Annotated in this window: 54 protein-coding genes (1 of these 54 only partly in view); 28 read left to right on the top strand and 26 right to left on the bottom strand. The window is 60.9% G+C overall.

Annotated elements, in window-relative coordinates; all coding sequences use genetic code 11:
* Positions 1-58 precede the first annotated feature (58 nt).
* The 8 genes from glmM to NIT7645_RS13375 form a co-directional block, all read right to left on the bottom strand.
* Complete coding sequence (gene glmM, locus NIT7645_RS13410) at positions 59-1405, bottom strand: phosphoglucosamine mutase (RefSeq protein ID WP_050687251.1); 1347 nt, start codon at positions 1403-1405, stop codon at positions 59-61.
* 21 nt (positions 1406-1426) lie between these two features.
* Complete coding sequence (folP, locus tag NIT7645_RS13405) at positions 1427-2422, bottom strand: dihydropteroate synthase (protein WP_008559414.1); 996 nt, start codon at positions 2420-2422, stop codon at positions 1427-1429.
* A complete protein-coding gene (locus NIT7645_RS13400; protein ID WP_008559107.1) occupies positions 2419-3339 on the bottom strand; it encodes a dihydroneopterin aldolase in 921 nt (306 codons plus the stop codon). The genes folP and NIT7645_RS13400 overlap by 4 nt, the downstream gene beginning before the upstream one ends.
* Before the next feature lie 149 nt (positions 3340-3488).
* On the bottom strand, positions 3489-4172 hold the full coding sequence (locus NIT7645_RS13395) for a cell wall hydrolase (protein ID WP_008561340.1): 684 nt from the start codon (positions 4170-4172) through the stop codon (positions 3489-3491).
* A gap of 133 nt (positions 4173-4305) precedes the next feature.
* Positions 4306-6885, bottom strand: coding sequence for a putative PEP-binding protein (locus NIT7645_RS13390; RefSeq protein WP_037302940.1), 2580 nt, complete (start codon positions 6883-6885; stop codon positions 4306-4308).
* A 163-nt stretch (positions 6886-7048) separates the two neighbouring features.
* Complete coding sequence (gene glyS / locus NIT7645_RS13385) at positions 7049-9280, bottom strand: glycine--tRNA ligase subunit beta (RefSeq protein ID WP_008559464.1); 2232 nt, start codon at positions 9278-9280, stop codon at positions 7049-7051.
* 76 nt (positions 9281-9356) lie between these two features.
* The gene (locus NIT7645_RS13380; protein ID WP_008559666.1) at positions 9357-9890 is read right to left on the bottom strand and encodes a DUF6446 family protein; all 534 of its coding nucleotides are present in this window, start codon (positions 9888-9890) and stop codon (positions 9357-9359) included.
* Between the two features lie 34 nt (positions 9891-9924).
* Positions 9925-10854, bottom strand: a complete 930-nt coding sequence (locus tag NIT7645_RS13375) for a glycine--tRNA ligase subunit alpha (RefSeq protein WP_008562563.1) — start codon at positions 10852-10854, stop codon at positions 9925-9927.
* A gap of 300 nt (positions 10855-11154) precedes the next feature.
* Between NIT7645_RS13375 and NIT7645_RS13370 the strand changes: the two genes are divergently transcribed.
* Positions 11155-12942 (top strand): trypsin-like peptidase domain-containing protein, encoded by a 1788-nt coding sequence (locus NIT7645_RS13370; RefSeq protein ID WP_008561627.1) that lies wholly within the window; start codon positions 11155-11157, stop codon positions 12940-12942.
* Positions 12943-13042: 100 nt separating this feature from the next.
* Here NIT7645_RS13370 and NIT7645_RS13365 read toward each other — a convergent pair whose 3' ends face one another.
* The 4 genes from NIT7645_RS13365 to NIT7645_RS13350 all read right to left on the bottom strand — a co-directional run bounded on the left by NIT7645_RS13365 (position 13043) and on the right by NIT7645_RS13350 (position 15675).
* A complete protein-coding gene (locus tag NIT7645_RS13365) occupies positions 13043-13684 on the bottom strand; it encodes an SDR family oxidoreductase (protein WP_008561122.1) in 642 nt (213 codons plus the stop codon).
* A 13-nt stretch (positions 13685-13697) separates the two neighbouring features.
* Positions 13698-14198, bottom strand: coding sequence for a DUF1178 family protein (locus NIT7645_RS13360; protein WP_008561661.1), 501 nt, complete (start codon positions 14196-14198; stop codon positions 13698-13700).
* 68 nt (positions 14199-14266) lie between these two features.
* Positions 14267-15046 carry an EcsC family protein gene (locus NIT7645_RS13355; protein WP_008559921.1) on the bottom strand — a complete coding sequence of 260 codons (780 nt, stop codon included), beginning with the start codon at positions 15044-15046 and terminating at the stop codon, positions 14267-14269.
* Between the two features lie 98 nt (positions 15047-15144).
* On the bottom strand, positions 15145-15675 hold the full coding sequence (locus NIT7645_RS13350; protein ID WP_008559366.1) for a GNAT family N-acetyltransferase: 531 nt from the start codon (positions 15673-15675) through the stop codon (positions 15145-15147).
* A gap of 194 nt (positions 15676-15869) precedes the next feature.
* Here NIT7645_RS13350 and NIT7645_RS13345 point away from each other — a divergent pair, with 194 nt between their 5' ends.
* Together NIT7645_RS13345 and NIT7645_RS13340 are read left to right on the top strand one after the other, a co-directional pair.
* On the top strand, positions 15870-16475 hold the full coding sequence (locus tag NIT7645_RS13345; protein WP_008561682.1) for a flavin reductase family protein: 606 nt from the start codon (positions 15870-15872) through the stop codon (positions 16473-16475).
* Positions 16476-16482: 7 nt separating this feature from the next.
* Positions 16483-17124 (top strand): CatB-related O-acetyltransferase, encoded by a 642-nt coding sequence (locus tag NIT7645_RS13340; protein ID WP_008560981.1) that lies wholly within the window; start codon positions 16483-16485, stop codon positions 17122-17124.
* Between the two features lie 74 nt (positions 17125-17198).
* On the opposite strand, the gene NIT7645_RS13335 is transcribed toward NIT7645_RS13340, so the two are convergent.
* Positions 17199-18839 (bottom strand): SulP family inorganic anion transporter, encoded by a 1641-nt coding sequence (locus tag NIT7645_RS13335; RefSeq protein ID WP_050687250.1) that lies wholly within the window; start codon positions 18837-18839, stop codon positions 17199-17201.
* 271 nt (positions 18840-19110) lie between these two features.
* On the opposite strand from NIT7645_RS13335, the gene NIT7645_RS13330 reads away from it, so the two are divergent.
* The 6 genes from NIT7645_RS13330 to NIT7645_RS13305 all read left to right on the top strand — a co-directional run bounded on the left by NIT7645_RS13330 (position 19111) and on the right by NIT7645_RS13305 (position 24652).
* Positions 19111-19692: a hypothetical protein gene (locus NIT7645_RS13330; protein ID WP_050687248.1), complete on the top strand. Its 582-nt coding sequence runs from the start codon at positions 19111-19113 to the stop codon at positions 19690-19692.
* Positions 19689-20720, top strand: a complete 1032-nt coding sequence (locus tag NIT7645_RS13325) for a hypothetical protein (protein ID WP_050687246.1) — start codon at positions 19689-19691, stop codon at positions 20718-20720. The genes NIT7645_RS13330 and NIT7645_RS13325 overlap by 4 nt, the downstream gene beginning before the upstream one ends.
* A 165-nt stretch (positions 20721-20885) precedes the next feature.
* Positions 20886-21746, top strand: a complete 861-nt coding sequence (locus NIT7645_RS13320; RefSeq protein ID WP_037302545.1) for an S-methyl-5'-thioadenosine phosphorylase — start codon at positions 20886-20888, stop codon at positions 21744-21746.
* A 213-nt stretch (positions 21747-21959) separates the two neighbouring features.
* On the top strand, positions 21960-22499 hold the full coding sequence (locus tag NIT7645_RS13315) for an adenine phosphoribosyltransferase (protein ID WP_008563170.1): 540 nt from the start codon (positions 21960-21962) through the stop codon (positions 22497-22499).
* 218 nt (positions 22500-22717) lie between these two features.
* Positions 22718-23194 carry a fasciclin domain-containing protein gene (locus tag NIT7645_RS13310; RefSeq protein ID WP_008560065.1) on the top strand — a complete coding sequence of 159 codons (477 nt, stop codon included), beginning with the start codon at positions 22718-22720 and terminating at the stop codon, positions 23192-23194.
* 237 nt (positions 23195-23431) lie between these two features.
* Positions 23432-24652 carry an MFS transporter gene (locus NIT7645_RS13305; RefSeq protein ID WP_008559648.1) on the top strand — a complete coding sequence of 407 codons (1221 nt, stop codon included), beginning with the start codon at positions 23432-23434 and terminating at the stop codon, positions 24650-24652.
* 16 nt (positions 24653-24668) lie between these two features.
* On the opposite strand, the gene NIT7645_RS13300 is transcribed toward NIT7645_RS13305, so the two are convergent.
* From NIT7645_RS13300 to coxB, 10 genes are all read right to left on the bottom strand, one after another.
* Entirely contained in the window at positions 24669-26093 is a 1425-nt protein-coding gene (locus NIT7645_RS13300) for an FAD-binding oxidoreductase (protein ID WP_008561107.1), read from the bottom strand.
* A gap of 76 nt (positions 26094-26169) precedes the next feature.
* Positions 26170-26760, bottom strand: coding sequence for a GNAT family N-acetyltransferase (locus NIT7645_RS13295; protein WP_008562154.1), 591 nt, complete (start codon positions 26758-26760; stop codon positions 26170-26172).
* Positions 26760-28022: a M16 family metallopeptidase gene (locus NIT7645_RS13290; protein WP_046210740.1), complete on the bottom strand. Its 1263-nt coding sequence runs from the start codon at positions 28020-28022 to the stop codon at positions 26760-26762. The genes NIT7645_RS13295 and NIT7645_RS13290 overlap by 1 nt, the downstream gene beginning before the upstream one ends.
* A complete protein-coding gene (thrC, locus tag NIT7645_RS13285; RefSeq protein ID WP_008562237.1) occupies positions 28019-29407 on the bottom strand; it encodes a threonine synthase in 1389 nt (462 codons plus the stop codon). The genes NIT7645_RS13290 and thrC overlap by 4 nt, the downstream gene beginning before the upstream one ends.
* A gap of 4 nt (positions 29408-29411) precedes the next feature.
* Positions 29412-30083 carry an SURF1 family protein gene (locus NIT7645_RS13280; RefSeq protein ID WP_008560400.1) on the bottom strand — a complete coding sequence of 224 codons (672 nt, stop codon included), beginning with the start codon at positions 30081-30083 and terminating at the stop codon, positions 29412-29414.
* A gap of 117 nt (positions 30084-30200) precedes the next feature.
* The gene (locus tag NIT7645_RS13275) at positions 30201-31016 is read right to left on the bottom strand and encodes a cytochrome c oxidase subunit 3 (RefSeq protein ID WP_008559790.1); all 816 of its coding nucleotides are present in this window, start codon (positions 31014-31016) and stop codon (positions 30201-30203) included.
* A gap of 23 nt (positions 31017-31039) precedes the next feature.
* Positions 31040-31627, bottom strand: coding sequence for a cytochrome c oxidase assembly protein (locus NIT7645_RS13270; protein ID WP_008561815.1), 588 nt, complete (start codon positions 31625-31627; stop codon positions 31040-31042).
* Positions 31627-31809: a cytochrome c oxidase system small membrane protein gene (locus NIT7645_RS13265; protein WP_037302546.1), complete on the bottom strand. Its 183-nt coding sequence runs from the start codon at positions 31807-31809 to the stop codon at positions 31627-31629. The genes NIT7645_RS13270 and NIT7645_RS13265 overlap by 1 nt, the downstream gene beginning before the upstream one ends.
* Before the next feature lies 1 nt (position 31810).
* On the bottom strand, positions 31811-32752 hold the full coding sequence (gene cyoE / locus NIT7645_RS13260) for a heme o synthase (protein ID WP_008560518.1): 942 nt from the start codon (positions 32750-32752) through the stop codon (positions 31811-31813).
* 146 nt (positions 32753-32898) lie between these two features.
* Positions 32899-33738: a cytochrome c oxidase subunit II gene (gene coxB, locus NIT7645_RS13255; protein ID WP_008559214.1), complete on the bottom strand. Its 840-nt coding sequence runs from the start codon at positions 33736-33738 to the stop codon at positions 32899-32901.
* Between the two features lie 195 nt (positions 33739-33933).
* On the opposite strand from coxB, the gene tldD reads away from it, so the two are divergent.
* The 3 genes from tldD to topA all read left to right on the top strand — a co-directional run bounded on the left by tldD (position 33934) and on the right by topA (position 39639).
* On the top strand, positions 33934-35355 hold the full coding sequence (gene tldD, locus NIT7645_RS13250; RefSeq protein ID WP_008561715.1) for a metalloprotease TldD: 1422 nt from the start codon (positions 33934-33936) through the stop codon (positions 35353-35355).
* A 270-nt stretch (positions 35356-35625) separates the two neighbouring features.
* Entirely contained in the window at positions 35626-36819 is a 1194-nt protein-coding gene (dprA, locus tag NIT7645_RS13245) for a DNA-processing protein DprA (RefSeq protein WP_037302547.1), read from the top strand.
* A gap of 159 nt (positions 36820-36978) precedes the next feature.
* Positions 36979-39639 (top strand): type I DNA topoisomerase, encoded by a 2661-nt coding sequence (topA, locus tag NIT7645_RS13240; protein WP_050687243.1) that lies wholly within the window; start codon positions 36979-36981, stop codon positions 39637-39639.
* A gap of 89 nt (positions 39640-39728) precedes the next feature.
* Here the strand turns inward: topA and NIT7645_RS13235 are convergent, their stop codons facing one another.
* On the bottom strand, positions 39729-40973 hold the full coding sequence (locus NIT7645_RS13235) for a Hint domain-containing protein (protein WP_050687241.1): 1245 nt from the start codon (positions 40971-40973) through the stop codon (positions 39729-39731).
* 194 nt (positions 40974-41167) lie between these two features.
* Between NIT7645_RS13235 and NIT7645_RS13230 the strand changes: the two genes are divergently transcribed.
* Together NIT7645_RS13230 and NIT7645_RS13225 are read left to right on the top strand one after the other, a co-directional pair.
* Positions 41168-41887 (top strand): CoA transferase subunit A, encoded by a 720-nt coding sequence (locus NIT7645_RS13230; RefSeq protein ID WP_037302942.1) that lies wholly within the window; start codon positions 41168-41170, stop codon positions 41885-41887.
* Positions 41888-41899: 12 nt separating this feature from the next.
* Complete coding sequence (locus tag NIT7645_RS13225; RefSeq protein ID WP_008562820.1) at positions 41900-42529, top strand: 3-oxoacid CoA-transferase subunit B; 630 nt, start codon at positions 41900-41902, stop codon at positions 42527-42529.
* Between the two features lie 95 nt (positions 42530-42624).
* On the opposite strand, the gene NIT7645_RS13220 is transcribed toward NIT7645_RS13225, so the two are convergent.
* The gene (locus NIT7645_RS13220; protein ID WP_242656097.1) at positions 42625-43074 is read right to left on the bottom strand and encodes a hypothetical protein; all 450 of its coding nucleotides are present in this window, start codon (positions 43072-43074) and stop codon (positions 42625-42627) included.
* Between the two features lie 192 nt (positions 43075-43266).
* Positions 43267-44109 carry a lytic transglycosylase domain-containing protein gene (locus NIT7645_RS13215; RefSeq protein WP_008559193.1) on the bottom strand — a complete coding sequence of 281 codons (843 nt, stop codon included), beginning with the start codon at positions 44107-44109 and terminating at the stop codon, positions 43267-43269.
* Between the two features lie 353 nt (positions 44110-44462).
* Here NIT7645_RS13215 and NIT7645_RS13210 point away from each other — a divergent pair, with 353 nt between their 5' ends.
* The 14 genes from NIT7645_RS13210 to NIT7645_RS13150 all read left to right on the top strand — a co-directional run.
* Complete coding sequence (locus tag NIT7645_RS13210) at positions 44463-44648, top strand: hypothetical protein (protein ID WP_008560683.1); 186 nt, start codon at positions 44463-44465, stop codon at positions 44646-44648.
* A gap of 90 nt (positions 44649-44738) precedes the next feature.
* The gene (locus NIT7645_RS19545) at positions 44739-44915 is read left to right on the top strand and encodes a hypothetical protein (protein WP_008559765.1); all 177 of its coding nucleotides are present in this window, start codon (positions 44739-44741) and stop codon (positions 44913-44915) included.
* Positions 44916-45041: 126 nt separating this feature from the next.
* Positions 45042-45902, top strand: a complete 861-nt coding sequence (gene cpaB / locus NIT7645_RS13205) for a Flp pilus assembly protein CpaB (RefSeq protein WP_008563271.1) — start codon at positions 45042-45044, stop codon at positions 45900-45902.
* A 215-nt stretch (positions 45903-46117) separates the two neighbouring features.
* Entirely contained in the window at positions 46118-47524 is a 1407-nt protein-coding gene (locus NIT7645_RS13200; RefSeq protein ID WP_050672942.1) for a type II and III secretion system protein family protein, read from the top strand.
* Between the two features lie 20 nt (positions 47525-47544).
* Positions 47545-48171 carry an OmpA family protein gene (locus tag NIT7645_RS13195; protein ID WP_008560019.1) on the top strand — a complete coding sequence of 209 codons (627 nt, stop codon included), beginning with the start codon at positions 47545-47547 and terminating at the stop codon, positions 48169-48171.
* A gap of 209 nt (positions 48172-48380) precedes the next feature.
* Positions 48381-49610, top strand: a complete 1230-nt coding sequence (locus NIT7645_RS13190) for a CpaE/TadZ family protein (protein WP_050687238.1) — start codon at positions 48381-48383, stop codon at positions 49608-49610.
* Positions 49611-49636: 26 nt separating this feature from the next.
* On the top strand, positions 49637-51094 hold the full coding sequence (locus NIT7645_RS13185) for a TadA family conjugal transfer-associated ATPase (protein WP_008559385.1): 1458 nt from the start codon (positions 49637-49639) through the stop codon (positions 51092-51094).
* On the top strand, positions 51094-52062 hold the full coding sequence (locus NIT7645_RS13180) for a type II secretion system F family protein (RefSeq protein ID WP_008561407.1): 969 nt from the start codon (positions 51094-51096) through the stop codon (positions 52060-52062). The genes NIT7645_RS13185 and NIT7645_RS13180 overlap by 1 nt, the downstream gene beginning before the upstream one ends.
* A 10-nt stretch (positions 52063-52072) precedes the next feature.
* Positions 52073-53056 carry a type II secretion system F family protein gene (locus NIT7645_RS13175; protein WP_050687236.1) on the top strand — a complete coding sequence of 328 codons (984 nt, stop codon included), beginning with the start codon at positions 52073-52075 and terminating at the stop codon, positions 53054-53056.
* 3 nt (positions 53057-53059) lie between these two features.
* On the top strand, positions 53060-53662 hold the full coding sequence (locus NIT7645_RS13170; RefSeq protein ID WP_037302549.1) for a tetratricopeptide repeat protein: 603 nt from the start codon (positions 53060-53062) through the stop codon (positions 53660-53662).
* Between the two features lie 45 nt (positions 53663-53707).
* Positions 53708-54556 (top strand): tetratricopeptide repeat protein, encoded by an 849-nt coding sequence (locus NIT7645_RS13165; protein ID WP_008562469.1) that lies wholly within the window; start codon positions 53708-53710, stop codon positions 54554-54556.
* Between the two features lie 17 nt (positions 54557-54573).
* On the top strand, positions 54574-55080 hold the full coding sequence (locus NIT7645_RS13160) for an A24 family peptidase (RefSeq protein ID WP_008562802.1): 507 nt from the start codon (positions 54574-54576) through the stop codon (positions 55078-55080).
* A gap of 164 nt (positions 55081-55244) precedes the next feature.
* Positions 55245-56552 carry a DUF8689 domain-containing protein gene (locus NIT7645_RS13155; protein ID WP_008558930.1) on the top strand — a complete coding sequence of 436 codons (1308 nt, stop codon included), beginning with the start codon at positions 55245-55247 and terminating at the stop codon, positions 56550-56552.
* 74 nt (positions 56553-56626) lie between these two features.
* Positions 56627-56733 carry the beginning of a ligase-associated DNA damage response DEXH box helicase gene (locus NIT7645_RS13150; protein WP_008562735.1) on the top strand. 2311 nt of this gene lie beyond the right edge of the window, so the window shows 107 of its 2418 coding nt (coding positions 1-107); it begins with the start codon at positions 56627-56629; its stop codon lies off the right edge, out of view.

Raw genomic sequence — 56733 nt, 5'->3', positions numbered from 1 at the left:
AAAACCCCGCCTGCGGCACAACCACAGACGGGGCAATCGGATTGGTCGATTTTTCAGGTTATTCCGATACAGCAGCCTCGACCGCCGCGACCACCGCATCGACGGTTTCCGCCAGCAATGCGCTGTCTTCGCTTTCGGCCATGACCCGCACCAGCGGTTCGGTGCCGGACTTGCGGATCAGCAGGCGTCCATTGCCCTCCAACGCCTTTTCAGCAGCCATAATCGCACTCTGAACGCGGTCCGTATCCAGCGGGGTCTGCCCGGCGGCAAAACGCACGTTCTTCAACAGCTGTGGAACCGGTGCAAATTGCTGGGCCAGCTCAGACGCTTTCTGGCCAGAGCGCACCATCTCTGCAAGGAAATGCAACCCCGCCATCAGCCCGTCTCCGGTGGTGGCATAATCGGACATCACGATATGGCCCGATTGCTCGCCCCCCAGATTGAACCCGCCTTCACGCATCCGCTCGACCACATAGCGGTCACCGACTGCGGTGCGCTCCAACCCGATGCCCTGCCCGGCCAGATGGCGTTCAAGGCCGAGGTTGGACATGACGGTGGCCACCAGCGCATTTCCGGCAAGCAGGCCATCGGCTGCCCAGCGGCTGGCCAGAAGGGCCATAAGCTGATCGCCATCCGCAACCTTGCCGGTCTCATCAATCACGATCACCCGATCCGCGTCACCGTCCAGACAAATCCCCACATGGGCGCCATGAGCCACGACGGTTTCTGCCGCGGTTCCCGGCTGAGTCGAGCCGCAGTCGCGGTTGATATTGGTCCCGTCCGGCGACACGCCGATCGGGATCACATCAGCGCCCAGTTCCCACAGGATCTCTGGCGCGGCGCGATGCGCAGCCCCATTGGCGCAATCAATTACCACCTTCAGACCATCGAGACGAATGTCGCGGGGCAACGAGCTTTTGACCCGCTCCCCATAGCGGAACCGCGCATCATCAATCCGCTTGGCCCGCCCGATGTTCTGGGCCTGAGCCGGTTCAACGCCCGCTTCGATCAGCGCTTCCAGCTCCATCTCGACACTGTCAGACAGTTTGAACCCGTCGGGGCCGAAGAACTTGATGCCATTGTCCGCAGCCGGATTGTGACTGGCCGAGATCATGACACCCAGATCTGCCCGCATCGACCGCGTCATCAGGCCAACGGCGGGGGTTGGCACCGGGCCAAGCAGCAGGACGTTCATCCCGGTCGAGGTCAGGCCAGCGGTCAGCGCGCTTTCGAACATATAGCCAGAAAGCCGCGTGTCCTTGCCAATCACCACCCGGTGCACACCGGACGCATCGCGCCGAAAGTACCGACCCACGGCCGCGCCGATGCGCAGGGCCATGTCTGCGGTCATTGGATGAATATTGGCAGTCCCACGGACACCGTCCGTACCAAAGAATTTGCGCATATCGGCCCTTTCGTTGGGGTCTTATCGGACGGCCTGCCACAGGCGAACCGCCTGCGCCGTCTCGGCAACATCATGCACCCGCAGGAATTGCACGCCTTGCCCGATGGCCGCAAGCCCTACCGCAATGGAACCCGGCGCACGGGCGGCGGCATCCGGCTCATGGCCCAGCTTGCCGATAAAGCCCTTGCGCGACACACCCAGCAGGATCGGGCAGCCAAGGCCGTGAAACAGGCTCAGATTGCGCAGCAGGGTCAGGTTGTGGTCCAGCGTCTTGCCAAAACCGATACCGGGATCAACCACGATCTGTTCGCGCACAACGCCGATTGCCTCTAGCCGGTCAATCTGATCCGACAGGAAATCATAGACGTCCAGCAGCACGTTCTCATACGTCGGATCATCCTGCATCGTCGCCGGATCACCCTGTGCATGCATGATGCAGGCCGGCACACCCGCCTGCGCCGTCAATGGCGCCAGAGCCGGATCAAAGGTAAAGCCCGACACATCATTGGTCAGGCTTGCGCCAGCCTCAAGCGCTTCGGCCAGAACAACGGCCTTGCGGGTATCAATGGAAATCGGCACCTCTGATCGCGCCCGGATTGCCTCGATCACCGGGGCTGTTCGGCGGATCTCTTCCTCTTCGGGGACCAGTTCCGCACCAGGGCGCGTGGATTCGCCGCCGACATCAATGATGCTCGCCCCATCAGCCACCATCTGCAGCGCCGCTTCACAGGCCGCCGCGACGTTGTCGTGCTGACCGCCATCGGAAAAACTGTCGGGGGTAACATTGAGGATCCCCATGATCTGCGGCTGGGTCATGTCGAGCCCGGCAATCGTGGCCCGCCGCGCGGTCAACCGGTGACGGACCTCTTCAGGCAGCAACCCCGCAGGCATGATCCGCGGCGGCGCGCCGCGATCCAGAACCTCGACCTCAGTAAACCAAAGCGCGCCACTGATCAGTGGCAAGGCTCCCTCGGGGCGGTTTTCCCCGTGCTGAACCAGCGGTCGGTAATAGCTCACAGTTGTGTCTGCTCCACATCCACGGCGCGCAGCGGCACGCCCGGATTGTCGGGCAACGCGGCACCAATCACAATCATTTCGCCCGCCTCGAATGTGGCGGCAAACCAAGCAGCCAACGCCACCGCATCAGAAGGCGCAGCCGAGGGGCCATCTACCGCATCCAAAACGATTTTTGACGGCGCCCAGACGCAAATCTGCCCGTTTTTCATGGCCCAGTCCAGTTCTGTCCGGGTTGCAACCACGACACAGCGATCATCCTTTGCCGCGAGACGCCAGGCGTTCTGCTCAATCGCAAGAAGATCAATCCGCCGCTGGGTCCATTTGTGGCCCGTCTGAGGTGTCGCCAGCTCATGTGCGCCGACACATAGGATTAGCGGACGTTTGCGACATTCCATCTGATCGATCCAGCCGGTCAGGTTGGCGCTGTCGATCGCGCTGTTGGACAGATACATCAAACGCGGATGCGGGCGCTCTTCGCTGTCGACCTCGGATGCGACCTGATCGCGGGCGCGGACAATTTCCACCCCCAGCGCACCGGGACCGCGGTCCAGCTTTTCGATCCGCACAAAGGCTCGCACAGCCTGCGGCTCCAGCAGGATCCGCTCCGCCACGCGCTCGGCCAGGGTTTCCAAAAGATTCAGCCGCTCTTCAGACAGCTCATGGGCAATCGCTTCGGTCACCCGATCGTAGGACAGGATGCGGTCAACATCATCATCCAGATCCGCAGGCAGCGGGGTCACTTCGACGACCACGTTAAAGCAGATCCGCTGCGTGGTGCCACGCTCTGCCTGAAAGGCGCCGATCTCGACCTCTACGATGTGATTGCGCAGAGAAATCCGGTCCAGCGGCGCACGGGGCGCTGTCGCTTCCGACCGCTCGGACGGGTGCGCAAAGGCGAGATGGATTTCTGACGGCATGGCAATCGGGTCCCTGAACTGGCGATTTTGCTGTGGTGTTCCAGCATAAGCATTGGAGGCCCGGTTAACAGGCTTCCAAGCGCCATGCCAGTGGCCGAAAGCGGCGCGGGGTCGCTTTCCTGCCCCCGCCACATTGCGCCATGCAAGTCTTAGTTGTTCAGTGCAGTACGATACCGATCATCGCGGTAGAACAGATGCACACCGATCCGGGCCGTTTTGGTGAAAGCCTTGCTCCAGCGCGGACGCACGGCTGTGGTGTGATAATAGGTCGCCCCATCGGTCAGACCCGTCCGGGCCCCGTCCATCACCAGGCGCGCAACCTTGGACACGCGCTCATAGGCGGTCTTTTCGCGAATGACCTCTTCGTGGCCATCACAGGTGTAGGTGAACTGGCACTGATACTTGCGCCCTGTTCCCTGATTGATCACACCACAAAGGCTGTTGGGAAATTGCGAGGATTTGACCCGGTTCAGGATCACCTCGGCAACCGCAAACTGGCCCTTCACGCTTTCGCCACGGGCCTCGAAATACAGCGCCTCTGCAAGGCAGGCAAAATTCTCATCGCCCTTGGCCTTGGGAATTGTATCCAGCCAGGCTTTGGTGAACTGAACTTCGGTTGGCTTCACCTTCTTGGCAGGCCGGGTGAAGTTGAAGAAATTGTTCAGCCGGCCCGTAGGCACAGCGCTGAGTGTCGATTGCTCACGTTCGAACAGAGCGTCCAAACCAGTTTCCGCATATACATCTTTCGCGGCAGCCAAGGCGGCGGCGAATACGGCAGCTACAGTCAGAATTTTCATCAGGGCATCCCCACTTGAAAGGTCGCGCACGGCCATCCCAACGTCACGCGAACGCACCTCCTAGTGGAAAACCCTCAAAACGTCCAGCGACAGAGCCGCACACCCCTGCGCACCAGACCACAGGATCCAGTCCGCCAAACGCGCAGATCTGCAAAGCGCCTTGTTTTCCTTACAATTTAGCGGATTTCTTTCTGGAATCTCCGATTTGGCTGGAAATCGCCAACTGCGCCGCAGCCAAACGTGCGACGGGAACCCGGAACGGAGAACAAGACACGTAATCGAACCCTGCTTCGCGACAGAACGCAATCGATTCGGGGTTGCCGCCGTGTTCGCCACAGATCGACAGCGTAAGGTCCGGATGTTCTGCCCGGCCCCGCTGCACACCCAGTTTCAGCAGCTCCCCCACCCCGTCGGTATCCAGAACATGGAACGGATCTTCGGGAAAGACGCCCTGATTGACATAGGCCGACATGAACCGCCCCGCATCATCGCGCGACATGCCATAGGTCATCTGGGTCAAATCGTTGGTCCCGAAGCTGAGAAAGGCCGTATGCGGCGAAATTTCCCCCGCCCGCAGGGCTGCACGGGGCGTTTCCACCATGACCCCCAACCGGTAGGTGAAATCTTCGCCGCGCTCCGCCTTGACCGCGAGGGCAACCGCATCGATGCGCGCCTTGACCAGCTCGACCTCCCGCTTGGCAGAGACCAGCGGGATCATGATCTCCGGCACCACCGGCTCACCTTCCTTGGAGGCATCCAGCGTCGCCTCGAAAATGGCGCGCGCCTGCATGTCGTAGATTTCCGGAACCGTCACCCCCAGCCGCACACCGCGCAGCCCCAGCATGGGGTTGTATTCCTCCATCTCCTCGACCCGGCGGGTCACATCGCTCACCGGAATCCCCAGCGCTTCGGACAGTTCACGCTGTCCGGTTTTTGAGGTCGGCAGGAATTCGTGCAGCGGCGGGTCGAACAGGCGAATGCAAACCGGCAGCCCCTCCATGATCCGGAAAAGCGCATGAAAATCATCACGTTGCATGGGCAACAGTCGCGCAAGGACAGCCGCGCGCCCCTTTGACGTCTCGGCAAAAATCATCTCGCGCATCACCGTCAGACGCCCCGGCTCAAAGAACATGTGCTCTGTCCGGCACAGCCCGATCCCCTGAGCGTTGAACTTGCGCGCGGTCTCTGCGTCCTCCGGGGTGTCGGCATTGGCACGGATGCCGATGTCACGCTGATCGTCGGCCCAGGTCAGCAGCGTCTGGAACGCGCCATCTTCCGCCGCTTCCAACATTTCGGGCTGACCGGCCAGAACCGCGCCGCTGCTGCCGTCGATGGTAATGATATCCCCGCGCACGAAGACCCGACCGTCCACAGCGGTCAGCTGCTTGCGTCTTGTGTCGAATTTCATGTTGGACGCGCCAACGATACACGGCAGGCCAAGGCCGCGCCCGATGACCGCCGCATGGCTGGTCATGCCACCGCGCTCTGTCAGAACCCCAACAGCAGCGTGCATTCCACGCACATCTTCGGGTGAGGTTTCGCGCCGAACCAGAATACAGGGCTCGCCACGGGCAGCACTGGCCTGGGCCTCCGCTGCGGTGAACACCAGCCGCCCGGTGGCCGCGCCGGGGCTGGCTGCAATGCCGCGACCGATTTCGTCGCGCTTGGCGTCCGGTGCAACCTGCCGGTGCAACAGCTCAGCCAGAATGCGCGGATCAACCCGCATCACCGCCTCTTCCCGCGGGATGATGCCGTCTTCGGCCAACGCCACCGCAATCCGCACCGCAGCCTGTGCAGTCCGCGTGACGCGCACACCGTCCAGAATATGAACTCCGCCGCTCTGGATGACGAACTCAACCTGCATTTCCTCGCGCAGCCGACGCCGCATCAGGCTGGCATGGGCCTTCAGGTCGGCAAAGGCCTCAGGCGCGGATTCTTCCAGCGACGGCCCGCGCGCGTCCCGCTCCAGATACAACGCCTCGGTCCCCGCCCCAAGCGCGTCCCGCCCCTGGCTCTGGCTCAGGTAACGACCGGTGATCTGCGGCATGCCGGTGCCCGGGTTGACCAGCTGCAACACGCCAGAGCCGCATTCACCCTGGCCGTAGCCCGGCACCATTTCCTGCACCACAAGGCCCAGCCCCGCATCCGCCGGGGCACCCTTGGCCTGACGCAACAGCCGCGCCGATGTTCCTTCCCAGGCCCGCGCCATAGAACGCAGCACCGCGGCCAACTGCTCTGCCGGATCCTGCGGGAATGGTTCATCGGTTTCGGCCTCATACGCACTGAGCACCTCGCTCAGGGCATCCGGGCCATTGTCTTCCACATCATCAAAGGCATCGGGATCCAACCGCGCGACATGCACGGCATAAGACTGCACAAACCGCAGATACAGCGCGGCTGCCGCCTCGCTCCCCAGCGACTGGCACAGCTCCACATACCGGGCATCATTCATGCCAATATTCAGAATAGCCCCCGGCCCACCCCAGTCGGGATCCTCCGACGACGGGCGCACGCACAGCAGCGCATCTGGTGCAAAACAGCCAACAATCGCTGCCAGATCCGGCATTCCGCCGTTGGCAATCGCATGGACCGCCTCAAATGACAGCGCAACCGTTGTCGGCACCGGCAGGTCCAACCGCACCAGACGCTGCAAACACTTTGCACGCCCCCCGTGGGTATGATTGGCAATCGGCGCCGTGGGTGTGATCAGAACGGAGTCCGGCACATCATCGTGGGTAGATTTATCCATGGCATGATCGCTTTTCTGCACTGCGGCGTTTTCCTTTGCCATGCAGCATAAACCGCTGACACATCCCCGCAAGGAAAAGCGCAAGCCCCGTCAGCATAAAAAACCGGCGCGCCGCGTGGGCCGCCGGTTTTCAGAACCTTACAAAAGGTCAAAAGAGCAGTGCTCAGCCCTCGATCCGGGTCAGATCTGCCACCTGCCCCACCACCTTGCGGATCTGGCTGAGAAGGTTCAGACGATTGCGGCGCACGACCTCGTTGTCGGAATTGACCTGCACCGCCTCAAAAAACGCATCCACCGGTGCGCGCAGAGCCGCCATGCTGCCCATGGCAGCCGCGAAATCTTCGGCTTCGATGGCCGAAGAGATCGCCCCTTCGCTGGTCGCCAGCGCATCAAACAGCGCCTTTTCGGTGTCGTCCTCGGCAAACTTCTTGTCCGCGCCATAGGAATATTCCACGCCGTCCTTTTCCTCGGCCTGCGTGAGGATGTTGTTGGCGCGTTTGAACCCCTGCAACAGGTTGGTGCCGTCTTCGGATTTCAGGAAATCCTCCAGCGCACGGGCGCGTTTCACCAGCAGCGTCAGGTCGTCGTTGCCATCCATCGCGATGCAGGCGTCAATCACGTCATGGCGAATGCCCTGATCGCGCAGGAACACCTTGAGACGGTCATGGAAGAAGGACAGAAGATCGCGCGAGACATCTGGCAGCTGCTCTTTCAGCTGTTCGATATGCTTCGGCAGATCGCCGTCAAAGGCGTCCAGAACCGTGCGCACCGCAGAGCCGAAAACACCGTGATCCGCGATCTCGGTCAGCATGTCCTGCATCAGGCGTGTTGCCACCGGGTCATCGCCATTCTGTGCCATCTCATGACGCAACAGATGGGCATCAATCACGCTGTCCAGACGGACCCGCACGTCGTTGTTCAGCACCAGCCGGATCACCCCCAGCGCGGCGCGGCGCAGGGCGAAGGGGTCCTTGGAACCGGTGGGCTTTTCATCAATCGCCCAGAACCCGGTGAGCGTGTCCATCTTGTCGGCCAGTGCAACGGCCACAGACACCGACTCTGTCGGTACGTCATCCGACGGGCCAAGCGGCGAGTAATGCTGCTCGCAGGCGTTGGCAACAGCCGAAGGCAACCCCGCAGCCTCTGCATAGTAGCGGCCCATCAGGCCCTGCAGTTCGGGGAATTCATAGACCATTTCGGACGACAGATCGGCCTTGGCCACCCGTGCCGCCTGCTCTGCCAGATCGGCGTCGGCACCCACCACCGGGGCAATCTCGCGGGCCAATGCGGCGATGCGGTCAATGCGCGCGGCCTGTGTGCCCAGCTTGTTGTGGAAGGTCACATTCGACAGGTTGTCCACCCAGGCGCTCATGCCTGCTTCGGATTTGGCCGTGCGCAGATCGTTTTCCCAGAAGAACTTCGCATCCGCCAGACGCGCCGACAGAACCTTTTGGTTGCCCGCCAGAATGGTCGCGCCGTTGTCCGCGGTCTCGCGGTTTGCCACGGTCACGAATTTCTCGATCCGGCCGGTCTTGGGGTTCTTCACAGAGAAGAACTTCTGATGTTCCTTCATGGAGGTTTGCAGCACCTCCGGCGGCAGTTCCAGGAACTCATCATCGATAGAGCCAAGCAGAACAACAGGCCATTCCACCAGCCCTGCGACCTCTGCCAGCAGGCCCTTGTCTTCGACCACTTCCAGTCCGCTCGCAAAGGCCTGATTGGTCGCGTCCTGCCAGATCGCCGCTTCGCGCTCTGCCGGGTCCAGCACCACATAGGCGCGCTTCAGCTTGGTTGCGTAATCCTCGAAACTGGACACGGTGATCTCGTCCGGTGCCATGAAACGATGGCCGCGCGTGGTGTTGCCGGATGTGATCCCGTCGATATCCAGCGCCACAACTTCTGCGCCATCTTCGGCGGACAGGATGCACAGGATGGAATGCAGCGGGCGCACCCAGCGCAACGAACCAGCCCCCCAGCGCATGGATTTCGGCCAGGGGAAGTTGCGGATGGTGTCTTCCAGCACCTCGGCAATGATGTCAGCCGCCGGGCGACCAGCCTTTTCGATGGTCGCGAAATAGACCGCACCCTTGGGGGTGTCGCGCTCTTCCAGCTGATCGCGTGTCAGGCCCGCACCACGCAGAAAGCCCTCGATGGCCTTGTCCGGCGCGCCCACTTTGGGGCCTTTGCGTTCTTCGCGCACGGTCGGCGAGTGGTCCAGCACCCCCTCCAGCGCCAGCGTCAGGCGACGGGGTGTCGACAGAGCATGCGCGCCGGCATAGGTCAGACCCGCTTCAACCAGACCATCGGTCACGCGCTTTTTCAGATCCTCCGCCGCACGCGCCTGCATGCGGGCCGGGATTTCCTCGGAAAACAGTTCAATCAGAAGATCAGGCATCAGATGTCCTTACGGATGGCCGCGCACCCGGGCGCAGCAATAAGAAGAGAAAGGGCAGACAGGGCGCAGGTGGTCATCAGTTCCCCTCGACAGCCTCGGGGCGGGGCGGGCATTCCTCGCCCACAACCGTGCCGTCATATGCCTTCTGGCCGCAATCGTTCAGCTCGTGCCAGACATAGCCACGCCCCGCGTCAGTGACCGCAACGATCCGGTCCACCCCGTATGAGATGTTCTTGACCGACAGAAAGCTTTCAGCGCGCCCCTCGGCCAGCGCCTGACCAATGGCTTCGGCGTCGAAACAATCAAACCAACCCGGCGCATTGCGCGGCTGTTTCTGGTCCGACAACACAAACAGCTGTGCCAGCTGCTCCGGCTTCAGCTCGGTCGAAAAACAGGCCCGATAACGGATGGGAGAGCTGTCCGCATCAATCGCTTCAAAGTCGCTGTAGCGGATCGGCAGAGGCTCTCCCCCGCCCAAAGGCATCAGCATGACGTCCTGACCCGGCTGCAGCTCTACGTCTTCGTAAAAACCATAGACCTGCAGGTAATACATCGCCCCCCCGGCCACGAGACCAGAGAGGATCAGGATCAGTGAAAGGAACTTGCCCATGATGGCGATCTCCTGAAAAAGCGGTCAGGCGGGCTCAGGCCGCGTGGCCGCCGGCCTCGGTCTGCACAAAGGCATCGGCGCATTGCTTGGCCAGTGCCCGCACACGTCCGATATAGGCCTGGCGTTCGGTCACGGAAATCACACCGCGGGCATCAAGCAGGTTGAAGACATGGCTGGCCTTGATGCACTGGTCATAGGCAGGATGCGCCATGATGATGCGCTTGCCGGTCTTCGGGTCGATATGGTCCTGCGCCAGAATGGCCGCGCATTCGGCTTCGGCCTCCTCGAAGTGGCGCAACAGCACCTCGGTGTTGGCCACATCAAAGTTCCAGCGCGCGTATTCCTCTTCGGTCTGCTTGAACACGTCGCCATAAGACAGCGGGATCAGCGCATCCGGATCGTTGAAGGGCATGTCCATCACGTGATCGACGCCCAGAATGTACATCGCCAGACGCTCCAGACCATAGGTCAGCTCGCCCGAGACCGGGTGGCAGTCGTGGCCGCCGACCTGCTGGAAATAGGTAAACTGGCTGACTTCCATGCCATCGCACCAGACTTCCCAGCCCAGCCCCCAGGCGCCCAGTGTCGGGCTTTCCCAGTCGTCCTCGACAAAGCGGATGTCATGCATCGCCATATCGACGCCGATCGCCTCAAGGCTGCCCAGATACAGCTCCTGCAGGTTCGGCGGGCTCGGTTTGATCAGCACCTGATACTGGTAGTAGTGCTGCAGCCGGTTGGGGTTTTCACCATAGCGGCCATCGGTAGGGCGGCGCGACGGCTGCACATAGGCTGCGGCCCAGGGTTTGGAGCCCAGCGAACGCAGCGTGGTCGCAGGGTGAAAGGTGCCTGCGCCGACTTCCATGTCATAGGGCTGCATCACGGCACAGCCCTTGCCGGCCCAGTAGCTCTGGAGTCGCAGAATGATCTCTTGGAACGAGCGCGGAGCGCCTTTGGTCTCTGTCATGTGTCTTCCCTATGGGCCTATGGGGCAGCAAATCCGGGCTTCTTCCTATGCAACGCCCGGCGCAGGGTCAACGCCACATCGCGCTCTGATCCCCGCCACGGCCCTGTCTGCGCCCCAATCCAGAGCGCTCTGGCGCCAATCGGAACGGAACTTTGGCCCGAGCAATCCATGCATCGGCGCAACACCGCCAGAAATGGCGCAACCTCCTCCCTTTTCCCCCTGCGAAGAGGAGTTCCATTTGAGGTGTGAAAATGGTTATCTGCGCGCCAAGTGAACGAGACCCCGCACAGAGGCATTTTAATGAAGACTTTGATAGCCGCGCTCGCGCTGTCCCTGACGACCTTCGTGTCTGTCATGACAGGGACCGCCCGCGCGCAAGAGCCCGTCTGGATCCAGATCGCGGCGCGCCCCACCCTGCAAGAGGCCCGCGCCGAAGCGCAGAGCTTCGCTGCCCGGCTTCCGGATGTGTCGGGCTTTGCGCTCGGCGGCGGCTGGTATGGCATTGTGCTTGGCCCCTACAGCCGCAATGACGCAGACCGCGTGCTGCAGGTCTACCGCGCCGAAGGCCAGATCCCCCGCGACAGTTTCATCGCCTTCAGCAGCAACCTTGGCAATCAGTTCTACCCGACCGGAGCCACTACCAACACCGTCGTAGAGCCTGCTGTCGATACCCCGGATCTCGAACCGATTGATCCCGCTGCGGTCACGCAAGCCCCCGACACGCCGGACGAAGCTGCGCCCGAGCAGGTCCAGTCCACCCTGCCCGACGAAACCCCGGCCGAGGCACGCCGCAGTGAGGCCCGCCTGACCGGTGAGGAACGTAAGGATCTGCAAATCGCTCTCAAGGCTGCAGGGTTTTACAACGCGGCCATCGATGGCGCCTTTGGCCGTGGCACCCGCAGTTCCATGTCCGAATGGCAAACCGCGCGCGGCTATGAACCCACAGGCGTTCTGACCACCGCCCAGCGCAAGGCACTGATGGATGAATACAACGCGCCGCTGATCTCTGTGGGCATGGCTCCGGTGCGCGACAGCCGCGCCGGTATCTCCATGCAGATCCCCGCAGGCGAGGTGGCGTTTGACCGCTACGAATCTCCGTTTGCCGTCTACGGCCCCAGCGGCGATCTTGGCGCGCAGGTGCTTTTGATCAGCCAGCCCGGAGATCAGGGCACGCTGTTTGGTCTTTACGAGATCATGCAGACGCTGGAAATCGTGCCCCTCAACGGCCCGCGCGAACGTGGCTCCAACAGCTTCACGCTGGAAGGTCAGGGAAGCGATATCGTCTCTTACACAGAGGCCCGTCTGGCCAATGGCGAAATCAAGGGCTTTACCCTTGTGTGGCCCGCTGGCGACGAAGACCGCCGCGCGCGGGTTCTGGCCGCGATGAAGGCCAGCTTTGCCCGCACCGAAGGCGTGCTTGATCCGGCAGCCGGGGCAGATGCGCCGCAGGATGTTGACCTGATTGCAGGCCTTGATGTGCGCAAACCGCGCCTGTCGCGCTCTGGTTTCTTTGTCGATGGCAAGGGCAGCGTTGTGACCACTGCGGATGTTGTCCAGGGCTGTGGCCGCGTGACGCTGGATCATGAATACCAGGCACAGGTCGCCCATGTGGACGCCACCACCGGCGTTGCAGTTCTGCGCCCGGCGCAGGATCTTGCGCCGATGGGCTTTGCCCGTCTGGCCAGCAGCTCGGCGCGACTGAACTCTGACATCGCGGTCTCCGGCTTCTCTTATGAAGGCGTTCTGGGCGCGCCCAGCCTCAGCTGGGGCAGTCTTCAGGATGTGAAGGACCTGCAGGGCAACACTGGCGTATCGCGCCTGCAACTGAGCAGCCAGCCCGGTGACGCAGGTGGCCCGATCCTGACCAAGGACGGTGCCGTGCAGGGCATGTTGCTTGGCGAAAACTCTGGCGCGACCCAGCTGCCGGAAGGCGTGCGCTTTGCTGCCAACGCAGAGACCCTGCGCGCCGCACTCGCAGCCGCCGGTGTCAGCGCAAGTGACGCAGCCGCTGATGTCGCCTCACTGCCGATCGGGGCATTGACCCGTCAGGCAAATGGCATGACCGTTCTGGTCAGCTGCTGGGAATAATCCCGGCAGCTGCCAACCAGCGCACAAAAAACCAAAGGCCGGAGCATCCCCGCTCCGGCCTTGTTTGTTTGCGCGTTCAGCTTTGTTGCTTCAGCCACCGTTAGTAGGGATGGATGCGGCCATCCCAGGTGTGAAAGCACCCCGTGGTGTCGGTGTTGAGCACATCGAATTCATGCAGCAGCCCCGCGACCGATTCCTCGACGGAAATATCGCCTTCATCGCCGCCCATATCCGTGCGGACCCAGCCGGGATGATAGATGCCGACGGCAATCCCCTCGGGCAGCAGATCCGTCGCCAGGTTGCGCCCGATATTCAGCGCCGCCGCCTTGGACGCGCGATAGGCGTACGAGCCCCCCGGCGCCCGCGCGTGACTTGCCATCTGCGACGAGATGATCGCAATCTTCGGATCCTGCGCCAGCCGCAGATTGGGCAACAGGGCCTGCACGGTGAGAAAAACACCCGTCACATTGGCCGCGAGCGTCTTGCTCCAGACTTCGACAGAGTAATCTTCCAGCGCCATCGACTTGTCGAGATACACCCCGGCATTGCACACCAGAAGATCCACCGGGCGCCCCTTGAGCTGCGCCGCAAATCGCGCCTGCTGGCCGGGATCGGTGACATCAAGGCGCACGCCCGAAGAATGGTCTCGCGACGTGCCAGTCACCTCGTGACCGGCGTCGCGCAGCCTGGCGACCATTTCGCGGCCAATGCCCCGGCTGGATCCTGTCACTACGACATGCATGAATAGTCTTCCTTCAATTCGTTTTGCGGTTCGGAAGGAAAGGCAGCGGAACCACCGGCACCCCCTCCTCGATCAAGGCCTTGGCCTCTTCGGGTTTGGCCTCGCCGTGAATGGCCCGCTCTGGGGAATCCCCCAGATGCATCTTGCGCGCCTCACTGACGAAATCCTTGCCGACATAATCGGATGTTTTTTCAATATGACTGCGCAGTTCCTTGACCGCCTTCTCCAGATCACCGGACGGCGAGCTGAGAGCACCAGCCGCAGGCGCAGGTGGCTTTGCGGGGGGCGGCGCGGATGCTGGAACCGATGCAGGGGTTTCCGCCTCTCCCACCTTGGAGACAGCGTTGCGGCCCGGCCGCACACGCGGCGCCATGATGGCCTTTTCGACCTTGTCAGACCCACAGATCGCACAAGACACCATGCCCGCCGCCGCCAGCTTGTCGTAGGCCTCGGCTGACTGGAACCAGCTTTCAAAGCTGTGTCCGTCCTTGCATTTCAAAGCGTATCGTATCATCGCCGTCACTTTTCCTCGGAGAGGGTGATTAAATCCGCAATCTCACCAAGTGCAAGAGCCGAAGCGCGTCAGGCCGGATCAAGAAGCCGGTCCCTGAGCCCCTCCAGCAGGTCTTCATGTGGCTGATCCGCCGCCACAGCCAGACGTCGCAGACCGAAATGCACCCGTGCCATCTCTTGATAATAGCCCGAATAGACAAAGTTGGTTGTCGCGCCGGCCACAGCGCCCAACACCGGAACAGTCTGCGCTGCGAGCTTTTGGCCCAAAACCACGCTCAGCCTCGGGGCTACCTGTGCAATCAGTTTTTGCACCGCAGAGCCGGTCAGCCCCAGACGCAGCGACAGAAACCCCAGATCAGCGCCATCATCAGCAGCGAGGGGCCCGGCGGCTGAAAACACCTGAATGCAGTCGAATTTCACGCTGTCGGCGGTTGCGTCGAACCCTTCGTCTGCCGCGACGCCCTGAATGCTGCGCAAAAGAAATGCGGTGGTTGCAGGCAGCTCGACCAAGGCTCCCGGCAAACCGCCCATGCCACCCGCGGCCCCCATCGCAGCGCTCACTGCGCGATTGATCCCCGCAGGTTGATCCGGCACCATCCGGCGCGACCCGTTTGCCCCGAACATGGCCAGTCGCAAAGCCTGTCGCGTTGCGCCCTCCAGGCCCGATTGCACAGGCCGTGGCAACCGGTCGATCAGCCCGTCGGCAGAGCCCCCCAGAAGGTTCAGGATCTGAATGCCAAAACCGCCTGCGTCCCGGTAGCGCCGCGCCAGCGCGTCCAGCTCAGCGGCGACCTCAGCCGCATCAAGCGTGCGTTCAGCGCACGGATCTGACAGCAGAATTTCATTCATGACGGGCCCTCTCCTTTGGCAAAGACATTTGTGTGGTTGCGCCAACATTCAAGTCCGCCCACCCCGCAGCACCATCCCGCCATTTGCCAAAACCCCGTCTAAGAGGCTGTTACAGGGCCGCTCCAGCGGATCACATGGCCTGCGACGCCGTCCCATGCGCCCTCGATCAGCTCCAGCCCCAGCACCCGGTCCGGGTTGGTTGGCGGCGGCATGTGCACGCCGGTCAACCCGGCAAAGCCAAAACGGACATAGTAAGGCGCATCCCCCACCAGAAGAACCCGGCTCCAGCCGCTTTCACTGGCCTTGGCAAGGCTGTCGCGGATCAGCGCCCCGCCCAGCCCCTCGCCCTGGTGGGTGGGGTGAACGGCGACCGGCCCCAACAACAGTGCAGGCTGCCTGCTGCTGTCTGGGTCGTCCGGATCGGCGGCGATATGAACAGGCCAAAAGCGGATGGCCCCCGCAAGGATGCCCGCCTCGTCACGCGCAACCTGACTAAGACCCAGAACCGCAGGCACCCCGTCGCGCAGACGATAAGAGGACAACGCCTCCCGCCCCGGCGCAAAACACAGATCATAAAGCGCCTCAACCTCCCAGCGGTCCTGCGGCTGTTCTGCCTTCAATTCGATCACGCCGCTCCTGCCTCCACGCCGTCTGTGCCTGTTTCACCCCGGTCCCTGCCCTGGTGCACGGCACCCCAAAGGCACAGCACAGTCAAAAGCGGTCACGCAGGCTGGTCATCCGCCTAACACGCACGTAAGCCTTGGGCAAACCCTGCAGAAATCCGGGGATGCCGATTGCCCCGCCCGCATTGAGGAGACACCGCATGTTCTATCGCCCCGAGAACGGCCACGGCCTGCCCCATAACCCGTTCAATGCCATCGTGACCCCCCGCCCCATTGGCTGGATTTCCACCCGTGCGGCAGATGGGACCAACAATCTCGCGCCGTATTCTTTTTTCAATGCAGTCGCCTACGAGCCACCGCAGGTCATGTTTGCATCAACCAGCGCCAAGGACGACCAGAACGGGACCAAGGATTCGGTGGCCAACATCGCGGAAACCGGCGTGTTCTGCGTGAACGTGGTTTCCTACGCTCTGCGGGATGCGATGAACGCGTCTTCTGCGGCGCTTGGCAAAGAGGTGGATGAATTCACCACCGCTGGACTTGAGACGACAGCCTGCGAAACCATCGACTGTGCCCGCGTCGCTGCCGCCCCCGCAGCGCTGGAATGCCGGCTGACCCAGATCGTGACCCTGCCGGGCGCAGCCAACAAGGTGGTCTTTGGCGAAGTGGTCGGTGTCCACATCGATGACGCCTGCCTGCGGGACGGTATCTTTGATGTCACGACCTTCCAGCCGCTCGCCCGTCTTGGCTATCGCGACTATTCCGTGGTGACAGAGCTGTTCTCGCTCTCGCGCCCAGGAGAATGATACCCCCATGCCCCTACCTGATCCCAAACAGCGACATCCCATCATCCTGCCTGACGGGACACCCCATGCAGGCACTGTCCTGCTGTCCGAGGCGATATCACACCCCAATTTCAGCGTCGGGGCCTATAGCTATGCCTCGGCCTTTGATCCGCCTCAGGATTGGGCCAACCGGCTGGCGCCCTACCTGTTTCCCGGTGCCCGGGAACGGGTGGTGATTGGCCGGTTCTGCCAGATCGCCGACAGCGTGCGCATCATCACTGCCTCGGCCAACCACGCCCAGGACGGGCTGAGCTGTTATCCCTTCCCGGTCTTTGATCCCAGCCAGATGGCCGGGTTTCAGCCCGACACCCGCGACACGGTGATCGGCAATGACGTCTGGATCGGCTATGGCGCGATGATCCTGCCCGGGGCCCGTATTGGTGACGGTGCCATCATCGGTGCAGGGGCCGTGGTGCGCGGCAGCGTCCCGCCCTATGCCATCGTGACCGGCAACCCCGCGAGCGTGATCCGCCACCGCTTTCCCAAGCCGCATATCGCGCGACTGCTGAGCCTGAAATGGTGGGATTGGCCGGCCGAGCTGATCGCGCGGGCAGAGCCTGCGATCCTGTCAGGTGATCTTGACATGCTCGAAGGGCTCGCCCCCGACTGATGTGATCCCCGGCCCAAAAACAAAAGCCCGCAGGTCAGACACCTGCGGGCTTTTTTGTTTCATGTTTCGCAGGCTCAGTGACTGCCAAGAACACCGGTTCGCACCGAATAATCGGTCGCCACCTGGTAATCCGGGTCATCGTCGCTGTCGACCATCAGGTGCCCGGCCTTGGTCAGCAACTGATGGCAGTCGCGGCTCAGGTGGCGCAGGACGATGGATTTGCCTTCGGCCTCGTATTTGCCGGCCACCGCCTCGATCGCCTGCAGCGCCGACTGATCCACCACGCGGCTGCGGGCAAAATCGACGATCACACGGTCCGGATCACCAGCCACATCGAACAGCTCGATAAAGCCGTCGGTGGAGCCAAAGAACAGCGGGCCTTCGATCTCATAGACCTTGGCCCCCTTGTCGCTTTCGGATTCGCGGGTATAGGCGTGAATGCGGTGCGCGTTGTTCCAGGCATAGGCCAGCGCCGACACGATGACGCCCACCACAACCGCAATCGCGAGGTCGGTCATCACCGTCACCACCGTCACCAACACGATGACAAACGCATCCATCGCGGGCACTTTGGTCATCACCTTAAAGCTGTTCCAGGCAAAGGTGCCGATCACGACCATGAACATCACCCCAACCAGTGCGGCCAGCGGGATCTGCTCGATCAGCGGCGAGGCCACAACGATGAACAACAGCAGGAACAGCGCCGCCGTGATGCCCGCGATCCGCGTCCGGCCGCCGGATTTCACGTTGATCATGGACTGACCGATCATCGCACAGCCCCCCATGCCTGCGAAAAAGCCGGTCACGATGTTGGAGGTGCCCTGCGCGATGCATTCCTGGCTTGCGCCGCCGCGCTTGCCGGTGATTTCCCCCACAAGGTTCAGGGTCAAGAGGCTCTCGATCAGGCCAATCGCTGCCAGGATCACCGCATAGGGCAGGATGATCTGCAGGGTCTCAAAGGTCAAAGGCGCCAGAGGCGTGCCATACAGGCCCTCACCCGTGCCAAACGGATTGTGAAAGCTCGGCAGCCCGCCCTTGATCGACGCCATGTCGCCCACGGTGGGCACGTTGATCCCGAAGGCAATGACCAGACCGGCCACAACCCCGATGCCCGCCAGCGGCGCGGGAATGACAGAGGTGATCTTGGGCATGCCCCAGATGATCAGCATGGTCAGACCCACAAGCCCCAGCATCATGTACAGCTGCGTCCCCGCGAGCCAGGCACCGGGGTTGGCGGGATCCTTGAACTGGGTGAGCTGGGCAAGAAAGATCACGATCGCCAGGCCGTTCACAAACCCCAGCATGACCGGATGCGGCACCAGCCGGATGAACTTGCCCCAGTGCATGACACCCGCAATGACCTGCAGGATCCCCATCAGAACCACCGTGGCAAAGAGATACTCCACCCCGTGCTGGGCCACCAGCGCCACCATGACCACCGCGAGCGCACCGGTCGCGCCCGAAATCATGCCCGGACGCCCCCCGATCAGCGCCGTGATGAGCCCGACGAGAAAGGCCGCATAAAGCCCCACCAACGGGTGCACACCCGCCACAAAGGCAAAGGCCACCGCTTCGGGCACCAGCGCCAGCGCCACGGTCAGGCCGGACAGCAATTCGGTGCGCACGCGAGAGACGGTAAAGCCCTCATCCTGCATGATGGAGAGATTGGGCGGTGAAATCTGTTTGGCGAGCGTCGCCATTATGCCGCGGGTCATGGGGTCACCTGTGATCGGGAAAGGGTCATGTTAGCGCCGCCCCTAGCGGAAAACCGCCATTGGGGCAAGGGCGCGGCCCTTTGCATGGCTTGCCCGTGGGGGCTCTGCCCCGATGGGTCAGCCCTCCTGTCCGAATGTTTCGCACGCGAAACATTGCGGCAGCGCTGCTGACATTAAACTTAAACGGTTGTTAAGGGATTGCAGCTCGCCCCACCTTGACTTGCCGGTGTTTTCACGAAACTGTCGCGTCATTGCACCCAATGGATTTGACATGCCGCGGTTTAAGAGCTGGGACGAGATTGAGCCAACTGCCACCAAGGCGGAGAGGGCGTTAATCGAGCGTTTGAGACGCGCTGAAGATCTCGTTTCGAATCCCGGCGAATCTAAACTGCCCTATATAACATGGTCCGAAGTCATCGCTGGCGAATACGGTGATAGACATATTCGTGCCACCGTTCTCAAAACCATTTTGTTAAACTTCAGGTTTGATCCGAGTGATCTCCAGACCCTTCGCATCGAGAGTTGTTTTATCAGTGGGCCGCTTGACCTGTCGCATCAGGCTGAGTTGCCCAGCTTCCATGCCCACAACTGCGTTTTTGAATGCGGTTTCAAAGCCACGAGCACCCGATGGACGCAAGACCTACAGCTGACCCACTGCCGCATCCCGTATTTTCAAGCGTCCGGAGCAGAGCTTGGCGGGCAACTAAATGCAGATGGCAGCTCTTTTGGGTTCACCAAAGAACCAGTTCCCGTTGAGCCCGATCAAACTGAACCGTTTACCCTGAACCTGCAAGACGAAAGATCCGTGATGGGGCTCTTCTACGTGAAACCCATTTTCTCGGCGCGGTTATGATGAACAATCTGAAAGTAGGCGGTGAGCTCAATTTCCAGTGCGCCTCTTTTTGCGGTGCTGCAGCTCACGCGCAATGCAACGTCAGCAAGTCAGCAAACGACAGCTCTGCGCACATCGCACTCGATCTGACTGATGCGACTATCGGTAAGACATTTTACTTTGCCGACATCACTGACTGTGCCGGCAATGTAAAATTGACGAACCTCAGCGCCACGACATTCTGCGACTGTGGAACAAACCTCGCCGCTAGCGACAGACACAGAAACACACCAAAGCTCGACCTAGACGGCTTCACCTATTCAAGAATTCAAGGAGCAACCGACGCCAAGACGCGGCTGATATGGCTCGAACAAGGCGAAAGTCTAACGCCAACTGAACGAGAATTCTTCCCCCAACCCTACAAACAACTCGCAAAGGTGTTGTACGAAATGGGACATGAGGAGGAAGCAACCAAAGTCCGGGTCGCACTCGGAAAAAAGCTGCGACACCACGCCCGCAAAGAGCGCATTGCGAACGCCAAAAATCGCGCCCAGCGCCTGTGGGCCATGGCAACAACGCCCCGCCTTTGGATTTGGCACAGCCTCTCCCTGCTCCTGACGGGCCATGGCTTTCGCCCCGGAAACAGCTTGATCGCCTTGGTGCTCCTGTGGCTTCTCGCCACCACCGTCGCCCACTTCGCCTGGGAGGAAGGCAGCTTTGCCCCCAATTCGGCAGTTGCGCTACAATCAGAAAGCTGGGCGACATACAGCGCAGATCATAGCTATCCGCCTCATCCCAACCCCGCCAAAGATTGGAGCCTGACCTCCACCATTGGCCGCGACTGGGAAAGCTTCAATCGCTACGCTTATGCCGCAGATCTTGTCGTCCCCATCATTGACCTAGGCCAGACCGATGCCTGGGCCCCCTCCACGACGCGCGGGCCATGTGGCTGGCATCTCTGGTGGGCGCGCTGGGGCTTCACGCTCTTTGGCTGGATTGTCACCGCCCTTGGCGCAGCGGCTTTGACCGGGATCATCCGGCGCGAGTGAGCCCCGCCTGTCATCTTTCCCCAAATACTCTCGCCTAAGGCATCCCAACCTGTCCTCATCTCTCCTCCCTTGGCTCTGTGCTTGCCAACTGCGCCAATCATCGGCACAACCGGACCAGCATCACCAGGAGGGCAGCGCGTGACCACTTCAACCTCTCGCGACACCATGATCGCCGTGATCGGCGGCTCGGGTCTTTATGAAATCGACGGTTTGCAGAATGCCGAGTGGGTCTCGGTCGAGACACCCTGGGGGGCGCCTTCGGATCAGATCCTGACCGGCACGCTGGACGGCGTGAAGATGGCCTTTCTGCCCCGTCACGGGCGCGGCCATGTGCATTCCCCGACCGAAGTTCCCTATCGCGCCAATATCGACGCGCTAAAGCGTCTGGGCGTCACCGATGTGTTTTCGATTTCTGCCTGTGGCTCCTTCCGCGAGGAAATGGCGCCGGGGGATTTCGTGGTTGTCGACCAGTTCATCGACCGGACATTTGCCCGCGATAAGAGCTTTTTTGGCACCGGCTGCGTGGCTCATGTCAGCGTGGCGCACCCCACCTGCGAACGGCTGTCCGATGCAGCAGAGACCGCGGCGCGCGATGCAGGCATCAATGTGCATCGCGGCGGTACCTATCTCTGCATGGAGGGGCCGCAGTTTTCATCAATGGCGGAAAGCAAGATGTACCGCAGCTGGGGCTGTGACGTGATCGGCATGACCAACATGCCAGAGGCCAAACTCGCCCGCGAGGCAGAGCTGTGCTACGCCTCCATCGCGATGGTCACCGACTATGACAGCTGGCATCCGGAACATGGCGCGGTGGAGATCACCGATATCATCGCCACCCTGCAGGGCAATTCCGCCAATGGGCGCGAGTTGGTGCGCCGCCTGCCTGCGCTGTTGGGGCAGACCCGTGCGGATTGCCCGCATGGCTGCGACAAGGCGCTGGAATACGCGATCATGACCGCGCCTGAAAAACGCGACCCCGCTCTTCTGGCCAAACTGGATGCGGTTGCGGGGCGCCTCCTGGGCTGACCTGGGACACCGCCCGTAGGGGCCCTGCCCCCGGTGCGGATTGGTTCTGAAAGGTCACAACCCCAAAAGACCACGGACAAGGGCATTGCCTGCCCTTGCCTGCGCGCCCGCCTTGGGCCACAAACCACCGGCCCCGCGCGCCAACTCTGGCGGCGGGCATATCCGGCCCGCCTGTGGTCGGCCTTAGTGACGACCTAGACGAGGGAGGCCACAATGGCCCGCAAAACCGCTGTCAAAGACTACATCCGCACCATTGTGGATTTCCCCCACGAAGGCATCATGTTCCGCGATGTCACCACCCTGTTTGCCGATCCGCGCGGCTTTCGCATGGCGATCGACCAGATGCTGCACCCCTATGCGGGCGAGCAGATCGACAAGGTTGTGGGGCTTGAGGCACGTGGTTTCATCCTCGGCGGCGCCATTGCCCACCAGCTGAGCGTCGGCTTTGTGCCGATCCGCAAAAAGGGCAAGCTGCCCGGCACCACCATCAGCCAGGAATACAAGCTGGAGTACGGCGAGGCGATCATGGAGATCCATGACGACGCGATCCAGCCCGGTGAAAAGGTTCTGGTGGTGGATGATCTTCTGGCGACCGGCGGCACCGCTGCGGCGGGGATCAAGCTGATCGAACGTCTGGGCGGCGAGATCGTGTCCTGCGCCTTCATCATCGACTTGCCGGAACTTGGTGGCCGCAAGGTGCTCGAAGATCTGGGGATGGACGTCACCGTTCTGTGTGAATTCGAAGGCGCCTAAGCTGCCTGGATCCGTGTTTTTCTGACCCGGATCACGGAAAGAGACAGCGTATTTATCACATAAATGTGAGTGGATTTTCCAAGGGCGCGCGGCTTAGGTCGCGCGCCTTTTTCGTCAATTGCCGACTGGCGAAAACCCGCCAGATCCAAACTGCATCCCTCTGCGTAACCCCGACATTGCCTGATTGGGCAACATCACAGCGACAGAGGAATGAACATATGATCCGCAAGACCGTACTGAGCGCCGTAGCCACCGTGGCCTTCTCCACCGCCGCATTTGCAGGTGGCCATGCCAAGGACATCGTCGACACCGCCGTCGGCGCGGGTGATTTCACCACGCTGGTTGCAGCTGTCGAGGCAGCAGGGCTCGTTGACACTCTGAAGGGCGATGGCCCGTTCACCGTATTTGCCCCGACCGACGCCGCCTTTGCTGCGCTGCCCGAGGGCACCGTCGAGACCCTGCTGAAGCCCGAAAACAAAGACCAGCTGGTCGCAATCCTGACCTACCACGTCGTGCCGGGTAAGGTCATGTCCACCGACCTCAGCGACGATATGAAGGCAGCCACTGTCCAAGGTGGTGAGATCACGATCGATCTGGATAATGGCGTGATGGTTGACGAAGCCACCGTCGTGACCGCCGATATCGAAGCAGACAACGGTGTGATCCACGTGATCGACAAGGTCATCATGCCCTAACACAAGACAGAGCTGCTGCCTTCGCCCGGGGGCAGCAGCCTGACGACACCTGATGTAGTGGTTGGATTTTTCCATATTTTTCTCAACCAGTTGTCAGGTCTGTCGGCGTCGGCAGCGGTGCCCTACACGCCGCTGCCGATATAGATTGCAAAGGTAATCCGGCGGATTGCGAATTTCCCCTCCTGGTTGCGCCAGATTATCGTTGCAGCATGTCGGCCCTGCGCCTAGCGTGCCGACATGCAACTCGCCCATCGCCTTGACAGCAGCTATGCCTGGACCCGCCTTGCGGTCACACTTGCCATCGCCACGGTGGCCAATGTCGGCATGTGGGCTGTCATTGTGGTGATGCCCGCGCTCGAGGCCGAGTTTCAGGCCGATCGCGCCACCGCATCCATGCCCTATACGCTCACCATGGTGGGCTTTGCCCTTGGCAATCTGCTGATCGGTCGGCTGGTCGACCGTTTTGGGATTACCATAGCCTTGATTGCCGCCGCACTGCTGAGCGCTGCCAGCTATGGGCTGGCGATGCTGGCGCCGAATATGGTCTGGCTGTCGGCAGCGCATCTTTTGTTGGGGCTGGGCACGGCGGCGGGGTTTGGTCCGCTGATTGCGGATATCTCTCATTGGTTTCAGCGCAGGCGCGGCATTGCCGTCGCCCTGGTCGCAAGCGGCAACTATCTGTCCGGGGCCATCTGGCCGACCGCGCTGGCAGATATGCTGGCCGACAGCGGCTGGCGCAGCGTCTATGCAACCTTGGCGCTGGTGACGCTGGTCACGGTCATTCCGTTGTCGCTGATCCTGCGGCGGCGGGTGTCTGCGGCAGAGCAAAGCGCCAGCGCGGCCGCCTCGGCCGGGAATGCCGCGCGCTCCGGGCTGTCGGCGCGCCAGCTGCAATGGGTGCTGGGCCTTGCGGGGATCGGCTGCTGTATTGCGATGGCAATGCCACAGGTGCATATCGTCGCCTACTGCGTCGGGCTGGGATACGGGCCCGCGGTCGGGGCAGAGATGCTGTCTCTCATGCTGCTTGGCGGGGTGGTCAGCCGGATTATCTCGGGCTTGGTGGCCGACCGCTTTGGGGGGGTAAAGACCCTGCTGGTTGGCTCTATCCTTCAGTGTATCGCGCTGTTCCTGTACCTGCCCTATGACGGGATGGTCTCGCTGTATCTTGTCAGCGCGGTCTTTGGACTGGCCCAAGGGGGCATTGTGCCGAGCTATGCGCTGGTGGTGCGCGAGTATATGCCGCCGCATGAGGCCGGGGCGCGGGTGGGTTTCGTCATGATGATGACGATTGTCGGCATGGCGCTGGGGGGCTGGATGTCCGGCTGGATCTATGACGTCAGCGGCTCTTATCAGCTGGCCTTTGTGAACGGGATCCTGTGGAACGGGATCAACATCATCATCATGGTCCTGCTTTTGATGCGCAGCCGCCCTGCCAGACGCAACGCGCAGATGGCCTGAGCCGTATTGCGGCGGCTCAGCGTCCAGCGGGCACAACTGCGCCGGGGTTCATGATGCCGTGTGGGTCCAGCGCCTGTTTGATCGCCTGCATCGCGGCCAGTTTGACCGGATCGCCGTAGCGCTCCAGATCCCCGACCTTGAGCCGACCGACGCCGTGTTCCGCACTGACGGACCCCTGCATTTCATGAGTGAGATCGTGAACGGTGCGTTTCACGTCGCTGCGCAGATGCTCGTAGGCGCTGCGGTCTTTGCCCTGCGCGGGAAAGACGTTGTAGTGCAGATTGCCATCTCCAAGATGCCCAAAGCAATTGATCCGCAGATCGCCAAGCGCCGCGATCCGCTTGCCCCCTTCGACGATGAATTCCGGAATTCGGGAGATCGGGATCGAGATATCATGACTGGACACAGAGCCAATCCGGCGATTGGCCTCTGGGATGTGTTCGCGGACCGCCCACAGGGCCTCTCGCTGGGCCTCGGATTGGGCGATCACCCCATCATCGCTCAGCCCGGCCTCATAGGCACCTTCAAACAGCGCTGCCAGCTCATCCTGCGGCGCGCGCCCCTTGGGCAGGCCCAGATCCACCAGCACGCACCATTCCGGCAGATCATCAAACGGAAGCCGCAGATCCGGCAGCGTTTCGCGCAGAAAGGCAAGCCCCTGTCGGTGGATCAGTTCAAAGGCGCTGATTGTCTCGCCCAGCTGGTCGCGGGCCAGTGCCAGCAGATCAATTGCCGCCGCAGGTGAGCTAACGGAGAGGATCGCGGTGCCCTGCTCTGCCGGGATCGCAGAGAGTTTCAGCGCGGCAGCGGTAATGATGCCCAGCGTGCCCTCGGCCCCGATCAGCAGGTTGCGCAGATCGTAACCGGTGTTGTCCTTGCGCAAGCGGCTGAGGCCATGCCAGATCTCACCATTGGGCAGCACCGCCTCAAGACCCAGACACAGATCCCGCGCATTGCCGTAGCGCAGCACATTCACACCGCCAGCATTGGTGGCGAGGGTTCCGCCGATCCGTGCCGTTCCTTCGGCAGCGAGCGACAGCGGGAACAAACGCCCCGCCTCTTGTGCGGCGGCTTGCACATCAGCAAGGACCATGCCGGCCTCGACGGTCATCACGTTTTCCTGGGGGTAGATCCCGCGCAGGGCAGTCATCCGTTCCAGCGAAATCACCAGCGGAAGCGGGCCATCCGCTTCCATGATCTGACCGCCGACAAGACCGGTGCCGCCACCGTAAGGGACAACTGCGACGCGGGCGTCATGGGCGGCGCGCACAAGGGTTGCGACCTCCTGCGTGGTGCGCGGCATAGCGATTGCGGCGGCCTGGCCATTGTAGCGGCCTCTTGGCTCTTCCAGGTAGCGGGGCTCGGGCGCGCGCAGCGTGCCCTCTGGCAATTGCAGGCGCAGCTTGTCGAGGAATGCGGTGTCGGCAGGGGTCAGTGTCATGTCAGCTATCCCTTTTGTTCCGGGGCCTTGAATATGGGCGGCCCCGGTGTTCACCGGCAGCAACCAAGGCAGTCTGTCAGGCTTGCCCAACCTGGGTCCGGCCCCGCCGGTCGTGGCGCAGAGATGCATATAGCACGTGGGTCCGCCATCGCCCGTTGATTTGCAAATAAGACTGGGCCACGCCCTCGTATTTGAAGCCCGCGCTTTCCAAAAGCCCCCGCGAGGCCGCGTTTTCCGGCAGGCAGGCGGCCTCGATGCGGCTGAGGTCCAGCTTGGTGAACGCGTGGTGGACCATCGCGCCAATGGCCTCTCGCATATAGCCGTTGCGCGCATAGGGCAGACCGGTCCAGTAGCCGAGCGTCCCGGCCTGCGCCGGGCCACGACGGATATTGTCGAGCGTGATCGCACCCACAAGCGCCTGATCGGAGCGACGGACCAGAAACATAGGCAGCGCCGACCCTGAGCTGACGGCCCGGCGCGCCCAATAGACACGGTTGGTAAAACTTTTGCGACTGAGATGATCGGGCGCCCAGCTCGGCTCCCACGGGGTCAGATAGCTCTCGCTGTGCTGGCGCAGCGCCGCCCATTCGCGGAAATCCGCATGAATCGGCGGCCTGAGGGTCAGGCGCTCGGTCTCGATACGTACCTTGCGACCGGTCAGCAACATCAGGCGGCGCGCCTCTCCTGCAATGCCTCCAGACGGGCAGCATCCCCTACCGGACCGTAAAGCGCCAGCGCCATCGGGGCCTCATGTGCCATAGCCTGCGCCATCGCGCGCACATCAGCGGTGGTCACGGCGTCGATGCGGGCAACCGTTTCCTCAAGCGGCGGCACCTTGTCCCAGATCTGCACCAGCCGGGCCAGACGTTCGGCGCGGTTGGTCGGGCTTTCCAGCCCCATCAACATCCCCGCCTTCATCTGGGCGCGGGCGCGATCAACCTCGGCATCGCTCATGTCGTCTGCCGCGCGCTTCATCTCGTCGATGGTGATCTGGGCGAGCTGATCCAGCTGCGCGCCAGAGGTGCCGGCATAAAGCGTCAGCGCGCCGGTATCGGCGTAGGCGCCGGTCTGGGCAAAGATCGTGTAGCAAAGCCCGCGCTTTTCGCGCACCTCCTGGAACAGGCGGCTCGACATGCCGCCCCCCAGCGCGCTGGAATAGATCTGCGCCGTATAGATGTCATCGTCACGGTATCCCGGCCCTTCGAAAGCCAGCGCGATATGGGCCTGCTCCAGCGCCTTTTCGTGCCGGGCCTCACCACCGGTAAACCGTGCCGGGGCTACCTCGAACAGGGGTTTCGGGCGCATGTGACCAAACAGGTCTTCGGCCAGTTTGACAATCGCGTCGTGATCCACGGCACCAGAGGCTGCGAGGATCATCTGACCGGGGCCGTAATGTTCGGCCACGAAGCCTTCCAGATCCGCGCGCCCAAATGCACGCACCCGCTCCGCCGGGCCAAGAATGGTCCGCCCGATGGGCTGGTCATGATAGCTCTCTTCCTGCAGCCAGTCGAAGATCACGTCATCAGGCGTATCCAGCGCCTGACCGATCTCCTGCAGGATGACACCGCGCTCGATCTCGATTTCGCGTTGATCGAAAATCGGGTTCAGAACGATATCAGCCACAACATCCATCGCCAGCGGCACGTCGTCCTTGAGAACGCGGGCATAATAAGCGGTTACTTCGCGGCTGGTGTAGGCGTTGATATATCCGCCCACATCCTCGATCGCTTCGGCAATCTCCAGCGCGCTGCGACGCTTGGTGCCTTTGAACGCCATATGCTCAAGAAAATGGGCAATACCGTTCTGTTCGATCCGCTCGTGCCGCCCGCCAGCCGTCACCCACAGGCCGATCGCTGCGGATTGCAGCCCCGGCATGGTTTCAGTGACGACGCGGAACCCGTTGGCGAGTTGGTGCTGTTTGACTGTCAATTCGCGATCTGCTCTCTGATGTGGCTTTCAAGCGCGGCAAGATCGTTGGCGATCCGCGTCACGCGCTCTGGTTTGTCATACAGATCTGCCATGCGCGGGGGAAGAGGCGGATGCACGTCGCTGGCGGCCTCGACCGCAGCGGGGAATTTCGCCGGATGCGCGGTGGCAAGAGTGACCATCGGCACGGCAGGATCGCGCAGTTCGTTGGCGACTTTGACACCAATGGCGCTGTGCGGACACAGCAGTTCGCCCGACGCCTTGTACTCAGATGCGATGGTGGCAGAGGTTTCCTCTTCCGAGCAGCGGCCGGAGACATAGTGCTCCTGCAGGGCTTGCATGGCACCCTGGCTGACCTCGAAACCACCGGATTTCAGCTCTTCCATCAGCTGAGCCACGGCTGCGCCATCCTGATTGTAGGCATAGAAAAGCGCGCGTTCAAAGTTCGAGGACACCTGAATGTCCATCGACGGAGAGATCGACGGGATGGTGTCGCCCTTGTGATAGCCCTGCCCGCTCAGGCAGCGGTGCAGAATGTCGTTCTGATTGGTCGCCACCACCAGCTTGTCAATCGGCAGGCCCATCTGCTTGGCGATAAAGCCCGCAAAGATATCACCAAAGTTGCCGGTCGGTACGGTAAAGCTCAGCTTGCGCTCTGGCGCGCCGAGGGAGACCGCAGAGAAGAAGTAGTAAACCACCTGCGCCAGAACGCGGGCAAAGTTGATGGAGTTCACGCCGGCCAGCTTGACCTCGTCGCGGAAGTCGAAATCGTTGAACATGTCCTTGAGCGCAGCCTGGCAATCATCGAAATCGCCATCGACGGCCAGGGCGTGCACATTCGCATCGCTCGGCGTGGTCATCTGGCGGCGCTGCACCTCGGAGACGCGCCCGTGCGGGTAGAGGATGAACACATTCACCGCTTCCAGCCCGCCAAAGGCCTGGATCGCCGCAGACCCGGTATCGCCAGAGGTTGCCCCCACGATGGTCACGCTGTCGCCGCGCCGTTTCAGCGCGGTTTCAAACAACTGCCCGATCAGCTGCATGGCGAAATCCTTGAACGCCAGCGTCGGGCCGTGGAACAGCTCCATCAGGAAATGGTTGGGCGCCAGCTGCACCATCGGCGCGCGTGCGGCGTGGCCAAAGCTTTCGTAGGCGCGGCCGATGATGGCGCGGAATTCATCATCGCTGAAGCAATCACCGATGAAGGGGCGCATCACACGAAACGCGACCTCTTCGTAAGACAGACCCGCCAGCGCCGCGATCTCGTCCTTGGACATGGTCGGGATTTCTGCCGGCACATAAAGACCGCCATCACGGGCAAGGCCAGTCAGCATGGCTTCTTCAAAGGTCAGCTCGGGCGCCTGGCCCCGGGTCGAGATATATTTCATCGCTTCAGCCTTCGGATTTTGGGCGCGAGCGCCACAGGAAATAGGTGGTCATGGCGGCCCAGATCAGGGCCAGCGAAAACCAGGTGATCGCGTATTGCAAGTGATTGTTCTGAATACCCGCTGTTGTCACAGGCTGGGCGGTGATCCCGGCCGCTGCGCTGTCGCGGGCCACGATCAGAACGGGCTCTGTGCCCAGCTTGTCCGACATATAGGCAATGTCGCGGGCATAGAGGATATTGGCGGCGGTATCAGGCTCTGGTGTGGTCCAGTCACCTTCGTCCGGCCACAGGAGGTTTCCGGTCACGGTGGCACCACCGATGGGGCGGTCTTCGGCCTTGGCGGCGGACGGAATAAAACCACGGTCCAACAACACCCGGCGGCCATCTTCGGTCACGAAGGGGGCGATGACGCGATAGCCCGTCTCCGCCGCTTTGGTGACCCAGAAAACATGCAGTTCACCCGGTTCGATCTCGCCGTTTACACGGACGGCACGATAGCGGTCCGTGGTCTCGCTGGGTGCGTCGGGCAAGGCAACCGGTGCCGCCGCGATGCGGGTCTCGATCGTTTGCAGCAGCTCGCCCTTCCACGCCAGTCGCTGGATCTGCCAGACCCCGAGCGACACCAGCGCCGCTAGGCCCAGACCGCCAACAAGGGAAAGAAAGATCAACCGCCGCATACCGCTGTCCTTGCGAATGAGAAAGCGCGCGGAGCATGGCTCCGCGCGCTGCATGTCTTACGGGGTCAGGTCAGGATTTGGAACCAAAAACCTGTGCCCCGTACAATTTGAAAAGGCTTAGTGGGCCAGGCCCGCGGTGCCCCAGATGTAGACCGCCACGAAGAGGAACAGCCACACCACGTCAACAAAGTGCCAGTACCAAGCTGCCGCTTCGAAACCGACGTGCTGCTTCGGCGTGAAATCACCCTTCATCGCGCGGATGAGGCAGACAGTCAGGAAGATGGTGCCGATGATCACGTGGAAGCCGTGGAAGCCGGTTGCCATGAAGAAGTTCGAGTAGAACTCATCACCGCCGAACTGCCAGCCTTCGTGCAGCAGGTGGTAGTATTCGTAACCCTGCAGGAAGGTGAAGAACACGCCCAGAACGATACCGATGGCCAGGCCCTGGATCAGCGCCTTGCGGTCGTTGTTGTGGACCAGCGCGTGGTGCGCCCAGGTCACCGCACAGCCGGACAGCAGCAGGACCAGAGTGTTGATCAGCGGCAGGTGGAATGCGTCAACCGGGTAGATCTCCGGTGCGACATATTCGGTGCCGACATAGGTCTCCATCGGGTAGATGGCGTGCTTGAAGAACGACCAGAACCACGCGAAGAAGAACATGACTTCGGACATCACGAAGAGGATGAAGCCATAGCGCAGACCGATGCGGACAACCGGGGTGTGATCGCCCTGACGGGCCTCTACCACAACTTCGGCCCACCAGGCATAGGCGCTGTAAAGCACCATGACAAAGCCGCCCCAGAAAGCCCATGCGGTGACGCCGTGCATCCACAGAACCGCACCGAACAGCATGATGAAGGTACCGACGGAGCTGAGCAGCGGCCAGATCGACGGCGGAAGAATATGATAGTCGTGATTTTTAGCGTGCGCCATTTAAGTGTCCCTCACCTAGCGGCCTAGTTCGTGATTGTGTCTGCCCCGGCTTTATCACCGGTCTCGAGGGCCGCATAGCCTTCGGGCAGATCGATTTCATAGAATGTGTACGACAGCGTGATCGTATGCACGTATTTTCCATCGCGATCCTCAACAATTTCAGGATCCACGAAGAAGGTTACGGGCATTTCAACCCGCTCACCCGGTTGCAGCACCTGCTCTTCGAAGCAGAAGCATGCGATCTTGTCAAAGTAGCCACCGGCGGAATAGGGCGTCACGTTATAGGACGCCTGCCCGGCTACGGGGCGGTCTGTGGGATTGTAGGCCTCGTAAAAGGCCAGACCGGTCTCGCCGATCTTGATTTCCATCTCGCGCACCTTGGGGGTGAATTCCCAGGGCATGCCGCGTTCCTTGGATGCGTCGAAACGCACTGTGATGGTCTTGTCCAGAATGGTGTCAGAGCCCTGGGATGCGACACCTGTCACACCGCCAAAGCCAGTCACACGGCAGAACCAGTCGTAGAACGGAACCGACGCCCAGGAGAGCGCCCCCATCACCACGACGACGCCAACCAACTGAACAACGGTTTTCTGCGGTCCTTGCAAAGCCATCAGTTTTGCCCCTCTGTCTGTTGCACATCCGAGGAGGTGTTGGGGAACTTGAAGCCTGCCGATGTGACCTTGACGATGGTCAAGGCCAGAACCAGCACCACGAAAGAAGCCAACAGGACACCGACGCCCACGTTGCGACCCTTGCGGCGCTGGTGCAGCTCATGCTCTTTGCGCAAGCTCATGTTACCAGCCTCCCAGGCCATAGGGCTTCAGCACGGCCTCAGCGAGGATCGCACCGAAGTGAAGGAAAAGGTACAGCAGCGACAGCTTGAAGAAGCTGCGCTCGACCTTGAAATTGTCCGCCTCGCTGTCGTTCTCGTCGCGGCGCGAAATTTTCCACGCGCCGTGCAGGAACAGGGCGTTCAGCACAACAGCAACGGCCAGGTAAATCGGGCCACCCACGCCAGAGAAGGCGGTGCCAACAGCCAGGAGCGCCAGCAGGATGGTGTAAATCAGGATATGTTTACGGGTTGCCGGGCGGCCGTGGGTCACGGTCAGCATCGGCACACCGGCATCGTCGTAATCAGAGCGCATGAACAGCGCCAGCGCCCAGAAATGGGGCGGTGTCCACATGAAGGTCAGGGCAAACATCAGCCAGGGTTCGATTGCCATCGAACCGGTCGCTGCGATCCAGCCGATCACCGGCGGGAATGCACCAGCCGCGCCACCGATCACGATGTTCTGCGGCGTCGCCCGTTTCAGCCACATGGTATAGATCACCACGTAAAAGAAGATGGTGAAGGCCAGAAAGGCCCCGGCAAAGATATTCGTTGCCAGCGCCAGCATGATCACGGACATGCCCGACAGCGCCAGTCCCAGCGACAGGGCTTCACCCGGTTCGACCTTGCCTGCGGGGATCGGACGCGACTTGGTGCGTTTCATCACCTGATCGATATCCGCATCCCACCACATGTTCAGCGCACCGGATGCACCGCCGCCGATGGCAATGAACAGGATTGCGCAAAAGCCCACAACGGGATGCACGGCCACCGGCGCGGCCAGCAGGCCAACAAGCGCCGTAAACACCACAAGGGACATGACACGCGGTTTCAGCAGGGCAAAGTAGTCCCCGAACTCCGCGTCCCCTTCCCGGACGGTGCTTGCATTGATGCTTGCGTCAGTCATCGCTCACTCTCTGGGTCACTCTGTGGTCGTGATCACGACGTGAATTGGCTTATCGAAATCGGGCGCGCGGTTGAGGCGCACCCAGTTTCTGTGTTCACGAGATAGCTAGCTGGCGCCTACCCCGGGGCAAGCGCCGGTCGTATCGCTTAGTTGGAGGCGACCTGGTAGGAGCGCGGGATACCTGCGTATTCCTCGATCGCGCCGTCCAGCCACTCCTGGTAGGCTTCTTCGCTGACCACTTTGACGGTGATCGGCATGTAGGCGTGGTCCTTGCCGCAAAGTTCGGAGCACTGACCGAAGTAGATGCCTTCCTTCTCTGCTTTGAACCACAGCTCTGCCAGACGGCCGGGAACGGCGTCCTGCTTCACACCAAAGGCCGGGATGGTCCAGGAGTGGATCACGTCCGCGCCAGTCACCTGCATCACGACGGTCTTGCCAACAGGCACGACAACGGCGGTATCGGTTGCCAGCAGGTATTCGTCTTCGGCATAGCCGTTTGCTGCCAGGTCTTCCTTGGCGAGCATGAAGCTCTCAAAGCCGAATTCGTGGTCGGTGTACTCATAGCCCCAGTACCACTGGTAGCCTGTCACCTTGATGTTGATGTCGCCCTCGGGGATCTCCTGCTGGCGGAACAGCTCCGGCAGCGAGAAGGAACCGATGAAAACCAGGATCAGGATCGGCACAACGGTCCAGGCGATTTCGATCGGGGTGTTGTGGGTAAAGGACGCCGCGGTCGGGTTCGCACGGCGGTTAAAGCGCACGATCGCGTAAAGCAGCAGCGCACCAACGAATACACACACGGCGGTGATGATCACCAGGATCATGTTGTCCAGAGTGTGGATGCCTTCAGCGAGTTCGGTCGCCGCCGGCTGGAAGCCAAGGCCGCCATCGACCGGCTTACCAATGGTTTCCAGACCTTCTTGCGCCATTGCTGGAAGGCTCGAAAGGCCAGTGAAAAGGCCTGAAAGCATCAAAGCGTTCTTCATGTCATGTCCTGATCGGTTGATCGAGTTGTTCCTGTGCCGACGTCGCCCTGGTGGAAAAATTTGATTCCACAAAACGCACCGGACCCGTTGTCTTTGACGCTGCTAAAAATCATATTCCATCGTGCAGTTAAAGAGGAATGCTCGCGTCAAAGCGTCGCTTTCTTGATTTAGATCAAAAAAACTGAGGTCAAAACCATGGATACCGCAGCCTTCCGGCCCTTTGAAACCACCCTGCCCGAGGATGAGGCGCTGGGGGTGCTGCGTCAGGCGCTTGCTGGTGCCGACGACGGAGAGATCTTTGTTGAGCGGCGCAAATCCGAAGCACTGGTGTTCGATGATGGTCGGCTGCGCAGCGCCAACTATGACGCTGCCGAGGGGTTTGGCCTGCGGGCCGTGAATGGCGAAGTGGCCGGTTATGCCCACTCGACCGACGTATCAATCGCCGGGCTGAAGCGGGCGGCCGAAACCGCGCGTCTTGCGGTTGGCGATGGCGGCGGCACAATGGCGCCGCCTCCGGTGCGCACCAACACACGTCTTTATACTGACGCCGACCCCATCGGGGCGATGCCCTTTGCGGTCAAGGTCGAGACACTGCGCGAAATCGATGCCTTTGCGCGCGACATTGACCCACGTGTGGTTCAGGTGACGGCCATGCTTGCGGCCTCCCTTCAGGAGGTTGAGATCCTGCGCGCCGACGGAACACGCGTGCGAGATGTGCGCCCCATGACCCGGCTCAATGTCTCTGTCATCGTGGAACAGGACGGACGCCGCGAGAGCGGCTCTGCCGGCGGTGGCGGGCGTGTTGGGCTGGATGGTCTGGTCGATCCCGCCGACTGGCAGGGAAAGGTGCGCGAAGCCCTGCGCATTGCCTGTGTGAACCTGGATGCAGTGCCCGCGCCAGCCGGAGAGATGGATGTGGTGCTTGGCCCCGGCTGGCCCGGTATTCTTTTGCACGAAGCCATCGGTCATGGGCTTGAGGGCGATTTCAACCGCAAGGGATCTTCTGCCTTTGCGGGGCTGATGGGCCAGCAGATCGCTGCCAAGGGCGTGACAGTGCTGGATGACGGCACCATCCCCGACCGTCGCGGCTCTATCACTGTCGATGACGAGGGCACACCGAGCCAGAAAACCACCCTCATCGAGGACGGCAAATTGGTCGGTTTCATGCAGGACCGCCAGAATGCCCGCCTGATGGGAGTGGAAAGCACCGGAAATGGACGACGTGAAAGCTATGCCCACGCCCCCATGCCGCGGATGACCAACACTTATATGTTAGGGGGCGACGCGAACCCCGACGATCTGGTGGCCTCGATCAAGGATGGGATCTGGGCCGTTGGCTTTGGCGGCGGTCAGGTCGACATCACCAATGGCAAATTCGTGTTTTCTTGCACAGAAGCCTATCGGGTGAAGGACGGCAAGATCGGCGCGCCGGTCAAAGGCGCGACATTGATCGGCGACGGCGCAACCGCGCTGCACCAGATCCGCGCGCTTGGCAACGACATGGCACTGGATCCCGGCATGGGCAATTGCGGCAAGCAAGGCCAGTGGGTGCCGGTGGGCGTTGGCCAACCAAGCGTATTGATGGGCGGCCTGACGGTTGGGGGATCAGCGACCTGACCGCGATCTGAACAGCCAAAACCCGGAATCGCCGCCGACTCGCCCCGCCCGAGTCGGCGGTTTTTTAACATTTGAGGGCGAGTCGGCAGCAGTTTTCGCCACAGCCCCCAAGGCCGGGTGACCCGACACGCTCCGCTTGATGAAAATTTGTCTATATAATTTAGGATGTTAGTTTTCAGTTTGAGAAAAGCTTTCATCAAACCCGCCCCGTTCATCAACTGTTAACCACCAAAAAGGTAATCATAATCCTGCAACAAGGCGGAGCGCAGGATGACCGAAGAAGCACTTTCTTCCACTCACCCCCCACTCCCACCCACCACGGAAGATTTGCGGATATCTTGCCTCCGTCTGTTGCGCTCCAGAAAGGTTGGTGCGGTGACCTATCACCGTCTGATCGCCAAACATGGGTCAGTGCAGAACGCATTGTCCGCGTTGCCCGAAATGGCACGCGCCGCTGGCATTCAAGGGTATGAAATATGCTCTGCCGATGCGGCAATAGCCGAAATAAAGGCCGCAGAAGCCGCCAATGCGCGGCTTCTGTGCTTTCATGACGCTGACTACCCCTCTCTTCTCAAGGATCTGCGCGACGCTCCGCCCCTGATGTGGGCTGTGGGCGATACCTCTGTTCTGGCCCGGCCCACCATTGCCATTGTCGGGGCGCGCAATGCCTCTTCTCTCGGGATCCGGATGGCGCGGGCATTGGCCAGAGACCTGGCAGAGGCCGGATATACCGTGATCTCCGGGCTGGCGCGCGGGATTGATACCGCAGCCCACGTGGCCTCTGTCGGCTCCGGTACCTGCGCGGTCATGGCTGGTGGTGTTGATGTGATCTACCCGGCCGAAAATCTGCAACTTGCCCGCGACATTGCAGATCAAGGGCTGTTGCTGTCCGAACACCCCCCCGGCATGTCACCGCAGGCCCGCCACTTTCCCGCCCGCAATCGCATTATTGCAGGCGCCGCACAGGCGGTCGTGGTTGTGGAAGGGGCGGCAAAATCCGGCTCTCTCATCACTGCGCGCGATGCGCTGGATCTCGGCCGCGAGGTTCTGGCGGTTCCCGGTCACCCCTTTGATGCCCGCGCAGCCGGATGCAACATGCTGATCCGCGATGGCGCGCAGCTGGTCCGCAGCGCCGATGATGTCATCGCAGCCCTGCCCCCGATGGATCATTGCCCGGTGGTCACGGCCCCGCACCCCGCCTCCTTGCCTGATGTGACAAACACCACCGCGCCACCGGACCTGCCGCCGCCTCCATCGGAGCAGCGCAGCCTGCAGGAAACCGCCGCCCTGCATCAGGAGATCCTGGACCGGCTTGGCCCCTCGCCCCTGACGGAAGACCAGCTGCTTCGGGACTTGTCACTGGCCGCCAAGGACTTGTCACCGGTTCTGACTGATCTGGAGCTCTCCGGCGACATCACCCGCCAACCCGGCGGCATGTTGATCCGGGGCGACTTTGGCCGCTAGCTGCCTTGCCCCCGCCCGCCGAATTGACGCCAACGCCTGCGCTGCAAAGCCGCAACCGCACCCGGCCAATGAATGCCGGATTGACAATCTCCCCTTGCACCCCACATCTTGCCCCGCCATAGAGCGCCCGGAATCCGTCGCACAGAGGTTTACGTATATATGCCAGTCGTTGTTGTAGAATCGCCTGCTAAGGCCAAGACAATTAACAAGTATCTTGGCTCTGACTATACTGTGCTGGCCTCCTACGGACATGTGCGCGACCTGCCTGCAAAGAACGGTTCGGTTGAACCCGACGACGATTTTGCCATGACTTGGGAGGTCGGAGCGGACAGCCGCAAGCATGTAAAAGCCATCGCAGATGCCTTGAAAGACGACAACGCACTGATCCTCGCGACCGACCCTGATCGCGAAGGAGAAGCAATCAGTTGGCACCTGCAGGAAGCGTTGACCAAGCGCCGCTCCATCAAAAAGGACACTGCTGTCAGCCGCGTGACCTTTAACGCGATCACCAAAGACGCCGTTGCCGAGGCGATGAAAAACCCCCGCCAGGTCGACATGCCGCTGGTAGAGGCCTATCTGGCCCGCCGCGCGCTGGACTACCTTGTGGGCTTTAACCTGTCACCGGTTCTGTGGCGCAAACTGCCCGGCGCCCGCTCTGCGGGTCGTGTGCAATCGGTCTGCCTGCGCCTCATCGTCGAACGCGAGATGGAAATCGAGGCGTTCAATCCACAGGAATACTGGTCGGTAAAGGCCGCGCTGACCACGCCGCGTGGACAGGAGCTGGAAGCCCGACTGACGGTTCTGGGCGGCGACAAGCTGGACAAGTTTGATCTTGCCAACTCCACCGCTGCGGAGCTGGCTGTGCAGGCGGTCGCCAGCCGGGCGCTATCAGTTACATCGGTCGAGGCAAAGCCCGCCTCCCGGAACCCCTCTGCCCCCTTCATGACCTCGACCCTGCAACAAGAGGCCAGCCGCAAGTTCGGCATGGGCGCGCGCCAGTGCATGAACGCGGCGCAGCGTCTCTATGAGGCGGGTCATATCACCTATATGCGAACCGACGGCATCGACATGGCGCCTGAGGCTGTGCAGGCCACCCGCGCCGAAATCGAAAGCCGCTATGGCGCCGACTACGTGCCCTCCTCGCCGCGCATCTACAAGAACAAGGCCAAGAACGCGCAGGAAGCGCACGAATGTATCCGCCCCACGGACATGAGCCGGGACGCCGCCAGCCTGAAGCTGAGCGAAGACGACCAGCGCAAGCTCTATGATCTGATCTGGAAACGGACCATCGCATGTCAGATGGCCGGCGCCCGCCTGGAGCGCACCACCGTTGATATCGGTTCTGCCGACCAGCAGGTTGTTCTGCGCGCCACCGGTCAGGTGGTTCTGTTTGACGGCTTCCTGCGGGTTTACGAGGAAGGCCGCGATGATGTGGCCGACGAGGATGACAAGCGCCTGCCGCAGGTGATGCAGGGCGACGCGATGAAATTCGCCGCCTCGCTCAATGCGCAGGCGGAAAAGGCGGGCAAGGAGGCTTCGGTCCTGTCCGACAACAGTGCCGTGCTGGCGCTGCAGCACCACACGCAGCCACCGCCGCGCTATACCGAGGCAACACTGGTCAAGCGCATGGAAGAGCTGGGCATTGGCCGCCCCTCGACCTACGCATCGGTGATCACCACGATTCAGGACCGTGAGTATGTCCGCAAGGACAAAAACCGCCTGTTCCCAGAGGACAAGGGCCGGATCGTCACGATCTTCTTGCTGAACTTCTTCCGCACCTATGTGGGCTATGAGTTCACCGCCAATCTTGAAAACCAGCTGGATGACGTGTCGGCAGGTGATGCCGATTACAAGGAGTTGCTGAGCAAGTTCTGGCGCGATTTCTCGGCCGCCATTTCAGAGACTTCGGATCTGCGGATCTCAGAGGTTCTGGATGTTCTGGACGAGGCGCTTGCGCCGCAGCTTTACCCGCCCCGCGAAGACGGAACAGACCCGCGTGTCTGCCCCAAATGTGGCGCCGGGCAGCTGCATCTTAAAACCTCGCGCACCGGTGGTTTTGTTGGCTGTGGCAACTACCCGGAATGCAACTACACACGCCCGATTTCAGGCGAAGGTGCCGAAGGGTACGAACGCATCCTGGGTGAAGACGACGGCGACGAAATCCACCTGAAATCCGGCCGCTTTGGCCCCTATGTTCAGCGCGGCGAGGCAACGCCAGAAAACAAGAAACCGCCGCGGTCCTCGCTGCCCAAACAGGGCCGCGACTTTCTGCCCGGCTGGGGTCCGAATGAGATCGGGCTGGAGCAGGCGGTCACTCTGCTGACGCTGCCCCGCGACGTGGGCCAACACCCCGAGGGTGGCATGGTTCAGGCCAACCTCGGCCGCTTTGGGCCCTATATTGCGCACCAGAAGCCCGACGAGGAAAAGCCGGTTTATGTGAACCTCAAGGAAACGCTCGACGTCTTTGAAATCGGCATGAACCGCGCGGTGGAGATGCTGGCGGAAAAACGCGCCAATCCGGGCCGTGGCCGCCGCGCCGCCGCCAAGGCGCTCAAGGAGCTGGGCGATCACCCGGAAAGCGGTGGGGCAATCAGCATCGTGGATGGCCGCTATGGTCCCTACGTCAAGTGGGAGAAGGTGAACGCCACCCTGCCCAAGGATGTGGAGCCCAAGGACGTCACCGTTGAGATGGCCGTCAAGCTGATCGAGGAAAAGGCCGGCAAGTCGAAGAAGAAGGCGCCCGCCAAGAAGAAAGCAGCTCCGAAAAAGACGGCCGCAAAGAAAACCACCAAAAAAGCGGCGGCCAAGGACGCGGAATAAGCTCGCCTTGGCCCTTCCCAAACGAAAAATGCCGGTCAGCCCCAGCTGATCGGCATTTTTGTTGGCGGGCAGACCCGCTTGGGCTTGGCTTAGCCGTTGACGGCGACGCCTGCGGTTGGCGCAGCAAAAGCCGGGCGCTGACGTCGCAGCTGTGCCAAATTCTGCACCACGCTGCGACCATAGCCGGGCACGCCGGGGCGGTTCTGATTGTCGCAACCGTGGCGGGCCAGAATGTCACCATCAACAAGCGCCTTGCCGTTCTTTTCATGACGCAGGAGCAGCAGACGCAGTTTTTCCCCCTTGGCGTGGGGACGGGCCAGAGATGGCACGCCCAGCCCCGCCCTGAGCCCAGGCCGCGTAGCAAAAAGACTGGCGCGACAGGGATTGGACAGCGCCTGCAGCGCCATTGGACCGGGCAGAAAGCTCTCTACCGGGGCGCCATCGGCGAACACCACCTCATGCGCGGGCAACATCACATGCCAATAGCGGACCACTCCAGCGCCTGTCGCCTGAGTGATGCCATCCAGTCCCAGCAGCTTTTTGGCGGGAACAAAAACCTCAGGGGTGGCGAACAGACGCTCGGCAACACGCGAGGCGATCAGGACACGATGCTGGGGCGAAACCCGAAGTGCGACGGCAGGTAGCGGCCTGCCAGCACCATCCCGCCCCAGCGCCCCAGCCGCGATATGGATCGGCGCCGTACGCGGCGAGGCGTGCACCTCCTCCTGCCCGATCCAGACGACTGGCTGAGGACCATTGTCCAATGTCTGCAGATATTCCCCGATTTGCATATTTTCCACAGCGACCTCGCCTGCCGGTGTACGCAGGCGGGTGCCCTGCGCAAAGCAGACGACAAAGGCATTCGGATCCCGGTCGCTATAGGCGCCCATATATTCGTCGCCCGACAGTTTGGTGATTTTGATCGATTTGATTGGCGCATCGTCGAAGACATCGTTCCTGATCGATCCATCGGCATATGGCGCGAGAAACACCCGCCCCATGTCATCCTGCAGGGCAACCATCGTGGCCTCGACCCGCCCACCCCCGACAAAAGACAGGCGAACAGTGTATTCGACAACGCTGTCGAGTTCGGAGGAGGCCCCCTGATAGGTCACATCTTCAGACGTTTGGCCCATGTCGTTTGCCTGTGTGATGCCATCACCGTCGGCATCCTCCAGGGTCAGATCTTCGATTTGTTGGTAGAGCGGGTTCTGATTGGAACCAAAGCGCATTCCCACAAGGGCGTTGGCGTTTTCCGAGGTCCAGTTCGTTTCGTCCGGGTCCATATCGGAAAATGTCCCGATATAGATGGCCTTAAACGTATAGTTCGGCATGTTGACCTCTCGTAGTAATTTCCGATTCTCAACATTCCAGACACAGCTTAACGTAGGGTAATCCTAGGCCCGCAGATCGATCACGTTTGCGATAGAGACCCGATCCGTAGAAATACGCGGTCTTCTCCGTATCGTTGACTTCCCTACGGGTGTTGGTCAGAACTTCTGCAACCTGGCTGATGAGGGAGATGGATATGAAGAAGGTTTACGCCAACGCTGCCGAGGCGCTGGACGGGCTGTTGCACGATGGCATGTTCATCGCGGCTGGCGGCTTTGGTCTGTGCGGCATTCCGGAACTGCTGCTGGAGGCCATCAAGGAGGCAGGCACAAAGGATCTGACCTTTGCCTCCAACAACGCAGGCGTTGATGATTTCGGCATCGGCATTCTGCTGCAGACCAAGCAGGTGAAAAAGATGATCTCCTCCTACGTGGGGGAAAACGCCGAATTCATGCGCCAGTATCTGAGCGGCGAGCTGGAGCTTGAGTTCAACCCGCAAGGCACCCTGGCAGAGCGCATGCGCGCCGGCGGTGCGGGCATCCCCGGCTTTTTCACCAAGACCGGCGTGGGCACCGTGATTGCCGAAGGCAAGATGGAAAAGCAGTTCCCCACCGGGCCGGACGGCGCGATGGAAGACTACATCATGGAGGAAGGCATCTTTGCCGACCTCGCCATCGTCAAGGCATGGAAAGCGGATGAAACCGGCAATCTGGTGTTCCGCAAGACCGCACGCAACTTCAACGTGCCTGCTGCGACCTGCGGCAAGGTCTGCGTGGTTGAAGTCGAGGAAATCGTGCCCACCGGCTCGCTCGATCCGGACTCGATCCACCTGCCCGGCATCTATGTGCACCGCATCATCAAGGGCGAGCACGAGAAACGCATCGAACAGCGCACTGTGCGCCCGGCAGCAAAGTAAGGAGACCGCGATATGGCATGGGACCGCAATCAAATGGCCGCCCGCGCGGCGCAGGAACTGCAGGACGGTTGGTATGTGAACCTCGGCATCGGGATCCCGACGCTGGTCAGCAACCACATTCCCGAAGGCGTCGAAGTCACGCTGCAGTCCGAAAACGGCATGCTGGGCATGGGCCCCTTCCCGATCGAAGGTGAAGAAGACGCCGACCTGATCAACGCCGGCAAGCAGACCATCACCGAACTGCCGCAGACCGCATATTTCGACTCCGCGCAGTCCTTTGCGATGATCCGCGGCGGCAAGATCGCCATGGCGATCCTTGGCGCGATGGAAGTGGCCGAAAACGGCGATCTGGCAAACTGGATGATCCCGGGCAAGCTCGTGAAGGGCATGGGCGGCGCAATGGATCTGGTGGCCGGTGTCGGCCGCGTGGTGGTGGTCATGGACCACACCAACAAACATGGCGACAGCAAGGTGCTGAAAGAATGCACCCTGCCCCTGACCGGCAAGGGCGTGGTGGACCGCATCATCACCAACCTTGGCGTGCTGGATGTGGTCGAGGGCGGTTTGAAGATCGTCGAGACCGCCGAGGGCGTCAGCGAAGATGAGCTGCGCGCAGCGACACAGGCGACCATCGTCGACTGAACGCTGCCCCAGTAGATCGACCCAGAACGACAAAGGCCCGCCAGGTTTCCCGGCGGGCCTTTTCTTTTCCAGGGTGCGCCACCGCGATGGTGCTTTCACGCGCCACTTATTTCTGGTGTGGCCATCGCCGGATCTCCCGGGCGGCTGCGGGGCCTGAGCGACGTCCAGAGCGGCAATGTTGCGGGTGTCAGGATCTCATACATATGAACCCGCTTGTCGTGCCAATTAACGCTCATCTCGCGACCATCCTCGAATACGACAACACAGTAGTCGTCCGAGTTCAGGTCACAACTGTCCCGCCCCAATACGCTGACGATCACAGGATCAATGAGATGCCGCTGCACCAGCACGGTCGCCTTGACCGTCTTGCCGGTGACAAACAGGCCACCAAAGATCAGTGCAACCGCGACGGCAATCAGGCCAAAGCCCGAGAAATTGGCCAACGGGTTGGCCTTGGCGATACTTGGTGCGAAGGCAACAAAAACCAAACGTCCGAAAAAGCCGACAAAGGCGATGGTTCCGATCAGGATGAGATTGCTGCTCATCCCTTGGGAACCTGCGGCAATGGCCGCCGGATCAATACCCAAATCCAAATCACTGTCTCCAAATACAGAGGTCTCAAATATGCCTCAGTAAGACACCAGAATTCGGGCAGAATAATGATGTCACATGACATCAATTGCGATTTATCAAAAAGAGACTCGCCGAAAAGAGAATGGTCGCACCCGATCCGGGCTTCAGTTCATCTGACGAAAGACACAGCCATCAGTGATCAACTCTGGCGGGGTCATACACAGGCCCCGCGCCACCTGAAAGGCGGCCAGAACCTTTGGCACATAGTCACGCGTCTCGGCAAAGGGCGGCACACCGGCATGGCTGCGCACCGCGCCCTCTCCCGCGTTATAGCCCGCAAGCACCAAGATCGGGTCGCGATCGAACTCTGCCATCAACCAGTTCAGATAGCTCACCCCGCCCCTGATGTTCTGTGCACTGTCAAAAGCGTCCTCGACACCAAAGCGGCGGGCCGTGTCCGGCATCAGCTGCATCAGCCCCTCGGCCCCCACACGGCTCACCGCGCCAGTCTTGCCCGCGGACTCGACTGCGATCACCGCCAAGACCAATGCCGGCGAGACATCTGTTCCAACGCTCGCGGTCAGGATATCGATGCCGCGTTCTGATGCGATATCCTGCAAGACCTGCAATCGCGGCGCGGCCACCGGCGTTTCCCCTCCAAGGGCGGCAAGGGCCTGGCTCAATCGGCCCGGCCCTGCGTCACTCAGCTTGTCTGAAACACTGCCCCAGAACCCACTATAGCTCCCCTCAGGCGCATCAGGCACAACATGACCATCCGGTGCCAGGACAGCGGAGGTGATCTCCGGCTCCGGTTCGATCTGAATGGTAATGCGTTTTTGGGCGCCCGGTTTCGGTGGCCGGATACGTTTGGCTTCGAACTCCGGAAAGGGGGCAGGCACCTTGCGAACAGAATCGGCAGCCTCCTGGGCCTGTGATTCCCTGCCGGGAAGACCAGAAACAGCCAGAAAACAGCTCAGGACCAGCAAAACAGCGGTGGGATATCTCATTTCGCCGCTCGGACTCGGGATTCTTTTGCCGAAAGCCTCTGCGAGTCGGCGCCCGAAATCCAGTTTTGCGGCCAAGATTCTGGCGGTTTTGCCATATTTACCAAGATCTGCCGCCCCAGGGTCACGGGTATTTACGAGACGTAAAAGTTAATTCCCTTATAAATCAGTCTACTAGGGCGATCTTCCCCAAAAAGTTAAACTTCGGCAAATGAGTCCGCGTTTCAGCCCAAATCCTGCCACGCTCCACTGGCTATATGTGTTCATACCAAGTCGGACAGAGCTTCGCAGGAGAGAGCAGGCTCACAACGGACGACAGGGTTACTTAAACCTTAGATCCTTTGGAGGGACGAACCATGATCAAATTCTTCAAAAACTTCCGCAAAGACGAATCCGGCGCCGTGACTGTTGACTGGGTTGTTCTGACCGCTGCTGTTGCTGCTCTGGCAGGTGTTGTTTACACCTCCATCGAAAACGGCGCGTCCAACCTGACCTCCGCGACCGGTTCCTACCTGGGCACCAAAGGTCCGACCGACTCCTAAGTCGTATCTGATCTGACGAGTTATTGGGCCGCGTCTTTTGTCGAAGGCGCGGCCCTTTGCCCAAGGAACCTTCGGTCTGCGAGGTCCACCATGAATACGTTCAAGCAATTCCTTGCCAAAGAAGACGGTGCCGTCACCGTGGACTGGGTTGTTCTGACCGCTGCAATCGTCGGGCTGGCTGTTCTTATCGCCGCCTCGATGGAAGAAGGCGCGTTGGGGCTGGCTGATCTGCTGGCAGCTTACATGTCCAACTGGTCATTCAGCTGATTTCCAATCGTCTTCCCGCATTTATGCGGTGACGGGACAGAACGCCCGGTTCAGGCAACGGTTTGATCGATCCAGGCACCGGTGTTGTTACGACAACACCGGCTGCTACTGATGAGAGGTACCACTATGCGTGCAGTTTTCGGACTTGTCCTAATTGTCGGTATCGCCCTCGCCGGGGGGGCGGTCATGATGGCAAAGAATTACATCACAGCCTACCAGAATGCGCTCGCTGAGGAACGGGCATCCCGCGGAGAGGTGATCCCGCTGGTTGATGTCTTTATCGCAAACGAGCCGCTGAAATATGGCGAACGCCTAACACCGGAACGTGTCCGCGCTGTGCGATGGCCGCAAAATGCCATTCCCGAAGGGGCGTTCCTGACCGCAGAAGAACTGTTTCCACCTCAAGCCGAGGAAAAGCCCCGCGTGGTTTTGCGGACCATGGAAAAAGACGAGGCAATCCTGGCGATCAAAGTCACCAAACCCGGTGAGGATGCGGGCCTGACATCGCGGCTGGAACGCGGCATGCGGGCATTTGCCATCCGGGTCGACGTCTCCTCTGGCGTGTCGGGTTTTCTGCGTCCCGGCGACCGGGTCGATGTCTACTGGACAGGCCGCGTCGACGACCAGACGAGCGAACGCAGTGGCGATTTCACCCGCTTGATCCAAGCCAACATCGAACTGATCGCAATCGACCAGAGCGCTGGCTCGGATCTCGACGGAGCCACCATCGCCCGCACGGTGACCGTCTCTGCACGGCCCGAACAGGTCGCCGCTCTGGCACAGGCCCAGAGCACCGGTCGCCTGACCTTGTCACTTGTCGGTGCCGAGGATGACACTGTGGCCTCCGTGATCGAGGTCGACCAGCGATCGCTCCTTGGTCTGACCGCCATCGAAGCGCCGCAGCAGGCCGAAAAAGAGAAGGTCTGCACCATCCGGACCCGCCGGGGCGCGGAAGTTGTCGAAATCCCGATCCCCTGCACGAACTGAGTTTCCTGCAAGACAATCAATCAGATAACACATTAAACGCCGCTCATACCCTGGGCGGCGTTTATATGTCATGTGACCTCTGCCCCACAGGTGAGCGACTGTAGAAACCTCTTGGAAACCATTGATTATTGCAAAAATTCTCGTTCTCGCGCACAGTGGCGCAAACAGCGGGCAAAAAGACCCGGTATTGAGGCGTGATCGGAAAGGCAGGTCACATGGCTTTTAGACGGTATTTTGCGGCGGCCCTGACGGGGCTTTCGCTTATGGTAATGCCCAGTGCACAGGGTGCTTGGGCCGAAGGTTTGCGCGTGGTCAAAAAGGGCACGTCCTCCAACCTCGAAGTCCCGATGAACCGGGCGGTGGTTGTCGAGAGCGACGTTCCGTTTTCCGAACTCAGCATCGCGAACCCCAGCATCGCTGACATTTCCTCTCTTTCCGACCGCACCATCTATGTGCTGGGCAAATCGCCGGGCCTGACCACCCTCACGCTTTTGGATGCGTCGGGTCGCCTGATCACCAACGTCGATGTGCGCGTTGCGGCCGACGTGAGCGAGTTCAAGGAACGCCTCCGTCAGATCCTGCCCGGCGAAAAGATCGAAGTCCGCACCGCAAACGACGGCATCGTGCTGTCCGGTGTGGTGTCCAGCTCTGCCCGCCTGCAACGGGCGCTGGATTTGGCCGAACGCTATGCGCCTGATCGCGTCAGCAATCTGATGTCGGTGGGCGGCGTTCAGCAGGTCATGCTGAAAGTTCGCTTTGCAGAAATGCAGCGCACCGTTTCCAAATCCCTCAGCGCATCGCTCGGTGTGAACGGCGGCAACAGCGTTGGCGTGAACGGCGGGACCAGCACCCTCAACACCCAAGGCGCCCTGACCAACAGCCTGACCGGCAATATCCCGGCTGCCAATGACAACACCGGCGCGTTTGTCTTCGGCTTCAACGCAGGCGCATTCCAGGTGAACCTGCTGCTCGAGGCGCTGGAGCAGAAAGGCGTTGTGCGCACCCTGGCGGAGCCGAACCTCTCTGCCCTGTCGGGACAAGAGGCCAAATTCCTCGCAGGTGGTGAATATCCTATCCCCGTCGCGCAGGAAGACGGCGTTATCACGATTGAGTTCAAACCTTTCGGGATCGAGCTGAATTTCATCCCCCGCGTCGTTGATGCGGATGTGATCAATCTGGAAATGAAGGCCGCGGTCTCTGCCATTGATCCCACCAACTCTATCGAATTGAACGGCCTCAGCATCGCAGCCTTCTCCCGCCGCGAAAGCGTCACGACCGTTGAAATGCGCGACGGAGAGAGCTTTGCGATTGCGGGCCTGATCCGCGACGAATTTCGTGACAATTCCTCCCAATTGCCGTGGATCGGTGATGTGCCGGTGCTTGGATCGCTGTTCCGCAGCGCCAACTACCAGCGGGCTCAGACCGAACTCGTGATTATCGTCAGCGCTCATCTGGTCACACCAACCCGCGGCGAAGCGCTCAGCCTGCCGACCGATCGCATTCGCCCGCCGAGCGAAACCGACCTCTTCCTGTTTGGCAATGTTGCGCGCGAACGCAAAGGGCCGGCCAGCGAAGTCGCGAAACAGGATTTCAACGGCTCTTACGGCTACGTCTTGGACTGAACTGAAGGGAATTGGGGCAGATGATCAGATATGCAGCACTCTTTGGCCTGTCCCTGACGGTTGCGGCCTGTAGCAACGAAGCAGGCGAACCTCTGGATCGCGCTGTCTTTGGCAATGCCACCACATCCAATGCCGCGGTGATGGCGGGCGAGCGGGATTTCGCCATCCAGCTCGCTACCCGTTTTGCAGAAGACGTCCCGACCACCATCAACTTTGCCTTCGACAGCGCCCAGCTCGATGCCGAGGCCCGCGCGATCCTGGACCAGCAGGCCCATTGGATCCGCCAATTCCCCGAAGTGCGCTTCCGCGTCTACGGCCACACCGATGCCGTGGGCTCCAACAGCTACAACAAGACCCTTGGCCTGCGCCGCGCCCGCGCTGCCGTGTCCTACCTCGTTTCACGTGGAATCAGCCGCAGCCGCTTGCAAGCCGTTGTTTCCTTTGGCGAAACACAGCCGCTCATTCCGACATCGGATCGCGAACGCCGCAACCGCCGCACCGTCACCGAGGTCAGCGGTTTCCTGAAGCGTCATCCGACTGTTCTTGATGGGAAATACGCGCAAATCATCTACCGCGAATATGTGGAAAGCGCCGTACCGCGCACCACGCTGACCAGCGAGCGGTCTTTGCGCACAACGCTGGAATAAGCCGCGCGGACTGTCCGGCAACAAGGTTAGCATCGGTTAACCTTGTTTACGCCTGATTAACAATTCCCCACAAATGGGCGGCCTTGGCCCCAATCTCGCCCAGATCTTCCCCGACATTGTTCTCAGAGGCAAAGTGTATCCAGACGCAGGATTCACGTGAAGCGTGACTGCCCGAATCTGGTGACACGCCTGAGAGAAGGATAACGGTGATGAGCAGCGGTATGCCGCAGACAGAAGCGAATGCAATTGTTGCCTGCACGATCAGTCGCGATGTGCAGAACTTCGATCTGCTGATCGAAGACATGGAAACCGCCATGGGGGAATCCTGGGGCGATCTGGGCTTCAACGAGGCATTGGCTTTCTTCAACCAAAGCGAAGCCGAAGCGCTGGAATTCGTAGCGCTGGCGCTGGACAGCGAAGATGAATCCAATCTGGCCCTGATGGGCACCATCATCACCGAGGCGAAAGCCCGCAATATCAAGGTGATCCTGATCGCCGAGGATGTCACGCCGACCGCCCTGCACAGCCTGCTGCGTCAGGGCGCGGATGAGTTCATCCCCTACCCGCTGCCCGAACAAGAGCTGCAGTCAGCAATCGAACGTCTGCGCATGGCAGAGGCAGAGCGCCATCAGGAACCCCAGCACCAGCTGAAAAGCGGCAGCAAGCGCGACGGGGCGGTCATCGTCTGTCACGGGCTTGCCGGTGGTTGCGGATCAACCACAATGGCCGTGAACCTCGCCTGGGAACTCGCCCAGCTGTCCAGCAGCGAAACCCCCAGTGTCGGCCTTCTCGATCTTGATCTGCAATACGGCTCGGTTGCGACCTATCTTGATCTGCCACGCCGCGAAGTGGTGATGGAAATGCTCAGCGAAACCGAAACGCTGGACGAAGACGTCTTTGGCCAGGCGCTGGTGACCTTCCAGGACAAGCTGCAGGTTCTCACCGCGCCGGTCGACATGATCCCGCTTGATTTCATCACACCAGAAGACATCGAGCGCGTGATCGAACTGGCCCGCAGCCACTTTGACTTTGTGGTGATCGACATGCCCCACACGCTGGTGCAGTGGTCGGAAACCGTCCTGAACATGGCCCATGTCTATTTCTCCATGCTGGAACTGGACATGCGCTCGGCGCAGAACGCGCTTCGCCTGAAACGGGCGCTGCAATCTGAGGACCTGCCGTTTGAAAAACTGCGCTTTGCCCTCAACCGCGCGCCCAAATTCACCGATCTCAGCGGCAAGAGCCGCGTGAAACGGATGGCGGAATCACTGGGTATCTCCATTGACCTGCAGCTGCCCGACGGCGGCAAGCAGGTCGCGCAGAGCTGCGATCACGGCTCTCCGCTGGCCAGCTCGGCGGCAAAGAACCCGCTGCGTAAGGAGATCCTGAAACTGGCGCAATCATTGCACGACCTCGGACAGAGCGAAGCTGCTGCCTGAACCGACCGTAACCTGGGGCGTTTTCCATGTTTTCCAAGTACAAACGACAGTCTGCCACTGCCAAGCCAGTCACCGCGGCCCAGCCCAAGGCGGCACCGGCCCCCGAGGCCCAGCCCAAGGCGCCTGCCCCGGCGGCTGCCACTCTGCGCAAGCCGGCAGCGCGCACTAAGGCCGAGGCCGCGCCAGCGGACAAGGAACGCAAGCGCAAGGAACGCATGGGTGAAATCAAGATCCAGCTGCACCGAGAGCTGCTGGAAAACCTGAACCTCGCAGCGCTGGAACGCGCCAGCGAGGCAGAGCTGCGCGCCGAAATTTCCTCTATCGCCTCCGAGATCCTGGAAGAGCGCGGCATTGTGCTGAACCGCGAGGATCGGCAAACCCTGAACAAGGAGCTCTACGACGAGGTCACTGGCCTTGGTCCGCTGGAGACCCTTTTGCAGGACGACACCGTCAGCGATATTCTGGTGAACGGCCCCCAACAGGTCTTTGTTGAGCGCGAAGGCAAGCTGCAACTCAGCGACGTGACCTTCAAGGATGAAAAGCACCTGATGCGGATCATCGACAAGATCGTCTCTGCCGTGGGGCGCCGCGTCGATGAATCAAACCCCTATGTGGACGCCCGTCTCGCAGATGGCTCGCGCTTCAACGCGATGGTGCCGCCGATTGCGGTGGATGGCTCTCTGGTGTCGATCCGTAAGTTCAAAAAGGACAAGCTGGGCATTGATGATCTGGTGAATTTCGGGGCCTTTACCGAAGAAATGGCCGCCTATCTGCAGGCCGCCGTCTCGACCCGCCTGAACGTGATCGTCTCGGGCGGTACCGGTTCCGGTAAAACCACCACGCTGAACGCGCTGTCGTCTTTCATCGACAACGCCGAGCGTATTCTGACCATCGAGGACACTGCGGAACTTCAGCTGCAGCAGACCCATGTGGGCCGGATGGAAAGCCGCCCGCCCAACGTCGAGGGCAAGGGCGAGGTGTCCCCCCGCGACTGTCTGAAAAACGCGCTGCGGATGCGCCCCGACCGCATCATCGTGGGCGAAACCCGCGGCGAGGAAGTCATCGACATGCTGCAGGCCATGAACACCGGCCACGACGGCTCGATGACGACGATCCACGCCAACTCTGCCCGCGACGGGATTTCGCGTCTGGAAAACATGATCGCGATGGCCGGGATCGAAATGCCGATCAAGGCGGTGCGCAGCCAGATTGCATCAGCTGTGAACCTGATCGTGCAGGCCTCGCGCCTGCAGGATGGCTCGCGCCGGATGACCTCCATTACCGAAATCACCGGGATGGAGGGCGACGTGATCTCGATGCAAGAGATCTTCCGCTTCCAGCGCGTGGGCCTGACGCCCGACAACAAGATCATCGGTCATTTCACGGCAACCGGCGTGCGCAGCCACTTCTCCGAGCGCTTCCGCCTGTGGGGCTATGACCTGCCGCCGTCGATCTACGAGCCGACCGTAATGGAGGCACGCTGATGCAACTGAGTGCAGAACCAATCATCTATGGCCTGATCTTCATCGGCGTTCTGGTGCTGGTCGAAGGTCTCTATCTGGTGACGTTTGGCAAATCCATCAGCCTCAACAGCAAGGTGAACCGCCGGCTGGAGATGATGGACAAGGGTGCCAATCGCGAACAGGTGCTGGAGCAGCTGCGCAAGGAAATGCGCCAGCACATGAGCGCCAAGTCCATTCCGCTTTACTCTCTGCTGGCTGAACGCGCCCAAAAGGCGGCGATCGCCTTTACCCCGCGCCAGTTGATTCTGGTGATGGCTGGGGTTGCCGCGTTGGCCTTTGTCGGGCTGAGCGTCGGCACCTCGGCCGAAGTTCCGCTGCGGGTGATGGCCTCTATCATCATCGGCGTCGGTGCGGTCTTTTTCTGGGTCAACAAAAAAGCCGCCAAGCGGATGTCCATGATCGAGGAACAGCTGCCCGACGCGGTTGAACTGATGGTGCGCTCCCTGCGGGTGGGCCACCCGTTTGCCTCTGCCGTGCAGATTGTTGCCAACGAAGTCGAAGACCCGCTCGCCACCGAATTCGGCATCATCGCAGACGAAAGCGCCTATGGCCGCGATGTCGGTGAGGCGCTCAAGGAAATGGCCGAACGTCTGGACATGCAGGATATGCGTTTCCTTGCGGTGGCGGTGACCATCCAGCAGCAATCCGGCGGCAACCTGGCTGAGGTTCTGGCAGGTCTTGCCAAGGTGATCCGGGCCCGCTTCCGCCTGTTTCGCCGCGTGAAGGCGATCACCGCCGAAGCGCAGTGGTCGGGCAAGTTCCTTTCGGGTTTCCCGCTGTTCTGCCTGGGCGGCATTCTGGCCAAGGATCCGGGCTATTACGACAGTGTCATCGACCACCCGTGGTTCATTCCGGCCTGCTTTGTCGTCGGCGCCATGCTGACCGTAAACCTCTTTGTCATGCGCATGCTGACAAACATCAAGGTATGAGGACCCGATCATGACATCTCTGAACGATATCAACGATCTTCTCATCAACCAATTCGGCCCCTTCGGCCCCTTGCTGGCGGTTGGTCTTCTGGGTCTTTTCATGATCCTTCTGGCCATTCCGCTGCTGCTGAACCAGCCCGAAGACCCGATGAAGAAGCTGCAGCGCAGCATGTCGGAAAGCACACGGGACAAGAAGCCGCAAAAGGAACGCCTCCGCCAGGCGGACCGCAACGAACAGCTGCAGAAATTCGCCTCCTTCCTGGAACCCCAGAACGCAGACGAACTCTCCGCGATGGAGCTGAAACTGCGGCAGGCGGGCTATCAGTCCAAAGACTCCGTGCGCCTGTTCCACTTTGCCCAGTTCGCCTTGGGCCTTGTCGGTCTGGCTGCCGGCCTGGTCTATGTCTATGTGCTGAACGCCGACATGGAATACGACAGCCAGCAGATGATCATCCGCATCATCGGCCCCGGTGCGGCGGCTTACATGCTGCCAAAGTACTGGATCACCCGCCGCATCGAAGAGCGCAAACAGGAAATCACCTCCGGCTTTCCAGATGCGCTTGATATGATGCTGGTCTGCGTCGAGGCCGGTCAGTCTCTGGATCAGGCGATTGTGCGTGTGGCCAAGGAACTCCATGCCTCCTACCCCGCTCTCGCCGAAGAGTTCGAGGTCGTCGCCTACGAAATGAAGGCGGGCAAGGAAAAGGACAAGGTTCTGCGCGACATGGGCACCCGCTGCGGTGTGCAGGATGTGTCCTCCTTTGTGACCGTGATGATCCAGTCGGCCACTTTTGGTACCTCCATCGCTGATGCGCTGCGGGTCTATGCCGGGGAAATGCGTGACAAACGTGTGATGCGCGCCGAAGAGGCCGCAAACAAGTTGCCAACAAAAATGACCCTTGCCACAATGACACTCACGGTGCCGCCGCTGCTGATCATTCTGGTCGGACCTTCGGCGCAGGGCATCGCCAACCTGGGCAATATGAGCAAATAACACATGATGACTTTGGGTTGGGCCCTCCCCTCCCGTCTGTGTCGACTGATGTCCGCCACCCTCGCAACTGCGTTGGTGGCGGCTTGCATGTCTGCGGGCGGCAAACCAGACCCCGACGATCCGCTTGCCTCTCCGCTGGCACCGGGGGTGGATCCGCGCGGCGAAACCACCAGCGGGCTGATCGTGGGCCATCGTCTGATGGCCGCCGAAGAATATGAGCTGGCGCTCGACGCCTTTACCCGCGCCGCACTGGAAGAGGGGCTCACCGCCGAGGTGCTGTCCGGCCTTGGCAGCGCCAACCTGGGTCTGGGCCGGCTGGGTCAGGCTGAAACCCACCTGCGCCGCGCTGTCGAACGTGATCCGGAGTGGCCTGCCGCGCTCAACAACCTCGGCGTGGTGCTGATGGAACGGCAGAAATACCCCGAAGCAGAGCAAATCCTGCGCCGGGCCTTTGCGCTCAATAATGGCGAAAGTGACGCAATCCGTGAAAATTTCCGCCTCGCCCTCGCCAAGCTTGACCAAAGCGCACATAGTGAAACGCAAAAACAAGGCTACGCATTGGTGCAGCGCGGTGGTGGCAGCTATTTGATTCGCACGTCCCCCTAGGCCGCACCTGCGAGAGCGAGGCAGAGCAGCACAAAGGACGCAAAAATGCGCCAGCAGTTTTTCGTATCCGCATGTCTGGTTGGTGGGCTGGTCCTGTCGGCCTGCGCCAAGGATGACACCGAAGCCGTCGATCGCGCCTTTCAGGAAGTGAACGTCGTCGACGAAAGCAACCTCAACGACGTGATGCTGACTGTTGCGGACCCGAACGAGGCCGTGACCTACTTCCAGCGCACTCTCAAATCAGATCCGGACCGCATCGACCTGAACCGCGGCCTGGCGTTGTCGCTGATCCGCGCCAAGCGCAACACCGAAGCGGTCTCTGCCTGGCAAAAGGTCGTATCGCTCCCCGGGGCCACCAACGAAGATCGCGTCCAGCTGGCCGATGCGTTGATCCGCACCAGCAACTGGGATGCGGCGAAATCCACCCTCAACGCCGTGCCCCCCACCCACGAGACCTATCAACGCTACCGCCTTGAGGCGATGGTTGCCGACTCCTCCAAGGACTGGAGCCGCGCTGACAGTTTTTATCAAACCGCCGTCGGCCTCACCACGCAGCCCGCGCGAGTGATGAACAACTGGGGCTATTCCAAACTGACCCGCGGCGACTACGCCGAGGCAGAGCGCCTGTTTGCAGACGCCATCCGCCAGGATCCCAACCTGTTCACCGCCAAGAACAACATGGTTCTGGCCCGCGGTGCTCAGCGCAACTACACCCTGCCGGTGATCCCGCTTGATCAGGTTGAGCGCGCAGAACTGCTGCACACGCTCGGTCTCTCTGCGATCAAGCAGGGCGACATCCAGACCGGCGAAAGCCTGCTGCGTCAGGCAATTTCCACCCACCCGCAGCATTTCGACGCCGCCGCACGCGCGCTCGAAGCGCTGGAAAACGGCTAAGACGGAGCCAGCCTGAAATGGTGATCTCGGCCCATGTCGCCCTGTGGTTCCTGCCCTTCGTCGCGCCCCTGTGCTTTGTCGTGGCGCTGAGCGACCTGCGCCAGATGCGTATCCCGAATTGGACGGTTGACCTGCTGGCGGCGATCTTCGTGATCGTCGGCCCGTTCCTGATGAGCTGGTCAGACTACGGCTGGCAGCTCGTCCATCTGCCAGCGGGCATTGCGCTTGGCTTTTTGTGCTACAGCGCTGGCATGGTGGGCGCAGGAGACGCCAAATTCGCAGGCGCCGCAGCCCCGTTCGTGGCCTTTGGCGATCTGTCGATCGTGGTCATGATCTTTTCGGCCATGCTGCTGGCCGGGTTCCTGACCCATCGCCTCGTCAAATACACCCCCCTGCGCCGACTGGCCCCCGACTGGAAAAGCTGGGATGTCGGCAGCAAATTTCCCATGGGGCTCTGCCTTGGTGGCACGCTTGTGGTCTACCTCATCCTTGGGGCACGGCTGGGTCAGGTCGCAACCGGCTGACCCCACCACAGCTTGCTAAAATCCTGCCTATCTCGCATCGGCTTTCGCGGAATTGCACCAGCTTTGCCCCGCTTGTGCCACAGTGCTGAATAAACTCTTGCCTGACGCAGCCTGCGGGCTGCCGTTCTCAGCCGTCAGCGAGCAACAAGAAGGCAGGCCGCACCATGAACATGCAGACATCCGCCGTGATCGCGCCCCCGGCCCCGCGTGGCCTGGAACAGATGCAGCTCCCCCTTGTGATGATGCGGGACATTCTGCTCAAGACGATCTTTCGCAAGACCTGCGAAAACGTCAGCGAGATCGCCGCAGCCATCTGCCTGCCGATCCCCGTCACCCAGGAACTGGTGGATATCGCCCGCGAACAGAAACTGCTGGAGGCCACAGGCACGCTCAATGCGAATGCCGGCAATGAAATGGGCTATCAGCTGACAGACGCAGGCAAAGCGCGCGCAATGGATGCCCTCAGCCAGTCGGAATACTACGGCGCCATGCCGGTCCCGCTGGAGGTCTACCGCGAGCAGGTCAAACGCCAGTCGATCCGCAATATCCTCGTGACCCGCCAGCAGCTTGTTGATGCGATGGGCCATCTTGTGCTGCCCGACAGCTTGCTCGACCATCTTGGCCCCGCCGTCAGCGCCGGCCGCTCGATCCTGATGTATGGCCCACCCGGCAACGGTAAATCCTCGATCTCAAACGGGATCCGTGACGCGCTTGGCGATCACGTCTATGTGCCGCGCGCCATCGAATACGCAGGCCAGGTCATCACCGTCTACGACCCGATCGTGCACAATGCAGTGCCTCTTCCGGAAGACGACCCAAACAGCCTGCGCCGCGCCCGCCGGTTTGATACCCGCTACGTGATGTGTGAACGCCCAACGGTGATCACCGGGGGCGAATTGTCCCTGAACATGCTGGATCTGGTCTACAACCCCACCGCACGCACCTATCAGGCGCCACTGCAGCTCAAGTCCACCGGCGGCATCTTTATCGTTGATGACCTTGGCCGTCAGGCAGAACCACCGCAGGCGCTGGTCAACCGCTGGATTGTTCCGCTGGAAGAAGGCCGCGACATCCTCGCCCTGCAATCGGGTGAAAAATTTGAAGTGCCCTTCGACACGCTGGTGATTTTCTCCACCAACTTTCACCCAAACGAGATCTTCGACCAGGCGGCCCTGCGCCGGATCTTCTTCAAGATCAAGATCGACGGACCGGACCAGGAAAACTTCCTCAAGATCTTTGCGATGGTCGCGCAGAAGAAGGGCGTGCCACTGGACGAAGCAGCCTTGGTGCATCTGCTGAAACGCAAATACCCGACCATCGACAACGTCTATGCCAACTACCAGCCGGTGTTCCTCATCGATCAGATGAAGGCGATCTGCGATTTTGAAGGCATCCCCTACCAGATGTCACCCGAGCTCATCGACCGGGCCTGGGCCAATATGTTCGTCAAGGACGAGCACATCGTCAAATGAGCCAGCCCAAAGTTTTTGAAAAACTTTGGCCAGAACGTTTAGAAAAGTTCTGCACCCGCGCCTAGATAAGTCGGATGAGCCGTCTTCCCGATGTTATCACCACTTGGTTCAGCTCGCGTGGCTGGACCATCCATCCGCACCAGCAGGACATGCTGGCGCGCGCCGATGATCCTGCAACCCT

The sequence above is a fragment of the Phaeobacter italicus genome (assembly GCF_001258055.1).
Lineage (GTDB): Bacteria > Pseudomonadota > Alphaproteobacteria > Rhodobacterales > Rhodobacteraceae > Phaeobacter > Phaeobacter italicus.
Note: the sequence above shows the minus strand (reverse complement) of the source record. Positions and strands in the feature narration are given on the sequence as shown.

Bases quoted from the DNA above. Each gene is read 5' to 3' on its own strand.
- NIT7645_RS13360 (WP_008561661.1), bottom strand. From the start codon at position 14,198: ATGATACGATACGCTTTGAAATGCAAGGACGGACACAGCTTTGAAAGC.
- cyoE (WP_008560518.1), bottom strand. From the start codon at position 32,752: ATGACTGACGCAAGCATCAATGCAAGCACCGTCCGGGAAGGGGACGCG.
- NIT7645_RS13340 (WP_008560981.1), top strand. From the start codon at position 16,483: ATGCCCCTACCTGATCCCAAACAGCGACATCCCATCATCCTGCCTGAC.
- NIT7645_RS13225 (WP_008562820.1), top strand. From the start codon at position 41,900: ATGGCATGGGACCGCAATCAAATGGCCGCCCGCGCGGCGCAGGAACTG.
- NIT7645_RS13175 (WP_050687236.1), top strand. From the start codon at position 52,073: ATGACATCTCTGAACGATATCAACGATCTTCTCATCAACCAATTCGGC.
- NIT7645_RS13380 (WP_008559666.1), bottom strand. From the start codon at position 9,890: ATGGGCAAGTTCCTTTCACTGATCCTGATCCTCTCTGGTCTCGTGGCC.
- glyS (WP_008559464.1), bottom strand. From the start codon at position 9,280: ATGCCTGATCTTCTGATTGAACTGTTTTCCGAGGAAATCCCGGCCCGC.
- NIT7645_RS13315 (WP_008563170.1), top strand. From the start codon at position 21,960: ATGGCCCGCAAAACCGCTGTCAAAGACTACATCCGCACCATTGTGGAT.
- thrC (WP_008562237.1), bottom strand. From the start codon at position 29,407: ATGAAATATATCTCGACCCGGGGCCAGGCGCCCGAGCTGACCTTTGAA.
- NIT7645_RS13275 (WP_008559790.1), bottom strand. From the start codon at position 31,016: ATGGCGCACGCTAAAAATCACGACTATCATATTCTTCCGCCGTCGATC.
- NIT7645_RS13300 (WP_008561107.1), bottom strand. From the start codon at position 26,093: ATGACACTGACCCCTGCCGACACCGCATTCCTCGACAAGCTGCGCCTG.
- NIT7645_RS13170 (WP_037302549.1), top strand. From the start codon at position 53,060: ATGATGACTTTGGGTTGGGCCCTCCCCTCCCGTCTGTGTCGACTGATG.
- NIT7645_RS13220 (WP_242656097.1), bottom strand. From the start codon at position 43,074: ATGAGCAGCAATCTCATCCTGATCGGAACCATCGCCTTTGTCGGCTTT.
- coxB (WP_008559214.1), bottom strand. From the start codon at position 33,738: ATGAAGAACGCTTTGATGCTTTCAGGCCTTTTCACTGGCCTTTCGAGC.
- NIT7645_RS13195 (WP_008560019.1), top strand. From the start codon at position 47,545: ATGATCAGATATGCAGCACTCTTTGGCCTGTCCCTGACGGTTGCGGCC.
- tldD (WP_008561715.1), top strand. From the start codon at position 33,934: ATGGATACCGCAGCCTTCCGGCCCTTTGAAACCACCCTGCCCGAGGAT.
- NIT7645_RS13375 (WP_008562563.1), bottom strand. From the start codon at position 10,854: ATGACAGAGACCAAAGGCGCTCCGCGCTCGTTCCAAGAGATCATTCTG.
- cpaB (WP_008563271.1), top strand. From the start codon at position 45,042: ATGCGTGCAGTTTTCGGACTTGTCCTAATTGTCGGTATCGCCCTCGCC.
- NIT7645_RS13345 (WP_008561682.1), top strand. From the start codon at position 15,870: ATGTTCTATCGCCCCGAGAACGGCCACGGCCTGCCCCATAACCCGTTC.
- NIT7645_RS13190 (WP_050687238.1), top strand. From the start codon at position 48,381: ATGAGCAGCGGTATGCCGCAGACAGAAGCGAATGCAATTGTTGCCTGC.
- NIT7645_RS13365 (WP_008561122.1), bottom strand. From the start codon at position 13,684: ATGCATGTCGTAGTGACAGGATCCAGCCGGGGCATTGGCCGCGAAATG.
- NIT7645_RS13200 (WP_050672942.1), top strand. From the start codon at position 46,118: ATGGCTTTTAGACGGTATTTTGCGGCGGCCCTGACGGGGCTTTCGCTT.
- NIT7645_RS13265 (WP_037302546.1), bottom strand. From the start codon at position 31,809: ATGAGCTTGCGCAAAGAGCATGAGCTGCACCAGCGCCGCAAGGGTCGC.
- NIT7645_RS13280 (WP_008560400.1), bottom strand. From the start codon at position 30,083: ATGCGGCGGTTGATCTTTCTTTCCCTTGTTGGCGGTCTGGGCCTAGCG.
- NIT7645_RS13155 (WP_008558930.1), top strand. From the start codon at position 55,245: ATGAACATGCAGACATCCGCCGTGATCGCGCCCCCGGCCCCGCGTGGC.
- NIT7645_RS13335 (WP_050687250.1), bottom strand. From the start codon at position 18,839: ATGACCCGCGGCATAATGGCGACGCTCGCCAAACAGATTTCACCGCCC.
- NIT7645_RS13320 (WP_037302545.1), top strand. From the start codon at position 20,886: ATGATCGCCGTGATCGGCGGCTCGGGTCTTTATGAAATCGACGGTTTG.
- NIT7645_RS13215 (WP_008559193.1), bottom strand. From the start codon at position 44,109: ATGAGATATCCCACCGCTGTTTTGCTGGTCCTGAGCTGTTTTCTGGCT.
- NIT7645_RS13310 (WP_008560065.1), top strand. From the start codon at position 22,718: ATGATCCGCAAGACCGTACTGAGCGCCGTAGCCACCGTGGCCTTCTCC.
- NIT7645_RS13395 (WP_008561340.1), bottom strand. From the start codon at position 4,172: ATGGCCGTGCGCGACCTTTCAAGTGGGGATGCCCTGATGAAAATTCTG.
- NIT7645_RS13235 (WP_050687241.1), bottom strand. From the start codon at position 40,973: ATGCCGAACTATACGTTTAAGGCCATCTATATCGGGACATTTTCCGAT.
- NIT7645_RS19545 (WP_008559765.1), top strand. From the start codon at position 44,739: ATGAATACGTTCAAGCAATTCCTTGCCAAAGAAGACGGTGCCGTCACC.
- NIT7645_RS13180 (WP_008561407.1), top strand. From the start codon at position 51,094: ATGCAACTGAGTGCAGAACCAATCATCTATGGCCTGATCTTCATCGGC.
- topA (WP_050687243.1), top strand. From the start codon at position 36,979: ATGCCAGTCGTTGTTGTAGAATCGCCTGCTAAGGCCAAGACAATTAAC.
- NIT7645_RS13305 (WP_008559648.1), top strand. From the start codon at position 23,432: ATGCAACTCGCCCATCGCCTTGACAGCAGCTATGCCTGGACCCGCCTT.
- glmM (WP_050687251.1), bottom strand. From the start codon at position 1,405: ATGCGCAAATTCTTTGGTACGGACGGTGTCCGTGGGACTGCCAATATT.
- NIT7645_RS13330 (WP_050687248.1), top strand. From the start codon at position 19,111: ATGCCGCGGTTTAAGAGCTGGGACGAGATTGAGCCAACTGCCACCAAG.
- NIT7645_RS13400 (WP_008559107.1), bottom strand. From the start codon at position 3,339: ATGCCGTCAGAAATCCATCTCGCCTTTGCGCACCCGTCCGAGCGGTCG.
- NIT7645_RS13165 (WP_008562469.1), top strand. From the start codon at position 53,708: ATGCGCCAGCAGTTTTTCGTATCCGCATGTCTGGTTGGTGGGCTGGTC.
- NIT7645_RS13160 (WP_008562802.1), top strand. From the start codon at position 54,574: ATGGTGATCTCGGCCCATGTCGCCCTGTGGTTCCTGCCCTTCGTCGCG.
- NIT7645_RS13390 (WP_037302940.1), bottom strand. From the start codon at position 6,885: ATGGATAAATCTACCCACGATGATGTGCCGGACTCCGTTCTGATCACA.
- dprA (WP_037302547.1), top strand. From the start codon at position 35,626: ATGACCGAAGAAGCACTTTCTTCCACTCACCCCCCACTCCCACCCACC.
- NIT7645_RS13355 (WP_008559921.1), bottom strand. From the start codon at position 15,046: ATGAATGAAATTCTGCTGTCAGATCCGTGCGCTGAACGCACGCTTGAT.
- NIT7645_RS13210 (WP_008560683.1), top strand. From the start codon at position 44,463: ATGATCAAATTCTTCAAAAACTTCCGCAAAGACGAATCCGGCGCCGTG.
- NIT7645_RS13185 (WP_008559385.1), top strand. From the start codon at position 49,637: ATGTTTTCCAAGTACAAACGACAGTCTGCCACTGCCAAGCCAGTCACC.
- NIT7645_RS13325 (WP_050687246.1), top strand. From the start codon at position 19,689: ATGATGAACAATCTGAAAGTAGGCGGTGAGCTCAATTTCCAGTGCGCC.
- NIT7645_RS13230 (WP_037302942.1), top strand. From the start codon at position 41,168: ATGAAGAAGGTTTACGCCAACGCTGCCGAGGCGCTGGACGGGCTGTTG.
- NIT7645_RS13270 (WP_008561815.1), bottom strand. From the start codon at position 31,627: ATGGCTTTGCAAGGACCGCAGAAAACCGTTGTTCAGTTGGTTGGCGTC.
- NIT7645_RS13370 (WP_008561627.1), top strand. From the start codon at position 11,155: ATGAAGACTTTGATAGCCGCGCTCGCGCTGTCCCTGACGACCTTCGTG.
- NIT7645_RS13295 (WP_008562154.1), bottom strand. From the start codon at position 26,760: ATGTTGCTGACCGGTCGCAAGGTACGTATCGAGACCGAGCGCCTGACC.